Annotated in this window: 35 protein-coding genes, 2 tRNA genes and 1 pseudogene (1 of these 38 running past the window's edge); 26 read left to right on the top strand and 12 right to left on the bottom strand. The window is 57.6% G+C overall.

Annotation, left to right across the window (positions count from 1 at the left end; genetic code table 11):
* From HNR46_RS15640 to pelA, 3 genes are all read left to right on the top strand, one after another.
* On the top strand, positions 1-2,451 hold the 3' portion of the coding sequence (locus HNR46_RS15640; RefSeq protein WP_184020453.1) for an efflux RND transporter permease subunit. Its footprint begins 741 nt before the window's first position; 2,451 of the gene's 3,192 nt are visible here — the last part of the coding sequence; its start codon lies off the left edge, out of view; it ends in the stop codon at positions 2,449-2,451.
* 87 nt (positions 2,452-2,538) lie between these two features.
* The gene (locus HNR46_RS15635; RefSeq protein WP_184020451.1) at positions 2,539-4,026 is read left to right on the top strand and encodes a bifunctional metallophosphatase/5'-nucleotidase; all 1,488 of its coding nucleotides are present in this window, start codon (positions 2,539-2,541) and stop codon (positions 4,024-4,026) included.
* Between the two features lie 127 nt (positions 4,027-4,153).
* Positions 4,154-5,320, top strand: a complete 1,167-nt coding sequence (pelA, locus tag HNR46_RS15630; protein WP_184020449.1) for a pectate lyase — start codon at positions 4,154-4,156, stop codon at positions 5,318-5,320.
* A gap of 6 nt (positions 5,321-5,326) precedes the next feature.
* Here the strand turns inward: pelA and HNR46_RS15625 are convergent, their stop codons facing one another.
* The 4 genes from HNR46_RS15625 to HNR46_RS15610 all read right to left on the bottom strand — a co-directional run bounded on the left by HNR46_RS15625 (position 5,327) and on the right by HNR46_RS15610 (position 9,110).
* Positions 5,327-5,908, bottom strand: a complete 582-nt coding sequence (locus HNR46_RS15625) for a nitroreductase family protein (RefSeq protein WP_184020447.1) — start codon at positions 5,906-5,908, stop codon at positions 5,327-5,329.
* A 1-nt stretch (position 5,909) separates the two neighbouring features.
* Positions 5,910-6,062 (bottom strand): hypothetical protein, encoded by a 153-nt coding sequence (locus tag HNR46_RS15620; protein ID WP_184020445.1) that lies wholly within the window; start codon positions 6,060-6,062, stop codon positions 5,910-5,912.
* Positions 6,063-6,139: 77 nt separating this feature from the next.
* Positions 6,140-7,282 (bottom strand): serine hydrolase domain-containing protein, encoded by a 1,143-nt coding sequence (locus HNR46_RS15615; RefSeq protein WP_184020443.1) that lies wholly within the window; start codon positions 7,280-7,282, stop codon positions 6,140-6,142.
* Positions 7,283-7,400: 118 nt separating this feature from the next.
* Positions 7,401-9,110, bottom strand: a complete 1,710-nt coding sequence (locus HNR46_RS15610) for a sodium:solute symporter (RefSeq protein ID WP_184020441.1) — start codon at positions 9,108-9,110, stop codon at positions 7,401-7,403.
* 184 nt (positions 9,111-9,294) lie between these two features.
* Here HNR46_RS15610 and HNR46_RS15605 point away from each other — a divergent pair, with 184 nt between their 5' ends.
* The 4 genes from HNR46_RS15605 to HNR46_RS15590 all read left to right on the top strand — a co-directional run bounded on the left by HNR46_RS15605 (position 9,295) and on the right by HNR46_RS15590 (position 17,333).
* Entirely contained in the window at positions 9,295-9,672 is a 378-nt protein-coding gene (locus HNR46_RS15605) for an RNA-binding S4 domain-containing protein (RefSeq protein ID WP_343076052.1), read from the top strand.
* A gap of 69 nt (positions 9,673-9,741) precedes the next feature.
* Positions 9,742-12,048, top strand: coding sequence for a DUF1592 domain-containing protein (locus HNR46_RS15600; RefSeq protein WP_184020439.1), 2,307 nt, complete (start codon positions 9,742-9,744; stop codon positions 12,046-12,048).
* The gene (locus HNR46_RS15595) at positions 12,048-13,364 is read left to right on the top strand and encodes a DUF1552 domain-containing protein (protein ID WP_184020438.1); all 1,317 of its coding nucleotides are present in this window, start codon (positions 12,048-12,050) and stop codon (positions 13,362-13,364) included. The genes HNR46_RS15600 and HNR46_RS15595 overlap by 1 nt, the downstream gene beginning before the upstream one ends.
* Before the next feature lie 93 nt (positions 13,365-13,457).
* On the top strand, positions 13,458-17,333 hold the full coding sequence (locus HNR46_RS15590) for a GH92 family glycosyl hydrolase (protein ID WP_184020437.1): 3,876 nt from the start codon (positions 13,458-13,460) through the stop codon (positions 17,331-17,333).
* Positions 17,334-17,431: 98 nt separating this feature from the next.
* Here HNR46_RS15590 and HNR46_RS15585 read toward each other — a convergent pair whose 3' ends face one another.
* The gene (locus tag HNR46_RS15585) at positions 17,432-17,800 is read right to left on the bottom strand and encodes a hypothetical protein (protein WP_246418139.1); all 369 of its coding nucleotides are present in this window, start codon (positions 17,798-17,800) and stop codon (positions 17,432-17,434) included.
* A gap of 22 nt (positions 17,801-17,822) precedes the next feature.
* Here HNR46_RS15585 and HNR46_RS15580 point away from each other — a divergent pair, with 22 nt between their 5' ends.
* The 4 genes from HNR46_RS15580 to HNR46_RS15565 all read left to right on the top strand — a co-directional run bounded on the left by HNR46_RS15580 (position 17,823) and on the right by HNR46_RS15565 (position 21,309).
* Positions 17,823-18,617, top strand: coding sequence for a hypothetical protein (locus HNR46_RS15580; protein ID WP_184020436.1), 795 nt, complete (start codon positions 17,823-17,825; stop codon positions 18,615-18,617).
* A gap of 47 nt (positions 18,618-18,664) precedes the next feature.
* Entirely contained in the window at positions 18,665-19,516 is an 852-nt protein-coding gene (locus HNR46_RS15575; protein ID WP_184020435.1) for an MYG1 family protein, read from the top strand.
* A gap of 72 nt (positions 19,517-19,588) precedes the next feature.
* Entirely contained in the window at positions 19,589-20,431 is an 843-nt protein-coding gene (locus tag HNR46_RS15570; RefSeq protein ID WP_184020434.1) for a transglutaminase-like domain-containing protein, read from the top strand.
* Positions 20,431-21,309, top strand: a complete 879-nt coding sequence (locus tag HNR46_RS15565; protein WP_184020433.1) for a transglutaminase family protein — start codon at positions 20,431-20,433, stop codon at positions 21,307-21,309. Before HNR46_RS15570 ends, HNR46_RS15565 begins: the two co-directional genes overlap by 1 nt.
* Here the strand turns inward: HNR46_RS15565 and HNR46_RS15560 are convergent.
* Both HNR46_RS15560 and HNR46_RS15555 read right to left on the bottom strand, forming a co-directional pair.
* The gene (locus HNR46_RS15560) at positions 21,306-22,202 is read right to left on the bottom strand and encodes a transglutaminase family protein (protein ID WP_184020431.1); all 897 of its coding nucleotides are present in this window, start codon (positions 22,200-22,202) and stop codon (positions 21,306-21,308) included. The two genes, HNR46_RS15565 and HNR46_RS15560, sit on opposite strands and share 4 nt — an antisense overlap.
* A gap of 19 nt (positions 22,203-22,221) precedes the next feature.
* Complete coding sequence (locus HNR46_RS15555; protein WP_184020429.1) at positions 22,222-24,750, bottom strand: circularly permuted type 2 ATP-grasp protein; 2,529 nt, start codon at positions 24,748-24,750, stop codon at positions 22,222-22,224.
* 102 nt (positions 24,751-24,852) lie between these two features.
* On the opposite strand from HNR46_RS15555, the gene HNR46_RS15550 reads away from it, so the two are divergent.
* From HNR46_RS15550 to HNR46_RS15535, 4 genes are all read left to right on the top strand, one after another.
* On the top strand, positions 24,853-28,233 hold the full coding sequence (locus HNR46_RS15550; protein WP_184020426.1) for a transglutaminase family protein: 3,381 nt from the start codon (positions 24,853-24,855) through the stop codon (positions 28,231-28,233).
* 748 nt (positions 28,234-28,981) lie between these two features.
* A complete protein-coding gene (locus tag HNR46_RS15545) occupies positions 28,982-30,166 on the top strand; it encodes a metallophosphoesterase (protein ID WP_221285210.1) in 1,185 nt (394 codons plus the stop codon).
* A 150-nt stretch (positions 30,167-30,316) separates the two neighbouring features.
* The gene (locus HNR46_RS15540; protein WP_221285209.1) at positions 30,317-32,371 is read left to right on the top strand and encodes an RNA polymerase sigma factor; all 2,055 of its coding nucleotides are present in this window, start codon (positions 30,317-30,319) and stop codon (positions 32,369-32,371) included.
* Positions 32,368-33,627: a hypothetical protein gene (locus HNR46_RS15535; protein ID WP_184020420.1), complete on the top strand. Its 1,260-nt coding sequence runs from the start codon at positions 32,368-32,370 to the stop codon at positions 33,625-33,627. Before HNR46_RS15540 ends, HNR46_RS15535 begins: the two co-directional genes overlap by 4 nt.
* Before the next feature lie 92 nt (positions 33,628-33,719).
* On the opposite strand, the gene tsf is transcribed toward HNR46_RS15535, so the two are convergent.
* The 3 genes from tsf to HNR46_RS15520 all read right to left on the bottom strand — a co-directional run bounded on the left by tsf (position 33,720) and on the right by HNR46_RS15520 (position 36,375).
* Positions 33,720-34,586, bottom strand: coding sequence for a translation elongation factor Ts (tsf, locus tag HNR46_RS15530; protein ID WP_184020418.1), 867 nt, complete (start codon positions 34,584-34,586; stop codon positions 33,720-33,722).
* A gap of 94 nt (positions 34,587-34,680) precedes the next feature.
* A complete protein-coding gene (rpsB, locus tag HNR46_RS15525; RefSeq protein WP_184020416.1) occupies positions 34,681-35,364 on the bottom strand; it encodes a 30S ribosomal protein S2 in 684 nt (227 codons plus the stop codon).
* Between the two features lie 156 nt (positions 35,365-35,520).
* Entirely contained in the window at positions 35,521-36,375 is an 855-nt protein-coding gene (locus HNR46_RS15520; RefSeq protein WP_184020414.1) for a GH25 family lysozyme, read from the bottom strand.
* An 83-nt stretch (positions 36,376-36,458) separates the two neighbouring features.
* Here HNR46_RS15520 and HNR46_RS15515 point away from each other — a divergent pair, with 83 nt between their 5' ends.
* The 4 genes from HNR46_RS15515 to HNR46_RS15500 all read left to right on the top strand — a co-directional run bounded on the left by HNR46_RS15515 (position 36,459) and on the right by HNR46_RS15500 (position 38,835).
* Positions 36,459-37,871: a hypothetical protein gene (locus tag HNR46_RS15515; protein WP_184020412.1), complete on the top strand. Its 1,413-nt coding sequence runs from the start codon at positions 36,459-36,461 to the stop codon at positions 37,869-37,871.
* Between the two features lie 221 nt (positions 37,872-38,092).
* Positions 38,093-38,575, top strand: a complete 483-nt coding sequence (locus HNR46_RS15510) for a hypothetical protein (RefSeq protein ID WP_184020410.1) — start codon at positions 38,093-38,095, stop codon at positions 38,573-38,575.
* Positions 38,576-38,674: 99 nt separating this feature from the next.
* Positions 38,675-38,751 (top strand) — tRNA-Arg (locus HNR46_RS15505).
* Positions 38,752-38,758: 7 nt separating this feature from the next.
* Positions 38,759-38,835, top strand: a tRNA-Pro gene (locus HNR46_RS15500).
* Positions 38,836-39,109: 274 nt separating this feature from the next.
* On the opposite strand, the pseudogene HNR46_RS21545 reads toward HNR46_RS15500, so the two are convergent.
* Positions 39,110-39,472: pseudogene (locus tag HNR46_RS21545) on the bottom strand (tyrosine-type recombinase/integrase); the annotation flags it as partial.
* A gap of 608 nt (positions 39,473-40,080) precedes the next feature.
* The gene (locus HNR46_RS15490; protein WP_221285208.1) at positions 40,081-40,338 is read right to left on the bottom strand and encodes a helix-turn-helix transcriptional regulator; all 258 of its coding nucleotides are present in this window, start codon (positions 40,336-40,338) and stop codon (positions 40,081-40,083) included.
* Between the two features lie 126 nt (positions 40,339-40,464).
* On the opposite strand from HNR46_RS15490, the gene HNR46_RS15485 reads away from it, so the two are divergent.
* The 7 genes from HNR46_RS15485 to HNR46_RS15455 all read left to right on the top strand — a co-directional run bounded on the left by HNR46_RS15485 (position 40,465) and on the right by HNR46_RS15455 (position 57,456).
* Positions 40,465-40,920 (top strand): DUF6082 family protein, encoded by a 456-nt coding sequence (locus HNR46_RS15485; protein ID WP_221285207.1) that lies wholly within the window; start codon positions 40,465-40,467, stop codon positions 40,918-40,920.
* A gap of 343 nt (positions 40,921-41,263) precedes the next feature.
* Positions 41,264-41,785, top strand: a complete 522-nt coding sequence (locus HNR46_RS15480; protein WP_184020406.1) for a tyrosine-type recombinase/integrase — start codon at positions 41,264-41,266, stop codon at positions 41,783-41,785.
* Positions 41,786-42,575: 790 nt separating this feature from the next.
* Positions 42,576-43,370, top strand: coding sequence for an FkbM family methyltransferase (locus HNR46_RS15475; RefSeq protein WP_184020405.1), 795 nt, complete (start codon positions 42,576-42,578; stop codon positions 43,368-43,370).
* 9 nt (positions 43,371-43,379) lie between these two features.
* Entirely contained in the window at positions 43,380-45,815 is a 2,436-nt protein-coding gene (locus tag HNR46_RS15470) for a glycoside hydrolase family 26 protein (protein WP_184020404.1), read from the top strand.
* A gap of 426 nt (positions 45,816-46,241) precedes the next feature.
* Positions 46,242-51,230 carry an RHS repeat-associated core domain-containing protein gene (locus HNR46_RS15465; protein WP_184020403.1) on the top strand — a complete coding sequence of 1,663 codons (4,989 nt, stop codon included), beginning with the start codon at positions 46,242-46,244 and terminating at the stop codon, positions 51,228-51,230.
* A 5-nt stretch (positions 51,231-51,235) separates the two neighbouring features.
* The gene (locus HNR46_RS15460) at positions 51,236-51,631 is read left to right on the top strand and encodes a hypothetical protein (protein ID WP_184020402.1); all 396 of its coding nucleotides are present in this window, start codon (positions 51,236-51,238) and stop codon (positions 51,629-51,631) included.
* Positions 51,628-57,456 (top strand): putative Ig domain-containing protein, encoded by a 5,829-nt coding sequence (locus tag HNR46_RS15455; RefSeq protein WP_221285206.1) that lies wholly within the window; start codon positions 51,628-51,630, stop codon positions 57,454-57,456. The genes HNR46_RS15460 and HNR46_RS15455 overlap by 4 nt, the downstream gene beginning before the upstream one ends.
* Positions 57,457-57,671: the final 215 nt, after the last annotated feature.

The following is a 57,671-nucleotide window of genomic DNA, read 5'->3' as shown; positions in this document are numbered from 1 at the left end:
GCTCTGGGCAAGCGATACACGGCGAACGAATTTCGGACGATTCCCGTGGCGACCCGACCGGATGGTTCGGAAGTGCTGTTGGAAGACGTGGCGGTGGTGCGGGATGGTTTCGAGGATGTGGACTTGTCCGCGCAGTTCGACGGCAAGCCGGCGGTATTGGTGAATGTTTACCGTGTCGGAGAGGAGGACACGCTGGCGCTGGCGCGGTTGGTGCGGGACTATGTTGAGCACTCGAGCTCGCGGGTGCCGGAAGGGGTCAAGGTCGCGGTGTGGAATGATCAAAGCTCCTACCTGCGCGGGCGTCTTGAGCTGTTGCAGCGCAATGCGGTGAATGGCCTTTGCTTGGTCTTGCTGGTGCTCGCCCTGTTTTTGCGTCCTTCTTTGGCGCTTTTGGTGGCGCTGGGAATCCCGGTGTCGTTTGCAGGGGGTATCTGGATGATGCCGATTTTCGGGATTTCGATCAACATGATCTCCCTGTTCTCCTTCATTCTGGTGCTGGGGATTGTGGTCGATGACGCCATTGTGACGGGGGAGAATGTGTATTCGCGGATTCAAGCCGGTGAGCACCCCCGACTGGCAGCGTATGAAGGCACGCATGAGGTGAGCACGGTGGTGATTTTCGGCGTGTTGACGACGATGGCGGCGTTCACCCCTATGCTTGGGTTGAGCGGGGTGTCGGGGAAGATTTGGCCGAACATCCCGCTGGTGGTCATCCCGACGCTGGCGTTCTCCCTCTTGCAATCGAAGTTTGTTTTGCCGGCGCACCTTGCGCTCTTGGCGCCTCATCAAAAGGAGCGCCCACGCAATCCGATTTTCCGGCTCCAACGTTGGGTGGCCGGGGGCCTGGAGAAGTTTGTGGTTCGAGTCTACACGCCGGCGCTGGAGCTGTGTTTGCGGTGGCGCATTGTGACCGCCTCGGCTTTCATCGGTTTGTTGGTGGCTTCCATCGGATTTGTGGCGGGTGGGCACGTGAAGTTCATTTTCTTCCCGGAAGTCGAAGGAGACATTCTTTCCGCAAAGTTTGAACTGCCGCAAGGGGCTCCGTTTTCTGCGACTCAGGAGATTGCGAAGAAACTGGAGCAGGCGGCGATCGAGGTGGGACAGGAGCTGAGGAACAATGCGGGGGAACCGGTGTTGCGTCACCTTCTTGCCTCCTCTGGAACGCAGCCGTTCCAAACAGGGTTCAACCCGAATGGCCCCCCCAAAGCGACCCACCTTGGAGAGGTGACTTTGGAGATGTCGCCAGCGGCCGGACGATCGGTGACGGGCCAGGACTTCATTGATGCCTGGCGGAAAAAGGCCGGCGACCTTCCGGGGTTGGAGGAGATCTCGTTCAAGGCGGAGACAGCAGGCGGTGGGGAGGCTTTTGATTTCAATTTGGTGGGACCGGATCTGCAGCGGCTCCGCGAGGCGACGGATTGGGTGAAGAAGGAGTTGGATGAGTACGCCGGGGTGATCGATATCTCCGACTCCAACCGGGCGGGCAAGGATGAGCTGCGGCTGATCCGCTTGACTCCCCAGGGCAAGGCATTGGGGCTGCGGCTGGACGATGTGGCTTCTCAGGTCCGGGATGCGTTTTATGGCAATGAGGTTCAGAGGCTCCAGCGTGGCCGCGATGAGGTGAAGGTGATGGTCCGATACCCGCAGGATGACCGGCGGCGTCTGGAGTCGCTCGAAACGATGCGGATCCGCACGGCGAGCGGCGCGGAGATTCCTTTGCCGCAGGTCGTGGACTACGAATTCGGGCGAGGGCCTGCGGTGATCAATCGCACGGACCGACAGCGATCGATCAAGGTGACGGCCGATGTGGAAGGGGCGACGAATGCGAACGAGGTGATGAGCACGTTTTTGCCGAAGGTTTTGGATGCGCTGCCGCAAAAGTTTCCTGGAGTCCGCTACCAGCAGGAAGGGGAGCAGAAGGATCAGTCCGACAGCGTGCGGGAAATGGGCATCGGGTTCTTGGGAGCCCTGGTGATGATGTATGTGTTGATTGCGGTGCCGCTGAAATCCTATTGGCAACCGTTGATCATCATGTCGGTGATTCCCTTCGGATTGATTGGGGCCATTGGGGGGCACCTGCTGTTGGGCATGAACTTGTCGATCATGTCGATGTGCGGGTTGGTGGCCTTGGCCGGAGTGGTGGTGAACGATTCGCTGGTGTTGGTCGATTTCGTGAATCGGCATCGCGATGAAGAGGGCTCGGTGGTCGAAGCGGCGCGCAAAGCTGGCGCGAGGCGATTCCGGGCGATCCTGCTGACGTCGCTGACGACCTTTGCGGGATTAATGCCGATGCTCACGGAGACCGATGTGCAGGCGCGATTTTTGGTGCCGATGGCGGTTTCGCTGGGATTTGGGATCCTGTTTGCGACGGTGATCACGCTGTTCCTTGTCCCCTGTGTTTACGTTTTGCTGGAGGATATCCGTCGGTTGGCATCGCGAAAAACCGTTTGAGGCTGAATCGCTACGAATCGATCACTTGATTCTGCATCGGAACGGGAGATGCTGGCGGGCGGTATGAATCTCTCCCGGCGGAATTGGATGATGACCGGTGGAGCCTGGCTGGGCTCTACCGTGCTTGGGTTGGCTGGCGAATCGCGTCGTGTCAAAACGATCTCTCTTTGCTTCACCACGGACCTCCACGGGCACATTGAGCCCACCCAAACGTACGATGACATCGGGGACGTGGGAGGGTTGGCGAGGTGTGCGTCGCAGATTCGCGAGTGGAGACGCCAGAATCCGGATTCGCTGTTGGTGGACATTGGCGATGTCTATCAGGGCACGGCGGTGGGATTGGAAACCGACGGAGTGGTGATGATCGATCTGTTCAATCGCTTGGGCTACGACGCTTGGGTGATTGGAAATCATGATCTGGATTGGGGCCGGGGAGTGATTGAAGGTGCGTTGGACCGGTCCACTCCCGCGGTACTGACGGGGAATTTGAGTGCGGACGGTCGGTCGGGAGATGACGCCCCGGGGCCGTGGCGCAAGGTGAAGCCGTGGTTGATCAAGGAAGTGGGAGGATTCCGAATTGGATTGGTGGGGGTGACGACGCCCGGCATGCCCTTTTGGTTGGCTCCGGAAACATTGGATGGGGTGGGAGTTTCTGATCCGACGGCTTCGTTGAAGCAAAGTGTTGCGGAACTGAGGGCCCAGAAGGTGGATGCGGTGGTGGCTCTGGGGCATATGGGATGGCGATTTGAGGACGATTTTGCGAATCCGATTCGGGAGATGCTGAAGGCGGTGCCTGAAGTGGATGTGTATTTGGCGGGACACAGTCATCGCGATGAGCCTTCCTTCCGGGTGGGAGACGTGCTGTGCAGTCAGGCGAATTATTTTGGGATTCATTGTGGCCGGGTGGACCTCGCGTTTGATTTGGAAACGCACAAGCTGGTGAACAAGCGGGCCTTCACGGTGCTCATGGATTCTCGATTTGCGCTGGATCCGGCCGTGATGGAGACGGCACAGCCGGAGTTGAAGGAATCGGCGGAGCATTTGGCGCGGGAGGTTTGCGAGGTGACGAGTCCCCTCCCGGAAACGGGCAAGCGTTCGTTGGTGACGGTGCTTTGTATGGCGTTTTCCGACGCTTTGACCAAGGCGGGCAAGCCGATCGACGCGGTCTTTCACGGCTCATTCGGGACCGGTGAAATCGAGCCTGGAATGAAGACGGTGGCGGATTGTTGGGAATGGTTGCCCTACGAGAATCTTCTCGTGACGGCGCAATTGACGCCCGCGGAGATCTTAGAGGTGGTAGCGGAGGGTGAGTTCCGCAGTGACCGGGCCCTTTGGCCATTGGAAGTCCAGCGGGGAAGCGATCGCAAACCGGTGGCGATTCTGCATGAAGGTCAACCGCTCGACCCCAGCCGACGCTACGGCATTGCCATGAATTCCTATGATGCGCAATCCGGCGGACGAAGCCTGATGCGGACTTTGGAGATCCTCGAACGGCCGGAATCCAAGCGGGAAATGACATCGATTGCCGCTCGTGAGGCGTTGATTGATTTCCTCCTTGAGAAGAAGACGATCTGAAGGGGTTTGCAGCGGTCTCGGGAATCGTCCGCATCACCCGATTGGGAGAGAGGATTCCTCTGGGGGCAGTTTTGTAGGATGTGAGGCGATGTTACGAATCAGGAGCCAAGGGAACGATGCGCGGAGGATGAGCCATTGGCTGGGCATGATTGCCGGAGCAACGATGGCGTTTTCTTGTGTCGGCTCGGCTGCAGTCACCGAGGAAGCGGTCGAGCAGTTGGCTCCGTCCGAGCAAGCTGCTTGGGAGGCGTATCTCCAGCGTTCGAAGGTGGCGGCTGAATTGAATGAGCAGGGACTGGTTGAGGAATTGTCATCTGAGGGTCTGGAGCGTGCTCGGAAAGCTCCGGACGGCGCGGATTTCAAGTTGCCGAAGCAGCCGGGTGATGGGTGGTATGGGAGTTCTGAGGCTCAGGCTCTGGCGGAGGTGTTGCTTTCCTATCAAACTCCGGCGGGAGGCTGGTCAAAGCACAATGGTTACTCTCAAGGGCGGCGGCTGCATGGGATGCAGTGGTCCTCGCAGTACGATCCGGGTCATCGGCCGCATTATCTAGGGACGATCGATAACCGTGCGACCACCGCGGAGATTCAATTTCTGGTTGAAGTGTGGCGGAAGACGAAGCGTTCGGATTGTCGCGAGGGAGTGCAACGAGGATTGCAGTATCTTTTGGCGGCTCAGAACCCTCATGGTGGTTGGCCACAGGTGTTTCCTTTGGAAGGAGGGTATCACGATGCCGTTACGCTGAACGACGATGCGATGACTCACGTGCTGGAGCTGATGAAGTCGGTGGCGGAGATGGATGCAGGCTTGGTGCGAGTGGGACTGAAGCGCGACTGCCAAGAGGCCTTCGAAAAAGGTTTGCTCTGCGCCGTTCGGATGCAGTTCGAAGGCAAGGGATGGTGTGGCCAGCATGATGCGATCTCACTGGCACCGGTGGCAGCGCGGGCCATGGAACCGGCGGCGCTGGTCAGTGTTGAGAGTGCCAATTTGCTCAAGGTTTTGATGAGCGTCGATGAACCGGACGCGGCCTTGGTGAGGTGCATTGAGAACGGTCTAAGCTGGTTGGAAGAAGTGGCGTTGACCGCGAATGACGAGAAGAGCCGGAAGTGGGCTCGATTTTATGAGTTGGGCACGGATCGTCCGATTTATCCCGGTCGCGATGGAGTGATTTACAAGGATTTCGATGCCTTGGCGCGACGCAATAAGGTCGGCTACGACTATGTGTCATCGCGCCCTGGTAGCGTCGTGGATCAAGCAGCGAAAAAATGGCGCAAGAAACTTGGGCATCATCCGTGATGGCGATCATTCGACTTTATCATGCCAAAAAAGATGCTCTGCCAAGGGGGCTCTTACGGATCGAGGATTGGGTTCATTCTCCAAGGGCCAACCGAGATAGATGAGGCCGAGTGCGAGGTGATTGGCGTCGTGTCCCAGCGATCGGATCCATTCTTGGGAACAGGCCACGGGTGGGGTGCTCCAAAAGGTGCCGAGGCCCTTTTCGTGGGCAGAGAGCATCAGGTTTTGGGCGGCGCACGAGGTGGCGGCCAGTTCTTCCCATTCCGGAATTTTGCCCTGGGGCTCCACGTGAGCGAGCAGGGCAATGACGACGGGTGCGCGACGAGGAGCCACTTCAAGCTTCTTGCGCTTGGAAGGATCCTGCTGGTTCTCGGGTGTAAGCTGATCGTAGAGATCCACTAGAGTCGTGGCGATTCGCTGGCGTGATTCTGGCGAGGTGAAAACGTGGAAACGCCAGGGTTGGGTCAAGCCGTGGGTGGGTGCCCAGTGGGCGTCTTCGAGGATGTCCGTGAGGAGTTCTCGCGGCACCTCCTTGTCGGGATCCATGGTGACGGGCTTGAAGGTACGACGGTTGCGGTAGATTGACATGTCAGTGACGGATGGAGATTTCGTGGGCACGATGGACTTTGCCCGCGGGCAGGGCGGAATGGATGGCGCAGGTGGTGTCGCTGGAAGATGGAGTGCGGAGGAAGGCGAGGAAGTCTGCCAGGTCGTCGTGATCGGTGTTGTCACTGGTGGTCACCGATCCTGGGTGGAGTGCGGGTTGACGGCGATGGACGGTTTCGAGGCAGCTGAGCCACGATGGAAGGAGAGAGAGCTTTACTCAAGGGCCTTGGCGGCGGCGTTTTGGAAGGCTTGGCGGAGGTTGGAACCGTCGGAGTTTGGAAAATTTGAGCGCTGCACGAGGAGGAGAAAAACTCGTTGTTTCGCGGGATCGATCCACACTTGGGTGCCGTAGGCTCCGCCGTGACCGAAGGAGCCTTGAGAAAGGGCGGCGGTGATGCCCTGAGGGTGTTGAATGACGCAGCAGCCGATGCCCCATCCATTGCCGGGGGTGAAACCGGTTTGAAGGTCAGCGGTTTGGACGCTCGACATGGCTTCGACACTTTCTGGGCTGAGGCAACGGTGTCCTTCGAGTTCTCCTTGACCAAGCAGCATCAGAGCAAATCGATGGTAGTCGCGAGCCGTGGAGAACAACCCGCCATTGCCTCTGGGGTAGCGATCGTGGGAGGTCACGGGTTTGCCAAACAGGAAGGATAGGGGCACAGCGCGGAGGGATCCGTCTTCCTGGCGTTCGTAGGAGGTGGCGAGGCGACTTGCCTGTTCTTCGTTGGGGTAGAAGGTGGTGTCGCGCATCCCGAGGGGGCCGAAGAGGTGCTTTTCGAGGTAGTCGGGAAAGGACTCACCGGAGGCCACTTCGACGGCGCGTGCAGCGGTATTGATGCTGGTTTGGCAGTAGCGCCATTGGCTGCCGGGGGTGAAATCGAGGGGTCGCGGACCAATCCGAGCGGTCAATTCCGCCAAGGTGTGGAGGTCGGCACCTTCGCCGGCTTCGAGATCCTTCATGCCGCTGGTGTGGGTGAGGCATTGGCGGAGAGTGATGGTCGCTGGCTGGCCATCGGGGCCTTTGAGGTCCTTGAATTCAGGGAGATATCGGTCGATGGAGGCATCGAGATCGAGTTTTCCTGCCTCGACCTGCTGCATCACGGCGGCTGCGGTGATCGGCTTGGACATGGAGGCGATCCAGAACAACGCATCCTCTCTCATAGGGGTGCCGTTCTCAAGGTGAGCGGCTCCTTGGCTGGAAAGGTGGCGGATTTCTCCTTCCTGTGAAACCAGGGTGACGGCTCCGGCGACTTCGTGAAGGCGAAGGGCTTCTTCTACGGCTTGGGTAGCGGGCTCAAGGAGGGGCTGGGCGTGGAGCATGAGGGTGGACAAGGCGAGAGCGGTGAGGGTTTTCATCGAGCGAAAGCTACGCCGGCCCAGGGGCGGGGCTTGCAGGGGACGGCAGAAAGAAAAAAGACCCGGCCTGCATGAGGCCGGGTCTTGGAAATAAGCGTGTCGAATGGCTTGGGGCAGATCAGTTCAACCAGAAGCTGAAGTAGAGGTAAGCCACGGCGACGATGATGATGACACCAATGGTTCCCATGTAGTCGCCGATGCCGATGGAGTCCTTCCAGGACTTCTTCACTTCGGGAGTCATGGTGGAGAAGGTCAAGTTGGTGGTCTTTTCGGCTGCTGGTGCCGGGGTGGCGAGGGAGGCCGCGATGACGACGATCACGCTGAACAGGGTGAGCCAACCATGGGCGTAGTACTGGTTGTAGTGGCCGATGGCGGCCAAGATCCCCTCCGTGGGTGGATTTTCCCGAGTGGTGACGATCGTCTGAATGGTGAGTTTGATCATGCCCGCAACAAAGCCACTGGTGAGGCCGACGAAGGCTCCGGTGGCATTGATCCGTTTCCAGAAGATCCCGAGGATAAAGACGGCGAAGATGGGGGGGGCAATGTATCCCTGAACCCCTTGAAGGTAGTCGTAGAGGCCTTGGCTTTCTTCCGCGACCTTCTTCATGATCGGGATCCAAAGGAAGCCGAAGCCGACGACCACGACGGTGGCGATTCGGCCGACGTTGACGAGTTTCTTGTCGCTCTGTCCGGGGCGGAGTTTCTCGTAGATATCAACGGTGAAGAGGGTGGCGCAGGAGTTGAACAGGGAGGCCAGCGAGGACATGAGGGCGGACATCAGGCCGGCAACGACCAATCCGCGAATGACCGGAGGAAGGAGGGTGGCCACCATCGTGGGGAAGACCTGGTCTCCGATGAGTTTGCCATTTTCCACCGGGATCTCGATGAGACCTTTTTTGTGGAGCGCCCAGCCGATCATGCCGGGAACGAGGAAGATGAACACTGGGGTCATTTTCAAGGCTCCCCCCCAGATGGCGCCACGGCGGGCTTGCTGGAGGTTCTTGGCAGCGAGGCAGCGTTGGACGATGTATTGGTCGGTGCACCAGTACCAGGTGCCGATGATGACGGAGGAGATCATGACGCCCAGCCAGGGGAAATTCATGTCGCTCAGCGGGCGCCAAAGGGCGAAGGAAACCTTCTCAGGTTTGGCGGAGGCGACAAGTTCCCCCCAACCGCCGAGGCGATCGAGGCCGAAATAGGTGATGAAGGCCGCCCCAGTCAGCAGCACGATGGTTTGAGCGACCTCCGTGTAAATGACGGCGCGCAGGCCACCGAAAACGGTGTAGATGCCCGTGAGGAAAACGGTGGTGAAGGCGCCAACCCAAAAGGCATTGTCAGGCGAACCAAAGGTGTCTGGCAGGAGCGTTTTGAAGACGATGGCTCCGGCATAGACGGTCACGGCCACCTTGGTGAACACGTAGGCGATCAGGGAGACGATCGAGAGGACCCAGCGGGAGCGAGCATCGAAGCGCTTCTCCAAGAACTCGGGCATCGTGAAAACTCCGGAGCTGTAGTAGAACGGGATGAAAAACCAAGCGAGCAGCAGCAGCACCCATCCTTGCATCTCCCAGTGGGCTTGGGCGAGGCCGTTGTTGGCGCCGGAGCCGGCGAGACCGACGATGTGCTCGGAGCCGATGTTCGATGCGAAAATCGAACATCCGACGACGAACCAACCGGCGTGTCGCCCGGCGAGGAAGTAGTCAGCGGTGCTGTTCTGTTGTTTGGAGGACCAGTAAACGATCCCCACCAACAGGCAGAAGTAGAGACCGATGACCGTCCAATCAATGCCCGATAGTTGGGGCGCGGTTTGGGCTAGGAATGCGAACATGGTATTCTGGGTCTGAAACAAACGGCCGCGGAAATCAGCCGTGAAGGGGCATTTATGGGATTCCTGGCGAGGCGGCAAGTATTCAGCGGGACATTCAGGAAAGGATTCTTGTAACGCCGTGGGAAAAGCGGGGTGGAATCTTGAGTTTATGGGGATTTGGAGGGAGTTTCGCAGTGTGGAAAGCGTGCGATTGGACAAATGGTTGTGGGCGGTGAGGCTCTTTAAGACCCGTGGATTGGCTGCCAAGGCATGTCAGAGTGGTCGGGTGAAGTCCGAGGGACGTGAGCTGAAGTCTTCGAGTCTTTTGCGTGGAGGTGAGGTGATGGAATTGCCTTATCCCGAGGGGCCAGGGACGCGGGTGGTGAGGGTGAAGGGCTTGCTTGAACAGCGGGTGAGTGCGGTGCTGGCAAAGGATGCCTGTGAGGATCTCACGCCCCCGGAAGTGGAGGAGAGCCGGAGGTTGTGGCGCGAAGAGCGATCGCAGCGGAAGGAGGGCGACCAGGGACGTCCAACGAAGAGAAATCGGCGTGAACTGGAGAAGGGACGCGGTTTTTTCGAGTAATCGGGTGCTGCGATTCCTCGCGAAAGAAAGGCTGCGAAGATTTCCGGAATCGGTTCGTATGGGGAGAACGTGCGCTGGGTTCTCTGTCTATGGTGGGTTTCGGCAGGGCTTTTGTCCGCTCAGGATGGAAGGCCGGAGGGGGCGGCGATCTATGCTCAATACTGCGCTTCCTGTCACGGCGAGGAAGGTCAAGGGGTTCCGGATGAAGTGGATGAACCGCTGCGCGGCGACCGCTCGCTGGATTCGCTGGCGCGCTATATTGACCGGCGCATGCCAGAGGATGATCCGGATCTGCTGAACGCGGAGGAATCGTCGAAGGTGGCGGAATACATCTACCACGCGTTCTACGCGGTGGAGGCGGGGGCGGAGGAGAGGCCGCGGCCAGCTTTTGCGCGGTTGACGAATCGGCAATTTCGCGAGTCGGTGGCCGATCTATTGGGGAGTTTCGGGCAGAGTCATTCGCGGGGCGAGGGAACGGGTTTGCGGGCGGTTTATTTCGATTCCGATGGGATGAATAAGAAGGCCCGCAAGGCATTGGAGCGGGAGGATCGGCAGATGTCGTTTGATTTCGGCACGGGGGCCCCGGCTGAGGGGATGAAAGAGGATCAGTTTTCGATCGCTTGGGAGGGTTCGCTGCTGCCCCCCGAGACCGGGTGGTATGAGTTCAAGCTGATCACTCCGAATGGGGCGCGCCTCTACCTCAATGGAGATTCGCAGGAAGGTGATGGAAATTTCCGGGATGATAGTGGTGCCAAGCGGCAGCCAGCATTCGTGGATGCTTGGGTGAGTTCCGGGTCCGAAGATCGTGAGGTGACGGCGCGAATGTTTTTGTTAGGGGGGCGGGCGTATCCGATTCGCTTGGATTACTTCAAATACCTGGATCCGAGTGGGCGACTCCGGCTGGAATGGACTCCGCCTCACGGGGTTTCGGAGGTTCTTGAAGCGCCATTTCTTTCGCCTGCTTCGGCAACGCGGGTGGCCGTGTGTTCGACCCCATTCCCTGCGGATGATGCGAGCGAAGGCTATGAGCGGGGAACGGGGGTGACCCAAGCGTGGCACGATGCCACGACGGCGGCGGCGGTGGAGGTGGCCAATCAAGTGGTGGACCGCCTTCGGGTTCTGAGCGGTGTGGAGGAAAACGACCCGCAACGCGTGGAGAAACTGAAGGAGTTTGTGGCGACGATGGCGGCGCGGGCGTTCCGGCGCGGACTATCTGAAGATTTGCGTCAGCGATATGTGGTGGCGCCTTTTGAGGGGCTGACTTCACCGGAAGCTGCGGTGAAGCGGGCGGTGATTCTCATTTTGAAGTCACCACGGTTTCTCTATCCGGAGATTGAGTCCAGCGTGGATGACTTCACGGTTGCCAGTCGGCTGGCGCTTGGGATGTGGGATTCGTTGCCGGATCGAGAATTGCGCGAAGCAGCAGAGCAGGGTCGGCTTCGTTCGCCGGAGCCAATCGAAGCACAAGCGCGGAGAATGATGGAGGATCCGCGGGCTCGGGCGAAGTTGCACGCGTTCTTCCAGCGGTGGTTGAAGCTGGATGGCGAAGGAGATTTGCAGAAGGATCCTGAGGCGTTCCCGGGATTTGATGCACAGATGGTTAGCGATTTGCGGCGCTCCCTGGAGATTTTTGTCGACACCATCGTTTGGAGCGATGCTTCCGACTATCGGGAGTTGATCTTGTCTTCGGAGATTCCCCTCAATGCGCGCTTGGCTAAGTACTATGAAGCCCCGATTCCGGAAGGACGGGGATTTGTGGAGGTGGCATTCGATCCTGCTCAGCGGGCAGGAATTCTCACCCATCCTTATCTGCTGGCGAGATTGGCTCATCCGGACAGCACTTCTCCCATCCATCGCGGGGTGTTTGTGAGTCGAAATGTGCTCGGGGGTTTGCTCAAGCCGCCACCGGAGGCCATCGCCTTCGACAATCATCAATTCGACCCGAGGATGACCATGCGGGAAAAGGTCGCCGAGATGACTCGCAGCGCGAACTGCATGACGTGTCATGAAACGATCAATCCTTTGGGGTTTTCATTGGAGAACTTTGACGCGGTTGGTCGTTTCCGTACGACGGAAGGCGAGCGGATGATTGATGCGGAATCGGATTTTCCCTCATTTGGGGGCCATACCTTACGACTGCGGGGACCGCGGGATGTCGCGGAACATGCGGTGGCTTCGGATCAGGCCCGTCGTGGTTTCATCCGGCAGATTCTCCAATACCAGCTGAAGCAGAATCCCGCGGTCTACGGGCGGGGGATGTTGGATCAACTGGACCATCATTTTGCTGCCTCCGGATATCACATTCGGAACCTCCTTGTGACCCTTCAATCTCAGGCTGCTCTGCTGGGAGCACCGAACCCCGAATCTGCACGCTGATGAATCTTTCCACCCGCCGCCAATTTCTTCGGCAGCTTGGTCTGTCTGCCGCTGCCGTACCGTTTCTCCCCGTGTTGCCGTCCTTGGCGCAGGAGACCACAGCGCATCCTTCGATGCAGCGGATCATTTTCATCTTCACTCCCAACGGGACGATTCCGCCAGCATTCTGGCCCGATGAAGTGGGTGCGAACTTCCAGCTCAAACGCATTTTGGAACCGCTGGCACCCTTCAAGGATCGGCTGCTCACCCTGCGAGGGGTGAGCAACAAAATCCGCGGCGATGGCGATGGGCACATGCGGGGCATCAGTTGCCTGCTCACCGCCGACGAGTTGCTGCCAGGGAACATCCAGGGAGGAAGTGACAAGCCCGCGGGTTGGGCCAGCAATCTGTCCATCGATCAGGAAATTCGGAATTTCCTCCAATCGCGGGCTGAAACCGCCACTCGGTTCGGTTCTTTGGAGATGGGGGTGGCCGTGCCGAATCGTGCGGATCCCTGGACTCGAGAGTCGTACGCTGGGGCGAATCAACCGCTCGCTCCGCTGAGTGATCCTTATGCGATGTTCGAGAAGCTCTACGGCAGTGTGAAAGATCGCGAGTCGTTGGGCAGTGTTTTGGACTCCGTGTGTGAGGATTTGAGGACGATCGCTGCCCGAGTTGACCGAGAAGAGCGGGACTTACTCGATCAACATGCGAGCTTTGTTCGGGATATGGAGCGAGATCTGCAAAGTGCTGGCACCCAGCAGCTCTTATTCCCTCCTCCGGCATTGGAGGCCGGGGTGGCGATCGACAACGATGGAATCCCTAAAATCAGCCGAATGCAGTCCGATTTGCTGGTCAGTGCGTTTGCCAACGGCATGGCGCGGGTCGCCACGCTTCAATACACCAACAGCGTGGGACAGGCGCGGATGCGCTGGCTGGATATTCATGATGATCATCACCATTTGTCCCACGAGCCGGATGAAAATGCCGACGCGCAGGAAAAACTGATCCGCATCAATACCTGGCTGTGCGGAGAGATTGCCTATTTGGTGCAACGCCTGGACGATACTCCTGAGCCGGGTGGTGGCGGCTCGATGCTGGATCATACGACGCTGGTCTGGACGAACGAGCTTGGAAAAGGCAACAGCCACAGCCTCGACAACATTCCGTTCGTGATGGTGGGGGGCGGTCTCGGTTTCCAAACTGGAAGATCCCTGCGATTTGACAACGTGCCGCACAATCGTCTTTGGCTCTCAGTGGCTCATGCCTTCGGGCATCGAATCCCGGTCTTCGGACAAGAATCGTTCTGTGACGGAGGGCCTCTTGATCTCGTGTGACGACTCTGACTTCGATTTCTCTAGTACGAAGATTCCCTAGCCGTCGTCTTCGCGGCGGGATTGGCATCGCATCTTCTTTGTAATTTCCGATTCATGTATCCAACCCAAGCAACCCTGATGTTTCCGTCCAGCCGACAAAGGCTGCTGACGACTGCCCTGCTTTTTGCAGGGATCGCTCCTCTTGCCGCCGTGGATTTCCAAGCCTCTTTCGAGGACGGGGAAACTCCGAAGGCTCTCGAGAACCAGGCAGAACACGCGTCCGGCGGACAAGCGATTCAAAAGAATGTGCAAGGCCGCGTGCCGAATGCCCTGATGAAGTCGATCGCCAAGGTCACCGCCTCGGCGGAGAATCCACCGAATGAAACCGCTGAGAGAGCTGCCGATGATGATGGGGGCTCGAAGTGGCTGGCCTTTCGTCCGAATGGCTGGATTCAGTATGAACTTTCCGAGCCGGGCGAGGCGGTGGCCTACACCCTGACCTCGGGGAATGACCACGCTGAGCGCGACCCGCGCGATTGGAAGGTGCTGGGATCCGATGACGGCAAGGACTGGAAGGAACTCGACGCTCGAAGCGGCGAAAGCTGGGGACCTCGCCAGCGCGGCCAGACGAAGCGGTTCACTCTGCGTTCGCCAAAGCGGTATCGCTTCTATCAGTTGAAGATCGATTCGATTCAAGAGGGCGATCGCTTTCAGCTCGCGAGCTGGGACCTCATTCCCAAGGAGTCGTCGATGGCCAAGGCGTCGCCGATGACGACGGAGATCGGCAGCGGGCCTTCATCCGGCTACAACATCAAGCCTATGGTGGGCTGGGATGGGGTGAAAGCGATGCGCTACGCTGGCCGCCATACGGGAGAAGGGCGGGGATATGCGATGAACCGTCTCTTTGATGTGAAGATTCCCGTTGGGAAGAATGCCCGTCTGAGCTACCAGATTTTCCCTGAGCTTACGGGCAACGATCTTCAGTATCCTTCGACGTTCACGGCCTTGAACTTGCGGTTCACGGATGGCACTCAGCTTTCGAGTCTCGATCCTGTGGATGCGTATGAGATTTCGGCGACCGCACATGGTCAGGGTGCCGGCAAGGTGCTGTATCCAAACCAGTGGAACAACGTCCGCATTGATTTGGGATCCCTTGCGGAGGGAAAAACGATCGAGGCGATCCAGATTTCATACGACAACGGCGGTGCCAGTGAAACGACGGAGTTTCAGGGCTGGATCGATGACATCAAGATCGAGCAGGAGCCGGCGCGCATCGATGGTTCCAGCCTGACTCACTATGTGGATACTCGTCGCGGGACGAATTCGTCGGGTGCCTTTTCCCGTGGATCGAACGAGGCGATCACCTGCGTTCCGAATGGCTTCAATTTTTTGGTGCCAGTGACCAACGCGGGCGCATCTTCGCGCGAGTATGCCTGGCAATCGGACAATGACGCGCAGAACCGCACGCGCCTTGAAGGATTGGCGGTGTCCCACCAGCCGAGCCCATGGATGGGGGATCGGAATCAATTCTCGATGATGCCGGTGGCGGGAGGAGAAACTCCTCCTGGCGGTCACCACGCCCGGGCGGTGCCTTTCGACCATGATGATGAGGTCGCACAGCCCGACTACTACGGAGTGGATTTGTCGAATCAGGTGAAGGCGGAGATGACGCCGACGAACCGTGGGATGATCTTCCGTTTCACTTTTCCAGGGGATGCGGGGAGCGTGGTCATGGATACGCCGACAGGGGATGGGGAAATGACCATTGACCCCGCAACGGGCCGGGTGACCGGCTGGGTCGATCATGGTGCGGGATTCCGAGTGGGGCAGTCGCGCATGTTTCTGGCTGGAAAGTTTGATCGCGTTCCGAAGAGCACTGGTCTCGCTCCCGGGGGGCGGGCTCTGACGAAGTACGCCACGTTTGATACTACTGGCGACAAGGTGGTTACGGTACGCGTGGCGACCTCGCTGATCAGCCTCGAGCAGGCGGAAAAGAACCTCGCCATGGAGGTCGGAGAGAAGTCGTTCGATGAAGTGCGTGAGGAGGCTCGCAAGGAATGGAATGAGCGTCTGGGGGTGGTGGAAGTGGAGGGGGCCTCGGAGACCGAATTGGTTTCTCTCTATAGCTGTCTCTATCGCCTCAATGTCTATCCGAACGTCCACTTTGAGAACGTGGGAACGGAAGAGAAACCGGATTTTCGTTATGCGAGTCCGGTGAGTCGACCAGTGGAGCGAAGCACGGCAGAAAAGACCGGGGCGGAGATTGTCTCGGGTCGCATGTATGTGAACAACGGCTTCTGGGATACTTACCGGACGGCGTGGCCCGCCTACGCATTGTTGTATCCGGAAATTGCGGCCGACCTGATCGATGGCTTCGTGGATCAATATCGAGCGGGAGGTTGGATCGCGCGTTGGTCATCGCCGGGATACGCCAACATCATGACGGGTACGAGCTCGGATGTGGCGTTTGCCGATGCTTACCTGCGGGGTGTGCCGCTGAAGGATCCATTGGCAACGTACGACGCCGCCATGAAGAATGCCACGGTGCCGTCGGACAATCAAAGCGTGGGTCGTAAGGGCCTGACGACATCGTTGTTCCTTGGGTATTCGTCGGCACGTGAGCACGAAAGTGTTTCGTGGGCGACGGAAGGCTACATCAACGATTTTGGCATTGGAAATATGGCGGCGGCCTTGGCAGAGGATCCCGCGACTCCCGAGGAACGTCGCTCGATCCTGCGTGAGGAAAGTGCCTACCTGTTGGAGCGTGCCTTGAATTATGTGAACTTGTTCGACCCCGCGATTGGGTTCTTCCAAGCCCGCAATGCAGACGGCACCTTCGCTGTTTCGCCTGAGAATTACGATCCGACGAAATGGTTCGGTCCCTACACGGAGACGAATGGATGGAACTTCTCCTATCATGCTCCGCATGATCCGAATGGTTTGGCCAATTTGTATGGCGGCCGTGCCGGATTGGAGAAGAAGATGGATGTGTTTTTCTCGACACCCGAAACGTCTCTGGGTCCGATTCACGAAGAGGTGGAGGCCCGCGATGCTCGTTTTGGCCAATGGGGGGTGAGCAATCAGGTGAGCCATCACGTGCCCTTCATTTACAATGGTGCCGGAGCTCCGGCGAAGTCGCAGAAGATCGTGCGCGAGGCTTTGCAGCGGTCCTTTACCGGATCGGAGATTGGTCAAGGATATGCAGGCGATGAGGACAATGGTGAAATGTCCGCATGGTATTTGTTCAACGCTTTGGGGCTCTATCCTCTGCAGGTGGGCTCGGACCAGTTGGTGATCGGTTCGCCGTTGTATGAGAAGGCAACGGTGCATCTGAGCAACGGGAAGGAGTTGGTCATTTCGGCGCCGGGCAATGACTCATCGACGGTTTACATTCAGTCGCTGAAGGTGGACGGAAAGCCTTACGCTTCGACGTCGATCGATTCTTCGATGTTCCAAGAGGGAGGAAAGTTGGAGTTTGTGTTGGGGGCGAAGCCTTCTCGTTGGGGTGCAGCACCGGAGGAAGCTCCGCCGTCATTGACCGAGGGAGGGGAGGTGGCACGTCCCCTCTCGGATATTCTGAATCTGGGCGAAGCGCGGGTGCAGATCGGGGACGGTCAGGATGCTGCGGCCTTGTTCGACAACTCCTCGGCCACGGAGGTGACCGTTGGCGAAGGAACGGGTGAAGTGACCATTGAGCTCCCTTCGGATGAGCATGTGGCGACGTTCTACACGCTGACGGCAGGGCGCGAAGAGGCCGATCCCGTTTCATGGAAATTGGAGGGTAGCCAAAACGGCAACCTGTGGTCGGAGATCGACTCCCGGAGCGGGCGAGTTTTTGCCCACCGGCGCCAGACCTTGCCGATGCAGATTCAAAAGCCGGGAGCGTTTCGCCAGTATCGGCTGAGCATGACCCGCCCGGATGGGAAGATCGTGTTGTCGGAAATCGAGCTGCTGGCGAAGTCCGCGGCGCGGCCTCCTGCCGCCCGGTAAAGGGTGAACGCTTAAGGGAACGACCCTGCCTGCGCCGAGCGGGCGGGGTCGTTTGGCTTTCCTTCAGGGGGCGGAATTGATGAGAGGGTACGCCGGTCTTACGGCTCCCGGGCTTCGGCGAGTGTGAACCACTCGTGTTCCAGCGAAGCGTCGACAGCGGGGGCGGGGCGATTGGCGCGGGCATACCAGTAGCAGGCATTGCCATAGTCGCCCTCTTCCCGATGGAGCCAGGCGTGAATCCAGGCTCCGAACGGTCCGGGAATTTCCTGGCAGAGATCGTGCGCGGCTTCCCACTGGCCGTTTCGAGCCCACCAAAGGGCCCGAGAAATGGCATCCAATTCAGCGGGAGGGGAGTCGTCGTGGCGGGCGGAATGGGCGAGTTCCTCGGTGGTCATGAGGTTCACGCTTCCAGATTCGGGCTGGAGGGCCAAGGCCCGTGTCGGATTCGTGACTGGCTTTTTTGCCATTTTGCATGTCCCAATGGCGGGGATGAAAGTTCTCCCCTTGTTGCTCCTCCTGACGCAGTGGGCTCCGGCCGACATGCTCCCCCAACTTGATGGAAAGCCCTGGACCGGATGGTTCGCAGGGTATGAGTCGAGAAAGTTCCGCTTCGGCGTGAACCGGGAAGGTGAGGCGTTTCTGATGCCGATGAAGAATCGGGATGAGACGATTTACAACAAGCAGTGGATCCGACTGACGCCAGTGATTGAGGAATTGCGGTCCGGGCGTGGTCCGGTCACGAAAAAGACCGAGTTGAATGGCTGGACGGCGCTTTCGGAAAAGAGCGATCAGGCGGAAAGGATTTCCTATCGTGGAACAGTGACCGGCGGGGCGGTGTTTGAGGTGACTCTGGAAATCGATGGAGCGAGTGTGCGGGCCAAGGGTCGCTTGGTGGAAAAGGGTTCCCTGGCGAACAAAGAGCTGCGTTTTGGGTGGCGGGTGAAGATTCCGAATCTCTACTACAACCAAAAGGACGAGAAGAAGCTGGAGGACGGAACCAAGGGAGATCGGTATGAGTTTGTCCGTGCCGATGGGGAGAAAGTTCGGTGGGATGGCTGGGACTCGGTGAACGGGGATGAGGTGACGGGTGAGGGGTTCACGGCGGCGCGGCTCGATCTTGAACCCTATGATGCACGGGTGACGTTTGAGACCGAAAAAGGAGGCCTTTTCGAACTTTGGAATGGCGGAGAAAAGCCTCTCTACCAAGGAATTGGCGTGAATTGGATCCACCATCCTGAAGCGGATCCGAAAGGAGAGGCTCACTTCACCATGACCTTCAAGTGATCGATCCGGGCTTGCCAGCGGGAGCCGAGTGAAAAGGATGCCGGCCGATGGCCATCCGACAAATCCTCACTCACCCGGGCAGCGCCCATAAGGACGAATTCCTGGCCTGCGCCGTGCTGGCTGGGCTCCACGGCGTGCCCATCGTGCGCCGCGAACCGACTGCGGACGACCTTGAGGATGCGCAGACAGCGGTCGTGGACGTTGGGGGTGAGCATGTCCCGGCCAAGCGGAATTTTGATCACCACCAGTTTCCGGTCGAGGCACCGCCATGCTGCGCATTGAGCTTGGTGCTGATGGATCTGGGGGTCTACGACGATGCTCGGAGTTTCTGTGACTGGCTGGAAACGGCGGAGCGCTTCGATGTGACGGGGCCGAATGCGACGGCGGCTTGGCTGGGGGTGGATCGCGATGTTCTGGCGCGATTGATTTCACCAGTGGATGTCACGTTGTTGCGGCGTTTTGCGAAGTGTTCCCGGCTGGAGTCCGGTGATCCCCTGTATGAGGTGATGCGGTGGATCGGTGCGGATCTGGTGGAGTTTTTGCATACTCTCCGGGAGCGGATTTTGTTTGTTGGGCAGCATGCGGAGGTGTGGGAAGTTGAGGGTTTGAAAGTGCTCTTTTTGCCGCGGACGGAACCCATGCCGGCGGAGCCCTCTGCGGGCATCGGTCGCTACCTTGAGGAGGCGGGTCTGGAGTCGGAGGTGGCGGCGTTGGTGTATCCGGACCGGCGCAGCACCGGGTATGGTCTCTCCCGGCACAATGACGATCCGCGATTTGACTTCACTCAGATTGATGGGGAGGAGGATGTGCATTTCGCGCACGCACGTGGATTTGTGGCGAAATCAACGGCCGTCGATCCGGACCGCATTCGCCAGCTTCTGGCTCTTGCGAAGGTTTGAGCGGCTCAATCGTGCGCAAAGCTGGGGCGGGGATGCCTCTTTACGTGGAGTGGATTGGGTGGAAGTTCCCCCATGCCGTTCCAAATCCAGGTTGAGTTGATCTATCAGGTATTGCAGCCCAGTACGGTGCTGCTTTCACTGCATGCGCTTTCGACGCCCAACCAACAGTTGATTCAGGAGACGTTCTCCGTGAATGAGGGAGTGCGTTGCGAGATTTTCCCATTGGAGATTGGACAGAACCGCTATGTTCGGGTGGCCACGGGAGATCAGGAGGAACTCAAGTTGGTCTATGAAGTGGAGGTCGAGACGCATCCGGACTCTCAGCGGATTCGCGACATCCGGGATGTTCCGGTCGGTCATTTGCCGCGGGTAGCGCTGCCGTATTTGTTCCCGAGTCGTTACTGTGAGTCGGATCGACTCTATCGTTTGGCGGGGCAGTTGTTTGGAAAGATCGATCATCCGCTCGCTCAGGCGCAGGCGATCTCCGATTGGATTTTCCAGAATGTCAGTTATGTGCCGGGCATCTCCAACGCGAGTACCGGGGCCTGTGAAACTCTGGTGGAGCGGGCAGGGGTGTGCCGTGATTTCGCGCATCTCGGAATCGCCTTGTGCCGCGCTTTATCGATTCCCGCTCGCTACTTTACCGGGTATGCCTGTGGAATGAAGCCGCAGGATTTTCATGCGTGTTTTGAAGTCTGTGTGGGGGGCGATTGGTTTGTTTTCGATCCGACCCGGCTTGCTGCCCCCAATGGATTGGTGAGGATTGCTTCCGGACGGGATGCGGCAGATGCGTCACTGGCGACGATTTTTGGAGCGATGAATCTGACTTCGATGAAGGTCTCGTGTGAGTCATCGGATTTTCAACCTTTGCACCGTGAGGATCTTCAAGGGCGAGCCGTGAACCTGGAACCTTGATGGACGACCACTTGCTTCACATTCGGCATCGCACGGAATATCGCTACGCGTTTCCGGTGCGATTCGGCACCCACCGGTTGGTGATGCGGCCGCGCGAGGGCCACGATTTGCGGGTGGAGTCGCATCAGTTGAGTGTGTCCCCAGAGGCGTCGGTGACGTGGACGCGTGATATTTTCGGGAATTCGGTGGCGTGGGCGCGCATGGAAGGGGAGTCGACCACGCTGGAAGTGATTTCAGAGGTGGTGGTCCGACGTTTTTTCGATCCTTCTTCGCCGCCGACTTTTGACCACAGTCCCAGCGCTTATCCTCCGGAGTATGACGGCATTGAGCAAGGAGTGGCGGCGGCCTATCTGGCTCCGGTGTTTCCAGAAGAAACCCAGGCGCTGCAAGGTTGGTTGACGAGTTTGCCGAAGCCGACCGATTTTCCGAGCATCGAAGCATTCGTGGTTCGGTTGACCGAGTGCATCAAGGATGCCGTGAAATACCAACGACGTGAGAGCAAGGGGGTGCAATCGCCGGGATCGACCTTGGCGTTGGGGTCCGGGTCCTGCCGGGATTCCGCGACGTTGATGATGGAGACCTTGCGTCACCTGGGGATCGCTGCGCGATTTGCGAGTGGGTATCTCGACTGCCCGGCGACTCGGGCGGCAAGAGGGTCGACCCATGCATGGACCGAGGTGTATTTTCCCCATCTGGGATGGCGGGGATTTGATCCCACCACGGGGAGGGTGTGTGATCATCGCCACATTGTGACAGGAACCAGTCACCATCCGCGCGGAGTGATGCCGTTGTCGGGACGTTATTCGGGCCCGGCCAATGCTTTTCTTTCGATGTCGGTCGGGGTGGAGTTCAGTTCGCCGGAAACATCGATCGCCTAACGGGGGAGGGGGCGAGGGGAGGGCTCGGGGTTGACGTCGACGGCGACGCGGAGCCGGTGGTCACTTCCCCCCATGGTCACGCCACGAATGGGGCTGACATCGGCATAGTCGCTGCCATAGGCGACGACGATGTGGCGTTGGCCGGGGCGAAGGTTATTGGTGGGATCGAATTCGATCCAACCATGGTCGGGAACAAAGACGGAGACCCAAGCGTGGGAGGCATCGGCGCCGATGAGCTTGGGCTTTCCGGGTGGAGGGAGAGTTTCGAGATAGCCGGAAACGTAGCGCGCTGGGATGCCCAGGTTGCGGAGGGCGGCGATCATGAGGTGGGCGAAGTCCTGGCAAACCCCTGCACGGGTTTTGAAGACCTCGCTGACGGGAGTGGCCACATTGGTGAATCCGGGTTTGAACTCGAACTCGGTAAAGATGCGCTCGTTGAGGGCAGAAACCGCTTCCACCAGCGGTCGGCCCTGAGGAAAGTCTTTGGCGGTCAGTTCGGTGAGGCGTGGGAGTCGAGGAATCATCCGCGAGGGAAGGGTCGATTCTCTGGCCATGGCAGTTTCGGGATCTCCCGGCGTCTCGATGCGTGCGGAGACCTCATTCCATGGGCAGGACGCTTCGAGCAGGAGCTGGGCTTGTGGGCGCATCTCGACGCGACTTTCGGCCTCGATCGTGAGCTCGCTGTGGGGATGTTGGATGGCGAAGTAATCGACATGGTTGCCGAACCCATCGAGGTGAGACGACGAGATGTCGGGCTGCGGACTGACCTTGAGCCGAAAGCTGAGGCACTGCTGAGTGGGCAGATCGAGGGGCCGCAGCCGGGCAAGGTTGTGGCAAAGATTGGCCGGGTCCTCGTAGAGATAGGTGGTGCGATGGCGGATGCGGTAAACCATGGCTTCGCTGGGTTGACGCTCAACCCCGTAGCAAACGGGTGCGCTCGGCGTGGCGGAAATAGGTGAGGGTGAGGACGTCCGAAAGGTGGGTGAGGGAACGCGACATGTGGTCGAGGAAGATCTCCAAACGACGGCGGGTGGAATCACGGCTTTCGACGAGGCGATCGATCTCGACGAGCCGAAGTCGGCTATCGATTTCGATCAGCAACTTGCGCTCGGGGGTGAGTTTGGCTGCGTTGGGTTGGCGGGGGAGGGCGGTGATGTTGGCGCTGAGTCGGTTGACCTGATAGAGCAAGGAGCGGGCGTTGTTGGGCTCGAGAAGCAGAAGCTCCAAAACGAGGTCGAGCCGTGGGTGGGTACGGTAGCGCTTCCGGTAGGTGACGAGGCTGTCGTTGGCCGCGAGAACGGACTCCATCACCAGCCGTTCTTCGTAGGTGGGTCGTGGTGTGAGCAGGAAGTGCCGCAGGACTCCGATGAGGAAATGGGCGCGCTCGATGCGACGGCCGGAGTCGAGAAGTCGCCAGCCGGCATCCCGGGTCATCGACTCAAGGTTGAGGCCGAGGAGGGCGGTGAGATCGATGATGAGGCGGTCGAGGGGCTCAGAAAAGTTATCGAGCCGCTGGCGGGGTGATGGGGGTTTTTCCGCCCATTCGGAAAGGATGGTGTCGATGACGCGCCAGCTGTCGGGCGACCAGAGGTCGCGCACGGCAAAGGTGGCATGCCGGAAGGAGCGCAGGACGTGGGGCAAGGAGCCGACCCGTGCCGGGTCACAGAGCAGGGAAAGCACTTCATCCTCGTCGGGCACGGCGGCGGAGTCCTTGAGGGGATCGATGGGCGCGGCATTGGTGACACCGGTGAGCCCCTGCATGAGGATCTCTCGGTGGCGGGTGGCGGAGCTGGAGTCCTCACCGAAGCCATCGATCAGGGCCAACAAGGTGCGGCGGAGGAGTCGCGCAGTGCCTTCAGACCGCTCGGCATAGCGGCCGGTCCAGTAGAGGTTCTCCCCGGCGCGGCTGGGGACGCTACGAGCGTCGAGCTCTGGGGGGAGATCGGCACCGTTTTCGTAGAGGGAAACAAAGGGTTCGGGATCGGGAGCGATGATCCAAGTGTCTTTCGAAGCGCCGCCAAGCTGGCTGGAAACGACGACGGCCTCGGGCGAGGCTGAGGTGCGGGTGAGGCCTCCGGGCATGACGGCGTAGCCCCCTTGGGCCGTGGCGGTGACGAATCCTCGCATGACGCCCCGGCGAGGTTCGATTTGGCCCTCATGCAAGCAGGGCACGGTGGAGTAGGTCACTTGCTCCTGGCCGACGTAGCCTTCAGGGAAAGCAAGAATGCGTTCCTTGAGGGCGGTGCGTTGGGCTTTGGTGAGCTCGCTGCCGAATACGGTGCCGAAGGTGGGGGCTCGCTCGATCGATTTGATGACGAATCGATCCAGATTGGAGAGGACTTTCTCGAGGGCCGATTTTTCTCCACACCACCAAGTGGCGGCCGAGGGGAGGATGAGGTCCTGGCCGTGCAGATGCCGGGCGAGTCCGGGCAGGAAGGCCATCAGGCCGGGGTTTTCGAGGACACCGCTGCCTGGGTGATTGACGACGAGGACGTGGCCGAGCCGAATTGCTTCGAGGAGACCTGGGACGCCGAGTTGGGAGTCCTCGCGAAGCTCGAGGGGGTCGCAGAAGCTGGCATCGACACGGCGGATGATGACATCGACTTTTTCCAATCCACCAAGGGAGGCTAGCCAGACGTGTCCATCGCGGACGGTGAGGTCATCGCCTTGGACCAAGGTGTAGCCCAGGTAGGAGGCGAGGAAGGCGTGTTCGTAGTAGGTTTCGTTCTGTGGGCCGGGAGTGAGGATGACGATGCGCGGTGTGCCCTTGCCATCGGCCGGGGCAAAAGACTCGAGGGTTTCCCGCAGGGTGCGAAAGAAGCTGGCGATGCGTCGGACACCGCTGTGGTGGAAGAGCCGCGGAAGGGTGCGCGTCATCACGACCCGGTTCTCGACGACGTATCCGGACCCGGAGGGGGCCTGGGTGCGGTCGTTGACGACCCACATTCGGCCATCGGGGCCGCGGGCCAGATCCATGGCGGCGAGAATGAGCTGTCGCGGCGTGGGAGATTTCAGGCCGCGGCAGCAGGAAAAGTAGCCGCTGTGGGCGCCGACCAGCTTGGCGGGGATCCAACCATCACGAACGAGCAGGCGGTCGCCATAGAGGTCGGTGAGGATTTCGTCGAGCAGCTCAGCCCGTTGAATGAGGCCGGCTTCGATGGTTTTCCAGTCTTCGGGCCCTAGCACCCAGGGGAGGGCATCGAGTTGCCACGGCCGCGGTTCGTCGGTGGTTTCGCCATAGACGCTGTAGGTGACGCCATTTTCGCGCAGCATCCGGCGGATTTGAGTTTCGACGGAGGTGCGGACGCTTGGGTCATTTTCGGTAAGCCATCGGGCGACGGGGGTCCAGGCGGGCTGGAGGGCTCCATCGGGCTGAATCATTTCATCTCCATCTCGAGCCGGATATTCGGCGGGGGGAAGGGCGATGTCGGTCGCAGGCACGGGCTTCCTATGAGTCGTTTGGGGGTGGTTTGCAACCCGCGTGCCATGAATGTCTTCAAGTCAGACTTGGCATCCGATCCGCTTTGACGCAAGGGCAGCTCCATGTCTATCCGCGTCGGCCTCCATCACGTCACCGAATACGATTACGATCGGGAAATCAATTTGGGTCCCCACCTGATACGGTTGAGGCCCTGTGTGCACTCCCGAACGCCGGTGATGGCTTATTCGCTGAATATTGAGCCGAAGAACCACTTCATCAACTGGCAGCAGGATCCATTCGGCAATTGGGTGGCGCGGCTGGTTTTTCCGGACAAGACGAAGAACCTGAAGATCGAGGTCGATCTGGTCGCCGACATGACGGTGATCAATCCCTTCGATTTCTTTTTGGAGAAATCGGCGGAGACCTTTCCTTTTGAATACGACGATCATCTGGCCCACGAGTTGGCACCGTATCTCAAGATTCGCGAGGATGGCGCGGGCCTGCGGGAATTTCTGGAAACGGTGCCGCGGAAGGAGATGGGCACCGTGGATTTCTTGGTCGAAGTCAACATGTGCGTGCACCGCGCGGTGGGCTATGTGATCCGCCTGGAGCCTGGAGTGCAGTCTTGTGAGGAGACTCTTGGATTGGGAACGGGGTCTTGTCGGGATTCGGCATTCCTGCTGGTGCAGGTGATGCGCCACCTCGGTCTGGCAGCGCGGTTTGTGTCTGGGTATTTGGTGCAGCTGAAGTCGGATGTGGAGTCGTTGGACGGTCCGTCCGGACCGGAAGCCGATTTCACCGACTTGCATGCCTGGGCGGAAGTTTACATCCCGGGAGCTGGCTGGGTGGGGCTCGACCCCACTTCCGGATTGTTTGCCGGGGAGGGGCACATCCCTCTCTCCTGCACCCCGGAACCTGCCAGTGCCGCGCCAGTGGTGGGGTCTCTGGACGAGTGCGAAACCGAATTTTCATGGGTCAATGAAGTGGTGCGGGTCCACGAAGACCCACGGGTCACTTTGCCTTATTCCGACGAAGAATGGGCGACCATTGAAGCCCTTGGCCACGAGGTGGATGCGCGACTCCATGAGGGCGATGTCGCCCTGACGATGGGCGGTGAGCCGACCTTCGTTTCGATCGACAATATGGACGGGGACGAATGGAACGTCACCGCCGACAGTCCGGAGAAACGACGCTTGGCCCTTGAGTTGTTGGGTCGGATCAAAGAGCACTTTGCGCCGGTTGGCGTTCTTCACCACGGGGAAGGGAAATGGTATCCCGGCGAACCCTTGCCTCGCTGGGCGTTCACAGTCCTTTGGCGGAAGGATGGACAGCCCTTGTGGAAAGACCCGTCCTTGCTCGGCAAACCGGATTTCGACTACGGTTACGGACCTGAGGATGCCCTGCGGTTTGGCCAGACCTTTGCCACCGTTCTGCGTTGCCTGAAGGAGCACCTCGTGACTGGCTTTGAGGACGCCTTCTACTACTTGTGGAGGGAAGGGACCTTGCCTGTGGACGTCGATCCACATAAGGCCGATCTCAAAGATCCGCTCGAGCGACAATATTTGGCCGCCTTGTTGGATCGGGGAATGACCACTCCGACGGGTTATGCGCTACCGATCGAATGGGACATCCCGGGGAAACGTTGGCGGAGTGCCCAATGGACATTCCGTCGCGAGCAAATGTTCCTCTTGCCGGGGGGATCACCCATGGGATTCCGCCTGCCTTTGCAGTCGCTTGGAGCCTACGACACTTCCACTTGGCGGGCCGAATTGGAACGCTCCCCGATGGAGCCCGTTCCGCCGCTTGCGCGGCCGGGCAGTTACCTTCCCGCGGGCCGCACCATGCAGGGATCGCCCGGTGAATCTCGCCAGGTTTTGGGTTTTGCCGATGTGCCGGAGTCGACCGATGCCACCGGACATGCCTCGGAGGGCATGCCGCGAACCGCGATGTGCTTCGAAGTTCGAAAAGGGGCCCTTCATGTATTTTTCCCACCTGTCAGCCAGCTCGAGCACTACCTGATTCTGCTCGAGGCCGTCGAGGAAACCGCCAAGCGTCTCGGCACACCTGTGGTGATCGAAGGCTACGACATGCCCTATGATCGACGGATCGAAAGCATCAAGGTCACGCCAGACCCTGGTGTGATCGAAGTGAATATCCATCCTTCGACGTGTTGGGAACAACTCTGTGACAACACGACGGTGCTCTATGAACTGGCTCGGCAGTCCCGGCTGGGGACCGAGAAGTTCATGCTCGATGGTCGCCATACCGGTACGGGGGGTGGCAATCACGTCACGCTCGGTGGTGAAACTCCGGATCGCAGTCCGTTCATTCGTCGGCCTGATCTGTTGCGTAGCCTCATCACTTTCTGGCAAAACCACCCAGGGCTTTCCTATCTTTTCTCTGGGCTCTTCCTTGGGCCTACCAGCCAGGCACCCCGGGTCGACGAAGGGCGCGAGGATCGGTTGTTCGAGTTGGACATCGCCTTCCAGCAATTGCCGGGACCGGGGGATGCCCCGTGGATGATTGATCGCGTCCTGCGCAATCTGCTGACGGACCTTACGGGCAATACTCACCGCGCGGAGTTCTGTATTGATAAGCTTTTTGCTCCAGGCTCGTCGTCGGGTCGCTTGGGAATCGTCGAGCTTCGGGCTTTCGAAATGCCGCCGCATGCTCGCATGAGCCTCGTCCAGATGTTGCTGGTTCGCTCGTTGGTGGCGTGGTTTTGGGATCAACCCTATGAGCGCCCATTGATTCGCTGGGGCACAGCGCTGCATGACAAATTCATGCTGCCGCATTTTGTTCGCACCGACCTCATTGATGTGGCGGATCAGCTAAAAACTGCCGGCATTCCTTTCCAGGCGGCGTGGCTCGAGCCCTTCAATGAATTCCGGTTCCCGGTGTATGGGCGAGTGTGCCACGATGGGGTGGAAATCGAAGTTCGCATGGCTTTGGAGCCGTGGCATGTCCTCGGCGAGGAGGCCACTGGAAGTGGGACTGCCCGTTACGTCGATTCCTCGGTCGAGCGCGTCCAAGTCCGGATCCGCGGCATGGTCGATGAACGCCACGTTCTCGTCTGCAATGGAAGGCGCATTCCGCTGCATCCGACGGGCCGTCGCGGTGAATACGTCGCGGGAGTTCGCTACAAGGCATGGGCACCGTGGTCGGCGATGCATCCCACGATTCCGGTCCACACACCGCTCACATTTGATGTGGTGGACACGTGGACCCGGAAATCCCTAGGGGGCTGCGTCTATCATGTCGCCCATCCTGGTGGACGGAACTACGATGCTTTCCCGGTGAATGCCTTTGAGGCAGAAGCTCGACGGGTGAGTCGTTTTTGGCAACATGGCCACACGCCGGGAGTTATCGAAACGGGCGCTGTTGGGCGGGCAGGGCGCCGTCGGATGGAAGCTCGCGAAGGAGGCCCAGCTGTCAGCTACACCGAAGTTCGTCCAGAAGATCCCTCACACGATTTCCCGCTTACGCTCGATCTGCGAGGGTAAGGGGTGAGAAGTGCGGCGACATGTCGCCGCTGGGGGGAGGGGCGCGACATGTCGCGCGGGGAAAAGCGCCGTCGTGCCGGCGCACTCTCAAGCTTTCCTTATCGGAGTGCGGCGACACGTCGCCGCTGTGGGGAAGGGCGCGACATGTCGCGCGGGGAAAAAGCGCCGTCATGCCGGCGCACTCTCAAGCTTTCCTTATCGGAGTGCGGCGACACGTCGCCGCTGTGGGGGGGGCGCGACCTGTCGCGCCGGGAAAAGCGCCGTCATGCCGGCGCACTCTCGAGCTTTCCTTATCGGAGTGCGGCGACATGTCGCCGCTGTGGGGAGGGGCGCGACATGTCGCGCGGGGAAAAGCGCCGTCATGCCGGCGCACTCTTGAGCTTTCCTTTCGGAGTGCGGCGACATGTCGCCGCTGTGGGGAGGGGCGCGACATGTCGCGCGGGGAAAAGCGCCGTCGTGCCGGCGCACTCTCAAGCTTTCCTTTCGGAGTGCGGCGACACGTTGCCGCTGTGGGGAAGGGCGCGACCTTTCGCGCTGGAGAAAAGCGCCGTCATGCCGGCGCACTCTCAAGCTTTCCTTTCGGAGTGCGGCGACACGTCGCCGCTGTGGGGAGGGGCGCGACATGTCGCGCTGGGGAAAAGCGCCGTCGTGCCGGCGCACTCTCGAGCTTCTCTAGGATTTCGCGCTGCCGAGGCACTTTTCATGGACGGTTCACGGATCGCGGGCATGTTCGCGGGCCGCAATGTCCATGTTCCTGCTGATCCTCCTCGGAATTCCCGTCCTCTCACTCCTGTGGTTTTTCTGGGCGATGCGAACCTCTGCCTTTCGCCAGGCTGGTCGAACGACGAGGATCAGTTTCTCGTTGGCGACGTCGCTTCTTCTCGGCGGTTTTGTGTGGATCGTTCTCCAGCGGATGGGGCGAGTCACCTCCGAGCCGCCCGCCGTGGTGCAAGCGGCAGTCTTATTGTGGGGATTGGTGTTCCTTCCACTGGTTGCATTACCGACCTTGATTCTGGGTGGAGGTCTTCAAGCGGTGAGCCGATTGAAGAACCACCTTCGCTCGCGAAAAGGGGATCATCCGGTGGCGCTTCCCGATCCAGGTCGCCGGCGCTTTTTAGAAACCGCAGCGGTCGCGTTGCCGGTGCTCGCGACCTATGGGGCGACGGGCGTCGCGATTCCGCAGACGAAACATTTTCGCATCCGGCGCATCGACGTTCCGCTGGCCGGTCTCCCCAAAGATCTCGATGGAATGACGATCGCCCACGTGTCGGATGTTCATGTCGGCAAATTCACCCACGGGCGATTGCTCACGGACCTCGCCGAAGCGACCAATCAGTTGAAAGCCGATGTGGTGGCGCTGACGGGCGATTTGATCGATCACGCGCTGGCGGATTTGCCGGAGGCGCTGGACATGGTGAGTCGTTTCGATCCGAGAAGCGGCCTCTTTTTGGTGGAAGGGAATCACGATTTGTTCGAAGGTCGCGAGGCCTTTCGGAGCGGGGTTCGCGAGGCCGGCTTGACGCTGCTGGCGAACGATTCCGCTTCGTTGGAGGTGCGGGGACATCCGATCGATGTGCTTGGGATCCCGTGGGCGCATGCCGAAGCTCGGATGGAGCAAGACATCGCAACGGTCGCGAGGCTCCGTCGGCAGGACGCCTTTCCGATCCTTCTGGCGCACCATCCGCATGCTTTTGATGCCGCGGCGAGGGCGGGAATTCCACTGACCTTGGGGGGGCACACCCATGGCGGGCAGCTCATGATCACCCCGGAAATCGGTCCCGGTCCGATGCTGTATCGCTACTGGTCGGGACTCTATCAAAAGCCGGGCGGTGAAGCTGCGGTGATCAGCAATGGTGCGGGAAATTGGTTTCCGCTGCGAACTGCCGCGCCTGCCGAAATTCTGTATCTCACCCTGAGGCGGGTTAGGGCGTGATGTCGTTTCTCTGGAAGCGCCGTGGATGGTGAGGCAGAGACGGTGAGCGGTAGGTTCCTCCCACGAGCAAGGGGAGCGTAGGGGCACGCACGATCTGCATGCACAGGATTTTTTTGTCCGCTTTCAGGCGGTCGGTGGTGTCTTGTGGGCATGATGAGCGAGGATTCCCATGAGCTGCTTCGGCGGTATGTTCGAGAGGGGAGTGAGACGGCGTTCCGGAGCTTGGTCGAACAGCATGGTCCGATGGTGACGGCGGTGGCTTGTCGGAAGCTTGGGGGAGATGGGGCGGCAGCGCAGGATGTGGCCCAGGAGGTTTTTCGTTTGCTGGCCAAGAAGGCCGGGCAATTGGAGGGAGTGGTGGTGGCAGGATGGTTGTATCGTCAGGCTTGTCGGCGAGCGGCCAATCATGCCCGAGCGGAATTGAGAAGGCGGGCCCGGGAGAAGGTTGCGGTGGCCCAGCTGGGCGGTGGCGAAGACCGGAGCGATTGGCGCGAAGAGGTGGATGAAGCGGTCCGCCATTTGCCGGTGAAGGATCGGGATGCGGTGGTGCTGCGATTTTTTGAGGGGCGGGACTTCCGAAGCTTGGGGGCCGAATTGGGTCTGGCCGAGGAGGCGGCTCGCAAGCGGGTTTCGAGGGCACTGGAGCGATTGGAAAGCGAGCTGTTGAAGCGCGGGATTTCGCCCAAGTCGGCAGCTGCTGGCGGGGGGATGAGCGGGCTGGTGGCGGTGCCCCTAACGACGAGGGGAATCGATCGTATCTTACGTTCGGCGCTGGGTCCGGGAAGTTCTGGAGGCATGGCAGGAATGGCGGCCCTCGGAAGAGCGGCTTTGCTCGGCATGGTCGCAGGCGGGCTGGGAGTGGTGGCGACTCAGCATGGGGATGCTTCCGCAGCGCGAAATGAGGGAATGCCGGTTGCCGAAATGATTCCCGCTCGATCGCGACTTAATGGCGAGAATGCAGAGCAGGCGGATTTGGCATGGGTGATGGCCGAGATTCAACGGATCTCCCGCGGGCCGGCACACTCGTTGGGGAAACTGCAGATGAGCAAGTTGTTGGCGACGGTGTCGATCGAACAAATGCCGGAATTCTTTACCTTGGCGCAAAGCGAGCTGAGAGATGGGGAAAAGAGCGGTGCGTACCTGGAGGTCCTCAAGCGCTGGATGAAAGAGGACCCTGAATCAGCCTTGGATCGGGTCCTGGCGGAAAATCTGGGAAAGGAAGTGGACCGCATTCGTGGAACCAATCTGATTCAGATTCTTTTCTCTGAATGGTTGCAGAGGGATCGACCGTCCTCGGCCCAATGGCTGCGAGCTCATTGGGGCGAGGGCGAACTCCAAGAGTCGGCCTTTCAGGGAACCCTGCAGGAGCACCTCGCCATGGAGGTGGTGGACCAGGCTCTGAGAGTGGAGGGAACCGACCAAGCCATGGCGGTGGCGATGGAGTGGCCGGACCCTGAGATTCGACAAAGGGTGTTGGTGCAGGCCTTGGGGAAATCGCCCTACTCCACGCTGATTCTGAACGAGGGGCCGGCAAAGATTTTGGAGCTCCAGAGGGCGCTTCGTGAGTTCCCTGATGAGATTCATTCCGAAACGGTGATCATCGAAATGTGGAGCGAGTATCTGAAGGATCACCCACAGGCTTGGGAGGCTGTTTCAGGGGAAATGCAGGCAGATGAACGATTTCAAGCGTCGCTGGCTCTGATGAAAGTTCGCTCGCGAGCGACGCAGCGCACTCCCATGGCTGGCGGTGGGGTTCGCGTTTCGTTTGAGTCGGTGGATCCCTTGGAGCAGGTGCCGGAGATCATCGAAGCCGGGCGTGTTGCAGGGATTCCAACGGATGAGGTGATGTACCGGATCGGTGCAGCCTATCTTTCGGATTGCAGTCCGGAGGAGGGGCTGAAGTGGCTGGATGACCACTCGGACCTTTCGGGCCTGGATGCCTTGATTGAAAATCGCATGGCGGAGGTCGGAGTGTTTCGGGGAGTTTTGGTGGGAGGAGAAGGTCCGGAGGAGGAACTCTTGCGGCTGGCGGATCGCCTCACGGATCGATCTCGCGGCGAGCTGCTGGCCGAGGCCGCGTTCTCCCGGCTGAGGGCGCGTCGAGATTCTGAAGGGACTCCGCTGGAAGTTCTGGATTCACTGCAGGAGCGCGGGGCGTTGTCGAAGTCCATGGTCGAACATCTCATTTCCAGCGTGACTCCATGAATCGTCGATCTCGGAACAAGGTTCTCGCCTTTGCCTGCGGACTGATTTTGGCAAGTTCATTGGGAGCATGGATCCGGCGTGCGAAGGCGAAGAGTCCGGAGGAGCTTCCGCGGACGGTGCTGGTGCGTAGCGAACGCTGGGATGAACGCGATTTTCTCGCGAAGCTCGCGACGCTGGAGCCGCATAAGGATCCTGCCGACCTCTGCAGAACGATGGAGAGATTGCCACGCCCCCCGATGGAGGCACTGCCGGGTTTGTTGGCATCCATCCACCAGGAAAACGGTTCTGAGCTCACTCTGGCAGCCAAGTATTTGCTGATCCGGTGGGCGGAAGTGGACGGCGAGCAGGCGATGAGCTGGGCTTGGAGTCAGTGGCCGAATAGCAGGCTGTGGGAACTGGCTTTTCGTGAGGTGGGGGCGGCATGGGCATGGGCCGATCCGTCCCATTTTGCCCGTTGGGTCTTGGCTCATCCCCAGCCCCGAGGGTTCATCGATTCCGAGGAGGAAATCGACCCGGCAGGTCCTCCGGTTTTGGTCATGCGGGATTGGAGTCAGGCCGTCCAATGGCTCCTGGAAGACCATCCCCGCCTGGCCTTTGAAGTCTTGCTGGGTCGTGGGGGGTATCAATTCCAGGACGACTCCATGTGGCGGTCTTTGACTCGACCGGAGCAGATCATCGACGCGCTGAGTGCATTCGGCCCGTTGGAGGATTTGGATTGGGAGTCCCAACAGGAGAATAAAGGCATGTACGCTCATGCATTGCTTCGCCGATGGCAGGAAATGGACCCGGAGAGCTTCGGAAAATCGGGGAATGCGCAGTGGCTGTCTCGGCGGAGCGATGGGCTCTTTCCCGAGGAGCTGGCGAAGTGGAGGGAGGCCCGTGACAAGGTCGCCGCTGGGGCGGCGGCTCTGGAAGGGGTGGAGAATTCGCAGCGGCTGATGCTGGTGGGGGCTCTTCTCCGCGAGTGGGGTCAGATCGACCCGGATGCCGCGCTGGAGTGGGGTCGGACTCTTGGGGATCGGGAGGGGGCGTTGGCCCGTGCGACATGGTTTCGAGATCAGGTGGCGGAGACTCCCGGAGCGGCCCTTGATCAAGTGGAGCGAGAGGTTCCTGAGGAGCGCTGGAACTTTCGGGTTCAGGCATTCGATGCCTGGAAGCATCCGATGAGGCCGGGTGATTTCGAGGCTTGGCCTGAGGAACGGCGCCGGACCTGGGAAAGCCTAGAGGCCTTGCAAGCGGTCGGGACTCGGCCCTGACACGGGGGAACCGCATGCGCTCGCCCGCAAACGCATCACGCCCGACCTCCGATGGAAGCCGGGCGTGAATTCGCGTGGAATGCGGCGGAAATTTATTCGCCGAGGCCGAAGCGCACGAAGCGGCGGATGGCCAAGGTATCGCCAACTTGCTTGCCGGCGGTTTCGACGAGCTTGCCGACCTTTTGGTCCGGATCCTTCACGAAAGCCTGCTCAAGAAGGCAGTTTTCGGCGTAGAAACGACCCAGCTTTCCGAGAATGATCTTTTCGATCATCTCAGCAGGCTTGCCTTCGTTGGCGAGTTGAACGCGGAAGATTTCCTTCTCCTTCTCGACGACGTCTTCGGCGATGTCTTCACGGGCCAAGCCTTGCGGGTTGGCTGCTGCGATGTGAAGGGTCACGTCCTTGATCAGGTTTTGGAACTCGTCCTTCGCTGCGGTTTCGCCTTGTTCGGCACCGACTTCGACGAGCACTCCGACCTTGCCACCCATGTGGATGTACTGGGCGATGGCGCCATTGCCGGCGACTTCGAAGCGTTCGAATTTGCGGAGCTGCATGTTTTCACCAAGCTCAATGACCTTGGTCTTCACATAGTCCTCCACCGTCAGGTCGCCCGTTTTCACTTGAAGGGCTTCTTCAAGGGTCTTGGCTTCGCTGGCAGCGAGGGCATCGGCGATTTGATCGACGAAGGCGACGAAGTTGTCGTTGCGGGAAACGAAGTCGGTCTCGCAGTTCACTTCGATGAGGATACCCGATTTGCCGTCGTCGGAGAGACGGGCGGCAATGATGCCCTCGGATGCTTCGCGATCGGCCTTGCCGGCAGCTTTAGCGATGCCCTTCTTGCGGAGGTAGTCGATGGCGGCCTCCAGGTCACCGTTGGTTTCGGTGAGGGCCTTCTTGCAGTCCATCATGCCCGCGTTGGTCTTATCGCGGAGTTCTTTGACGAGTGATGCGGTGATCATGGTTTAGGATGGTGGGAAAAAACGGACGGGGCGGAGCTTGGTCGAGCGATCGCCAGCCTGCCGCCCCGTCCGGGTGAAGATTTTGCGATAAAGCTTAGCCCTTGCGGCCGACGACGACGGAGTCGACGAGGTTCTGAAGGATGATCCGGATCGAGCGAACAGAGTCGTCGTTGGCCGGGATCGGGTAATCGACGATCGATGGGTCGGCGTTGGAGTCGACGAGAGCGACGATCGGGATGTTGAGGCGGCGGGCTTCGGCAACGGCGATCGACTCACGGGCCGAGTCCACGATGACGAGTGCGTCAGGCAGGCCGTCCATGGAGCGGATGCCTTGCAAGTTGCGCTGCAACTTGTGCATCTCACGGGTCAAAGCAGCGAATTCCTTCTTGGAAATGCTCTTGAACTCAGGGGACTTCTCGAGGCCTTCGAGCCACTTGAGGCGTTCGATCGACTTCTTGACGGTGCTCATGTTGGTGAGCATGCCGCCGAGCCAACGGTGGTTGACGTAGTATTGCTTGGTCGCTTCCGCTGCTTCGCGGACGGCTTCCTGAGCTTGGCGCTTGCACCCGACGAAGAGGATCTTCTTGCCCTTGGAAGCGAGGCCGGTGAGGAAATCAGAAGCCTTGTCGAGGCACTTAACGGTTTGTTCCAGGTTGATGATGTAGATCCCACCCTTGTCCTTCATGAGGTAGGGCTTCATTTGCGGGTTCCACTTCTTCGTTTGGTGACCGTAGTGGACGCCGGCGTCCACCATTTCGTTGATGAGTTCGTTGATCATGTGTTTGTCCCGCCTTGATTCAGGACGGGCGATTGTCGGGAAACCCGCCGCTTGATGGGTCCCTTCGGTTTCCCGTTTGTGGTGCGGCGGCGGTGGAAGGGACGCGCGGGATAGGGGAGGGGGCAGGTTTTGGCAAGGCAAAAGCTGTCCAACCACTCACCACCAAGCCATGCCATGACGATTCCAAAACGCGTTGAGGTCGGAGGTGCTGCCCCGGAAAACGCTGCGTTCCATCGGATGGGCCATGTTCCCGAAGTAGCGCGGGCTGCTCCAGGATCCCGTGTTGTAGTGCTTGGCTCGGGAGCCTCCGTTTTCCCAAGTGACCCCACCATACTGCCACATCTGCCACGAGCTCCAGGTGCCATATTGTTCGCACAGAGAATCGGGAGTCAGCCCGCCACCCATTGCACGCTCGGTGCCTCCTGGTCCGTAGAGAGCAATCCAGTAGGGCGCCCGGCGGATCACCCGCTTCTGAGCCGGGCTGGCATTTCGCATGCGGGCGCGCAGACCGTCACTGTTCTCCAGGTAGATCACCGGGGTGATCCCCGTTCGTTGTTCGACCCGCTCAATGAATCGCACCAAGCGATCAGGCGTCGATGCCGTATCGAAATCTCCGACCAAGAGAATCCGGCGGAAGGAAAGGCCCCGACTGCGGGCCGTCGCACGCACACGATCCACGAAAGCATCGGCCTGAGCCGCAGGGTCCTGGCTCATGGTTACGAAATGATAGGCTCCCACGAGCATCCCAGCGCGATCGGCTGACTGAATGAAGTCGGCGAATTTGTCATCAAGCAAAGGCCCCTTGGCGGAGCGGGCGATCAGCCCCAAAGCTCCATTGCGACGCATGGCGGAGACATCGTGCTGGGTGTATCGATCGCCGGGGCGTTGCACTTCCTTCGGATCCCATCCGGACACATTGAGAACCGCAGGGGAATCCGCGACACTGGTGCCGCCAAAACCGCCGCATTGGCATAACAGGGGAAGGACAAGGAGGAGCGCGAGCCATTTCATCCCGTGGAGTCCAGCATGGTCCTGCAATCTTCGCAAGCTGGCGACTTGCGCCATCTGGAGGGACCTGATGATTTGATTGGCGAATGGACGACTCCAATCCTTACGCACCGCCCCTGGCAGACGATAGTTCCGAGCGGACTGATCGTTCCGCCGGCCAACCGTGGCAGGTGGGGAATGGCTGTCTTTACATCCGCGATGGTGCGGTATTGCCAGAGATCGATGTTTTTGGTGGCAGTGATGATCTTCCCCTCACGCCGGCAGCGGGCTCCTTCAGCATGCTCCAGAGTGGCGGGATCCGGGTGGGAAGGATTTTGGTTTTTGCCCTGCTGGGAGGAGCCGCGATGGTCTTGGGGATCATCGGGGGAGTTCATGCTGGCATCGACCCCGCCCCTTTGATGGTGATCGTGATGGTGATGCTTCTCGGGGGGCTTTTGGGCAATCGCCTGGTAAGGAAGTCGAAGGGCAGGACGGGTGGTCCGGCTCGTCTGAGATGGTCGATGACCGTTGCCGATGCAAATGCCAACGCAGCGATCACCCGCCGCCTCCAATGGCTATCGGCAATGCCATGGATAGGAGTGAGTCTACTATGGGGCGGTTCGTTCTGGACGGATCTTGAAGGCTTCCGCGCATTCGGGCTCTTATGCGTCTTTGGTTACTCGTTTCTCGTTCGCCATTTGAGCAAACATCGGAAGATTCTTCAGTGTCGGGGAGAAAGCGACGGCTGGTTCGAGCTGCGAGGGTTCGCGCCGGAAGCTCTGATGCGCTTGGCTGAAATCCAGCACGAGCAGGCGGAAAAGCCTGCCGAACTTGGGCGGAGAATGCGTCGTGTGCGCAGCATCTACCTCTATCGGTTTCCGCTGAGAGGGTTGGCAGGAAAGCAATGGTGGAACCCTTCGGTGATGCTGGTCTTGGGCTTCATGAAGCTGTCACGTTCTCCTGCACTGGTAAGGGAAGTATTTGATCCCGACGAGGCAGTGGACCTGAAACCGTCGCGTTGGGACCCCCATCTTCGCGAGCGTTGGCATGAACTGCAGTCCGAGCCCGTCCTCAAGGGATGGTTCCTCATCGAGGCCCGGGAGTTGGATTCTGTGGCGGGCGATCAACGCAATCAGTGGTTCGCTCTATCCGATCCTGAAAGAAAGCATTCCCTGGTGGTCTCCCTCCATCGTCAAGTGAGCGGGGTCAACGTTTTCGAGGCCGATGAGTCGACTCTGATCACGTGGCGGAAAACGGGAAACGTCGTGTGGACCACCCGGTCTCCTGCGGTGGGGAAATTTCCTTCTAACATCGAGGTTCACCGAGTTCGCGGCGACCTCTCAAAGCAAGTCGCTCATCACCTTTCCCGGGTGGGCGAGGGAGATGCACTTAGCATGGAGAATCCAGAGGTCGCGAAGGCCCGGGATCGTGAACTCAAAGAGGCTCTCCACCAATGCTGGATGCGTGCGAAGTTGTGCAGCGACTACGAAGAGCGGGAATGGATCGACTGGCCGCGATGACTGAGACCGAAGAAAACCCGTATGCTCCGCCCATAGGTCTCGAGCTGGATCCGGGAGAGAGCCAGGGACATTGGATTGTGAGCGGGAAATCGCTTTGGTTTCAGGACGGAGCCGTCTTCCCAAAACTCCTCGTGACGGGATCGAGACCGCAAAGCCCTTCAGAATCCGAGGAGGGGGAATGGAGAAAGGAGTCCTTCTCTTCTCTCAGTCGCCGCAGATCGATGCCTTTCATCCTGGTGCAGGCCATGCTTTTCGCAGGAGGAGCTCAATTGGTGGATGTTTTGCGGCCGTGGATCATTCCGCACTATGGGTTCCCGGTCTTCTGTGGGTTGGCGGTCGTTGTCACCGACCTGTTGGGGAAGACCCTCGGACCCAAGGCGACTCTGACTTGGTATCAACCTTCGGGAGCTTCGCGTCGGAGATCCCTGCGAATGGCCATGGAATTCGGGGGTGCTGGGTTGGGGATGGGGCTGATGGGCTACGGAACGGGCAGTGGGTGGGCTGCGATCGGAGGCTGGCTGGTTGGAGCTTGGGGAGTGAGTTGGATTCTCAGAGGATGGAGCCCTCGCATGCTCTGTCGCCATGAAGACGGGGGATGGTATGAGATCCTGGGGATTCCCTTGGAAACCCTGCAGAAACTATCGGCCCTTCAATCCCACCAGAAACCTCGGAACGGACGGAATCTTCAGTGGAAGCGCAGGTGAAAGATTTCGAAAAACTTCATCGAAGTGTCTTGACACCGACCCGGGTCAGACGCTTTCTTCCGCCCGCCCCGCTGAAGCAGGGCACCGACGAAAGTCAAAGCACCCGTAGCTCAATTGGATAGAGCATCTGACTACGGATCAGAAGGTTTGGGGTTCGAATCCCTGCGGGTGCGCCATTTTTTTCGGGGTGTGGCGCAGCCTGGTAGCGCGCTTCGTTCGGGACGAAGAGGCCGTGGGTTCGAATCCCGCCACCCCGACCATCATTCGTTTCGTGTCACAAGGTGACAAATTGAGAGTAATCGTCTCATTGCCAGTGACTGATAGAGGGATTTTGATGAGGTTTTCTGTGCCGATCTGAGACAGATTTTGCCCCGCAGAGACTCGGTTTTGTGGACCTATTTGTGGACCACGTCGAGACGGTTTCCCGTCCTCAAACCAGTCCAGCGAATTCACCGCTTCGAAGGTTGGAAGCTGGTTGACGTCGGTGTAGAGGTTTGCCGTCAATCGAGGATCACTGTGGCGCATCAATTCCTGAGCAAGCCGCTGTGAAACTCCTTTGCGGGCCAGGCGGGTCGCGAATGTGTAGCGAAAGGAGTGGAAGTCGAGCTTCCGGCCGGTGCCATCGATGGCGGGAATCCCTGCTTCCTTGAGATGTCGCCTGAACCGACGGTCCGGATGGGCATACTGAGGAAAAATGAGATCGGAGTTTCGTGCTCCATTTGCAGTGATCTGCAAGCAATCTCGTAACTTCGGGTGGAGAGGCACGACGGCTTCCCTACGGTTCTTGGTGCGTTCAGCGGGAATGACGATGCGTGGGCGCTCATCCTCGCCGAGATGGACCTCCGACCAGACGATGCCGAGAAGCTCACCAAGGCGCAGCCCGGTGTAGATTGCCATGATGTAGAGCAGACGGTAGTCCTCAGACACGGCCAGCAGCCGGTCGAACTCGGCATCGGAAATCGCCCGGCGCTTTTGTTGGCGCCCCCGAATGTCGACCTTCTCGACCAATCGGAGCGGATTGTCCTGGATGCGGCGCTGCTTCACCATCCAGCCAAGAAAGGTGTGCATCGCGTTCAAATACTCGTTCAGCGTTTTGGGAGCCGCCTGCTGTTTTGAGCGCCACCGAACGAAACCATCCGGTGAGATGTCGCTAGCGACCCTCCAGCCGCAGGACTTGAGGAGAATGGACACGCGGCTACGGATCAGCCTGTAGTAGTGCTCTGCCCGCCCTTTAACCGCGAGGTCCGCGATGAATTCCTCCAGATGCTCGGACAAAGGACGCTTGGCCGACTCCCTCTCAAGCTTCGGTGCTATGAGCCCTGCGCGTTCTCTTTCTTTCTCTCTGACAATCTCGCGAAGCTTCTGCTCGGCCACCTGTTTGTCAGGGGTATCCAGAGGAACCTCTGAAACTGCGAGATCACCTTCGAGTCGGTAGCGACCGCGATACAACCGGTCGACTGCTGTCTTGCCCTTGCGGGTGCGCTTCTTTTTGTAGACGTGAAAGATCATTTCCGCGCGGATTTTAGATTGACGAGATAGTGGGTGATGTCGCTGGCGTAGAGCCGCGTGGCACCGCCAACTTTGACAGGACGTGGCAAATCGCCTTTGGCAATGAGCCGGTAAATGGCGCGCTTGGAGAGGGACAGGCGCTCCCCGGCTTGCGCCAATGAGATCAAACGGTCTTCCGTGTGTTCCATGGTATTCTGCGGTTCGATGTTCCTGATGGGTGGCATCAATGAGAAATACGCACAGAAATGCTTCATGGCCGGAGCCGCCGAGGATTTGCTTCCCTGGACCGTCTTGCTTCAGCCACGCAAGTCAGTTAAATTTGATTCGATATTGGAATCAAATGAGGGAGATGAGATTTGGGAATTCCAGAGTGGATAGCGGTGATTTCGGTGGTGGTGGCTTTACTGTCGCTCGCCGTTCAACAGCACTGGACGCGCCAGCAGGCAAAGACCGATGCGAGAGCGAAGCAATACGACCGCACGACAAGCCTCCTATTCAAGGCTATCGACAACCCCGATCTTCTTGAAGCAATCAGCGGCAATTCGGGTGAAGATCAGCGTCAAAGACGCTTCCGGCAAATCTGGATCAATCACACGATGGTCATCTTCGATCAAAGGCGCCTTTTCACTCGATCTGAGTGGGCGAGCACTGTCGATGACATCAGGGATTTCATGAGCAATCCAGAAATCCGGAGACATTGGACTCAACACGAGGAATTTTACGCGCCTGATTTCCGCGACTTCCTCAACCGAGAAATCTATGGAGAGAAAAAGGGAGACTCCGTGAAGGAGCCTCCCTCGGCTGACGAGGAAAGTGATCAGCTCTCCCCGACTTGAAGCGCAATCCTCTTTAAAGTGGTGAGGGGAATTGCAACGAAGTCTTCTCCTTCTGGCGCGGATAATCGGGCCCGCTCTTCGGAGTTGAGCCGGTTGCCTTGAACGTAAGCATTTTCTCCATCAGTCAGGATCACTGCGGGGCACTGGCCTCCGCTGCAAAGCTCTGATAGCGGTCCGTTTTCTCCCAGAATCTTCTGTATGGTAATGATTATAAGTGATTTGATGATTTTGTGCTTTGTATGCGATAAAGTGAACGGAATAAGGATTCTGTTCAGGAGGGATGAAAATGAGGTCGTTATATGACGGCAGAGGTGATCGAAAATATGTCTCGTTTGCCGAGAGGTTGGCCTTTGGTGAGGCGGCCTCAAAATTGCCCAATTTGAAGCATCAGCTCTTTTGCTTGGTGCTGCTCAACACGGGTTGCAGGATCTCCGAAGCCCTTTCTCTGCGGCGCTCTCACGTGGATGTTGGCGGTGGTGCTCTTGTCTTCCTGACGCTCAAGCAGCGGGGAGAGGTCAACTATCGCCCTGTCCCGGTGCAAGACTCTCTGATCGAGGCTCTCATGGTGCTACCCACCTTAGAGGATGGCCGTCTTTTTGACTTTGGCCGGACAACGGGATGGAAGCTCGTGAAATGGTGTATGGACTCAGCGGGGATAAGCGGCATCAAAGCAACGCCCAAGGGTTTGCGCCACGGCTACGCAATCGGCTGCGTGTCCATTGGTCTGTTCCAGGGGGACATTCAGGGCCTGCTTGGTCACAAACGACCTGAAACCACCGCGATCTACACCACCCACATCACCGAGGACATTCGCGGCAAATTCCACAAAATCTGGATCGGAGGTGGCCCTTGCCCAAAGTCATGAGGGGGCTACCTACGATGGTAGGCGTAGAATCATTTTCCTTGAGGAAGAGGCCGCGAATCGGGTATGATTGAAGGAGTGAACAGAATCCTTATTTCGTTCACTTTCAAGAGGAAATCGCCGCCATGTGATGACGGTGGAAAGGAAAAGAATTAGGCGGGGTAAATAGCCGGGTATCGATCCCCGGCCCCCTACACACGACCCGCCTTTTGGGCGTAATGGCGCGAAGGAGATCAGATCGGATGTATCGTCACCTTCGTTGCCGTTGCGTTCCCGGATTTTTGGAGGAGAAGTCGAATGCCCGATCAATTCATCCCGTCGGCCAGGCTGATGCTCGCTCTGGAGTGGCTGGAGCAGTGCCCGGATGAGCAGAGCGAACTCCTCTTGGCCTGGACGATTGACGGAACGCGCCATTGAGACGCGTGGGAGTTTTCTCGAACTGGCTTTATGGGGCCTACTCGAAAACACCCAAGAGCCCTTCAGCATCGGTAATGATACCTCGATAGTTAAGGTTCTCTATCAAGCACCCGACTGAGAATCGGTTCATTTGCCTGAAACTGGTGTGGCTGCGAGTAGGTCATACAGAATTGATGTGTAATGGTTTATGCGACCCAATTGCAGCCGGGCAAAATTCCCGACTTCGTCACAAAGAGGACTTTTGCCCGTCGCTCGTCGGTCTTCGCATTCCTTGTCCAGCTCTTTAGGCAGACCCAGCAAAGAAATCTTTGAATATTCTTCAAAAACATTCACAAATTGAGCCGCTTTCGGGATCAACTCTTCAAGTCTTTAGAAAATGAAAAGCGTCGCACTCAAGCTACCTAAACCTCTCACCTTTTACCCCACAAAGATCACAAATGAGAAAAGACTTCGGCAACTCATTCAAGACTTACGTCCTAGACGGCTTGAGGCTGATCTCATCCGCCTTGGACCTGCGACCGATGGAGGCTACATGGTTCCTAACGACCTCAACGGTATCACGGCCTGCTTCTCGCCTGGGGTCGATGTGAACTCCAAGTTTGAGAAGGCATGTGCAGAACTTGGGATGAACGTCTTCATGGCTGATGCTTCAGTAAGCGGCCCTGCTGAATCCCACGATTTATTTCATTTTGATAAGAAATTCATCGGATCATTTTCATCCGATGAATTCATAGCAATCAACGAATGGTTGGAGGAAAAGGCGAAACAGGTCGTCGGAGGTGATTGGTTACTGCAAATGGACATTGAAGGCTTCGAGTATGAAACCATTTACAGCATGTCTGAAGAATTCCAGAAGCGGTTTCGGATTATGGTGATCGAATTTCATCGTCTTGAGTCATTGTTTTCCGAGTTGGGATTCGGATTTATCGAGCGAGTGTTTAGAAAAATCTTGTCAACTCATCAGTGCGTTCATATTCATCCCAATAACATCGCGGATTCGACCAAATGCTATGGGTTTGAGATTCCATGGTTTGCCGAATTCACCTTCCTTCGAAAGGATTTCGTCACTGAAAATGGGTGGGTCTCCGACCTTCCTCACAGACTAGATTGTCCTTGCGACCCGAGTCGCGCCGACCTCGCTCTCGATTCGGTGTGGTTTAAGAATGAATGATTAATAAAAATGAAACTGACAGCCTTCTTCGGACTGATTGTCCTCGTGTGTGCATCTGAACTTCAAGCTTCGCCCCTTAAAGGGGTAAGTGTTAGCACTGCTCAGCTCAACCGTGCCGTTGAGTGGGCAGACTACACAGGTTATGATCCGGAGATCCTTGGGGACACTTGCTTTGCTCACACTTGGGCCGATCTTTCCGGCTCCACCTCAGGATCTGGATTTGCATACACACTTGAGAAGCACAAACCGGGTGCTGGGATGCCATCCAATCCCTATGCCGAGGATTACGTTTTGGAACTTGCAATGCCGATGTTTCCAGAAGTCGACAACAGCGGTGTTAGCTATGCGCTGATCGGAAACCGGTTCTCGCAAGGCATAAGCGGAAACTTCGACAGTTATTGGCAGACGCTTGCGCAAAATCTGGTGGCAATGGGGTTAGATGACGTTCACATTCGGCTCGGATGGGAGTTCAATCAGGATCTCGGCTCTGTGAGTTGGGCGGTCGGTGGGGGAACAGCTTCACAGATGCAAGATTTTGCATCCTATTGGCAAAGAATCCACGGTGTTATGATGGGCGTAGCCGGAGCCGACTTCAAGTGGTCATGGTCGGTTCTGCTCGGTCTTGAGGATCTCACGGAATTTGCCACATTGACAGCGAATGCTTATCCCGGAGATTCGTATGTCGACTTTATCAGCGTTGATGTCTACGATTCGAGCGGAATTGCGGGGTACTACAAACATATATGGCAGGACCTAAGTCAAAGCTGGAGCGACCAGCTCAGTGAACACGAGATAAGGGAGAGAACATGGGAGGAAATAAAAAGCGGTGTGTTTAGAGACACAAATTCGACTGGAAATATATGGTTCTATGGGGCAGGTCTCGACGAATACAAGAATTTTGCCGACGACCACGGCAAAGAATTCATCATTAGCGAGGCTGGAATCGTTGAAGAGCGACGAACCATTCCTTCCTATAACTTAAACTCTGGTTTGAAGGATGGTGGAACCGGTGGAAATGATAACCCATCATTTATTTGTCGCCTCTATGATTGGGCGGAAAACCAAGATATATACGGAGTTATCTACTTTGAATACGCGGTATGCCGTTACAATACTAACCATGATGCGATGCCTTTTGTGGTGGATCATGCTCTCCTCCCAGACTATTGGCAACTTGGAATAGATGATAATCCCATCTATCCTGAGAATACGCCTCACCCGCGTTCCAGCGCGGCACTTCTGAAGGTTTTGGGCGATACCACTCCACTGTCCGATTTGGTGCCGTCTCCACGCAAGTATGTCGGAGGATTGGAGATTCCTTATATGGGAAATGATTGGTTGTTTCAGACGACCATCGGATCAAATCCAGTTTATTTTGCTTTCGCGCCCTGTGTGGTGAAGGCCGATGTTACGGCTTCGACCGGAGATTGGGCGGGGATTGCAGCGATGGGCACATCAAGTCAGTCGGGTTATGTGTTCGAGGGTTATTGTGGCGCTTCGGGAATGCCTTCGCAATCTCCTGTGGGCGGGAGCTTCACAGGTCCGGTATGGCGACTGTTGAAGAACGGCACGCAGGTTTGGACTTCTGAGGTGATTCCCGTGGTTAGCACTATCGTTGAGAATGGTGGCGGATGGACGACGGAATCAGAGGAAATGAGCATGGTGATTACGAATGAACCCAGCTCAGGAAAGCGTATCAAAATGATTTTTGGGTCAGATGTGGTCGGCGAATACAGTGACTCAACAAGTCTGACGGGAAGCAATGGCCAGACTTACAATGGTCAGACCTCGAATGGATCACGTCTTCCGTCAGAGTCCGTTAAAACCTCTTGGTTTTATCAAGAAAACTTTGACGACGGCGATGCAGATGGATTTACCCTTGGTGGCTGGACACCCGCTCGCACTCAGCTGAATGCCTCAAATACGTCTGGAAATAAGATATCCAATGTCGGAAATGTGACGGATGGCGACTACACGGTCGCACTCCAGGTTGCTTCTAATTCGAACAATAAAGGCTATGGTGTTCTGTTTCTTAATGACTCCTCTGGTTATCACTATGAGGTGATGTTGGTGACGGAGGATCGGATTGATGGTTCTGGATACAAAAAGAATATGCTCAAATCAATCGAGCTTAAGGAATCCGGTGTATCGTCAGCTACATTAGATTATGTTGCGCTTTCCAGCGATGTTTACATGGGTGTTTTGCAAGACCTTAGGATTAGGACGAAAAATGTTGAGGTCGCTTTAGAGACCGAGATTGTAAACGGGGAAGAGGTGGTAACTCAATGGGGCGATGCGGTTGAGATTAAAGTTTATCTGAATAATCAGCTGCTAATTGACTTTACCGATGATTCGCCAGTGTCCCTGTCCGGCACCTCAGGCGTTTGGGCTGAACAGTTTACTGAAGTTTGGGTCGATAATTACATCGTTTTGCCGTCGATTTGAGGTTGAAACTGTTTTCTTGAGGGGGCTGGGTTGTTCATCCGCGTTTCGCGGAAATCGCGCATGATGAGAGGATCCTCAATGTCGATACGCTCTGCCCCCTTAAGCCGGTTGTGGTGTAAGCGCTGAAGCTATCCCGTTGCGAATCGTGTATTGGATTTGATCGAGGAGGGGATGGAGAATCTCTTGGAACAAAAAGGAAGAAGCTCCGACGATCCCTCCAACCGAGATTCCTTCCGGGACGCCTTTCTACATTCGGATCGCCCCATCGAAATGATGGCCCGAACGTTCGCTTCACGGAGTAGCGAGCACCGTGATTGAAACCCAATAAAGCTTGCCCAACAGGCATGCAGTTCGCTAAGGAGGCACCAAGTGTGCTACGCGTTTGGTTACCCCTGACCGCGCTAATCTCGGCGCAATCCAGATGGCATGAAGTTTCATTCAAAGACCGCGATTATCGTTCTTGTGTTTGTGGCGGCAGTGGTTGCCGCCCTTTGGGTAGCCAAACCTCCAGCTGAGAAATCGATATCAAAAACCTTCCCTTCACCCCTGGTCGAAGATTCATTTCAAACTGAAAATGAAATTGTAACGGAGGAACGTGCCCCTGCGGGCTCGTCGATACGCGATTCGAAGGTCACTCTACAGGGCTGCTATTTTCCTCCAAATACTTCGCCTCTGATCGAAGAATACCTTTTATCCGGTGGTCAGTTTAATGCCAAAAATCGAGTTCTTTTGCAAAAACTGGCGGCAGCCACCAGCGATGCGCGCGTTGAAATCGCGGCGGCATTGGAACTGGCTGAGCTTGAATGGCGGCACGGCTACTTCGTCGGCGCGGTGAAGACACTGGAACGAGCCTGGACCACGGGCCAGCCTCTTTCCGATCTTGAAGGGAAACAGACGGCCGAGAAGGCTCTCGCACTCTATTTGCAAAAGCTTGCCCGGCTCGGAGAGAGGGAAAAGCTTCGCGAACTGGTGTCTTCACTAGCGGATCGCAAGCTCGGCGGAGCTGCTTCGGAAGCCCTGATTCAAGCGAAATCCGCACTCTGGTTTCACGAGAATCAAGCAGAGCAGAACGTTTTCTGCGGATTCACAGCAGCGAATACGGTCTGCGTTCCTCAAGGTTACAGGGCGATCCATCCGGATGTCCATGACCCCGAAGAGGGAAAGGAATTCATTGCTAATGGACTCTCATTGTTCGAATTGCGGGCACACAGTCTCGAAGGCGATGGGGATCTTCAAATCTATCGGCGCGTCGATCCACAAGCGTCGATCCCGGTTCCCTCCATCGTGCATTGGAGATTCGACCACTACTCTGCGGTGACCGAGGAAAAGGAAGGCAGACTGAGGGTCAAAGACGTTCACCTTCGGGTCGATACGATGATGGACCCAGAGGCCTTCGAGGAACAATTCTCAGGGTATTTGCTGGCATTCTCGAAGGTCGAGATCCCGGATGGCTTCGAGCTGGTCGGAGACGAGGAGGCAAAGACCGTTTTCGGCAGTCACTGTGTTCACGGCCGCGAGGCGGAGGGCGATGAGCAGAATCCTTGTAACAAAAACCAAGATCAGGGGCAGCCAATGGCGGACTACACTTTTCGGCTGCTCAACCCCGGCTTGGAAATCTTTGACACTCCCATTTCTTACGCACCTCCCGTCGGCCCGCCTGTGGCGTTTCGCCTTGAGTATGATCAGCGGAGTTCGGTCATTGAAGACGCGCCACCGCAGGGAAACTTCGGGCCCAGATGGACCCATCGTTATTCCAGCTACTTGGAGCTAACGGGAACTCCAATTGGCGAGGTCCCAGCGACCTCGGCCAACATTATCTGGGGTAATGGCCAATTCTACACCTACAATTTTGAAACTGGAAGCGGGCGTTTTCTGTCACGCTACATTGAAAGACCCCGTCTGGCATGGTCCCCCACTGAATCCGAGTTCACGTTCAGCAATCCCGACGGTAGCAAGTTCGTCTATGGGCATCCAAATTCACCAGCTCCGACAAGGTATTTTCTGACGAAGATTGTCGATGCACAAGGGAACGCAGTTTCCCTGGGGTATGACGGGAACAACCGCCTGATCTCCATCACCGATGCCATTGGCCAGCAGACCACGCTCTCATATACGCCCGGTGCCGGTGCTGCAGTTCCAGGCGATTCGACGAAGATCCGCTCAATTACCGATCCGTTTGGACGGCGCTCCACGTTCTCCTACACCTCGGTCGGGCAGCTGCTGAGCATTACCGATCCGGTAGGCATTGTTTCACAATTCTCATACGCGGCTGACACCGACTACGTCGCTGAGCTAACCACACCCTACGGTACGACTACCTTCAAATGGGGGGACCTTCCAGGTATTAACGAAGAACCGGGGCGCTTCATCGAAGCCACCAATCCGCAAGGAGATCGCGAGCGTGCCGAAGCCAACGACTATTCGGGATATCCGGCTGATGGAGTCTCGCCACTCCCCGCACCGACAACTATTTCGGTTAACGACGAAAGTATTGGCTTCATGCCGAAGGTCACCAATCTGGGCTACCGGAACACATTCTACTGGGATCGGAAACAGATGCGCGAGGCTCCTGGAGATTTCTCCAAAGCGACCCTCTACAATTGGACTGCGAACGACGATACGATCACCTCAGTCCTAGCGAGTTTCAAAGCTCCTTTGGAGAACCGGGTTTGGTTCAATTACCCGGGTCAGACATCAGCAGAAGGCGGAGGAACCAGTGCTATGCCTTCGAAGACGGTAAAGGCGGTTGAGGACAAAGATGGTGTCCTCCAGTGGTCCATGGGCAGAGCCTCCTACCACCCCGTTACTGGGAAAATCACGGGTACGATCGACCCATTGGGTAGGGAGCTGGTCTTCGAATACAATGATGACTCCAGCCAAACGGGCGCCGTCGAGGGAATCGATCTCACGGCAATCAAGGTCAGAACGGCTGTGGGATTTGAGACGCTTGCCGCGTTCTCCGGTTATTCCGATCACCTTCCGACTGCGGCGACCAATGCGGCCGGGGAGACGACGACCTTCGCTTACAACGCAAGGGGGCAGCTAACCTCAACCACCGACCCGGAAAGGGACACGACTGCCTACTCCTACGATACCAACGGATATTTGGTCTCAATCAATGGTCCGTTGGCCGGAGCGGCAGACACGATCACCTTCACCTACGATTCGGCCGGCCGGACACAGACCATCACGGATTTCGATGGCTATACAGTCACCTACTCCTACGACGACATCGACCGACTTACTAGGGTGGACTACCCGGACGGCACCTACGAGGAGAATACCTACGAGAATCTTGACCTCGTCTCGTCCCGAGACCGCCTGGGACGGGTGACCACCTTCTCATATGATGAGATTAGGCAACTCGTCGGCGTCACCGATCCAGAGAACCGCACGGTCGGCTACGAGTGGTGCAAGTGCGGCGACTTGAGAACCCTGATTGATCCCATGGGACGGGCCACACGTTGGCACCGGGACGTCCAAGGGCGAGTTGATTATAAGGAATATGTTGATGGCTCCCGAATTCGCTTTGCCTACGAACCCGGGAGCGGTCGGTTGTCTCAGCGGATTGATGAAAAGGGGCAAATCACCCGGTTTCGCTACAATATTGACGGCACCCTGCATGCGAAGCTCTTCCCCAACGCTGAGATCGCCACACCCACCGTCACCTTCGGTTACGATCCCTTCTTCAAGAGGGTAACCTCAATGACCGATGGTCTTGGTGAGACCACGACCAGCTACCATCCGGTTGGCAGCCTGGGAGCCAATGAGGTTGCCACCATCGACGGTCCTTGGAGCAACGATGAGATCGCTTACGCTTACGATGCCTTGGGCCGAGTGACCAGCCGCGCCATCAATGGAATCTCGCAATCTCCTTCCTATGATGCCGCAAGCAGGCTCATTTCGCTGACCAACTCCTTGGGCACCTTCACCTACACCTATGAGGGTGCAACCTCGCGCCTTTCCCAAGTCTCTCATGGCGGCGGAGTGAAGGCCCAGTTCAACTACTACGGAAACAGTCAGGACAATCGCCTGCAATCCATCACCAACCGCACCCCGTCCAACAGCATCGTTTCCAAATTTTCCTACAATTACGATGCCATCGGGAGAATCACGCAGTGGACGCAGCAAGCGGGAGCCAGCAGCGCGACCGCCGATGTGTGGGCCCTTGGCTATGACGGAGCCGACCAGTTGACCTCCGCTTCCATCACGACAGGCGGCACGCCGACCAAGGGCTACAACTGGATCTACGATCCGGCAGCCAACCGCCTCACCGAAACCGAAGATGGGGCGACCCAGGACTTTCGATACAACGCACTCAACCAGCTGGACTCAACCAGCCTCAACCTCCCAGAAACCAGCTACGAATGGGACGCGGAAGACCGGCTCGTCGCCATCAACCAAGGAACGGGGCGTTCCGAGTTTGAATATGATGGCCTCGGGCGGCGGGTTCGCATCCGTGAATTGTCGAATGGCGTTGAGATCTCGAATCGAACGCTTTTGTGGTGTGGATTGGAAATCTGTGAAGAACGGGACGGTAGCGGGGAGGCGGTTCAGCGCCGTTACCTTGCGCAAGGAATGCAAGACCTTACTGGAAGCTCTACCCAGGCCTACCTCTACACCTTCGATCATCTGGGCAGCATTCGGGAACTCTTGAGTCCCACCGGTGGCTTGCAAGAACGTTTGTCCTACGATGCTTGGGGAAATGTTGAGTTTTCCAATGCCCAGCCGATTTCGCATTTTTCCTACACGGGGCATTTTACTCACCAACCAAGCGGCCTCCATCTGGCTCCGTACCGTGCCTACGACCCGAGAGCAGCAAGATGGATTTCAAGAGATCCCATTGGTGAGGGAGGAGGAATCAATCTTTACGCCTATGCTTGGAATACACCCTGTCAGCTGGTTGATCCCACGGGCGAGCATCCGTTGATCATCGCCTGGATGATCTTCGAAGTCGCCACTTCGGCATATGATATATACGATGCTGCATCGACATTTCTGGATCCTTGTGCTTCTTACCTAGATAAGGTAATATCTGCAACGGGGTTGTTGGTTGGTGCGATCGCCCCAGGTGGTGGATACGGGGCCGCCGCAAGAAATGCACCGAAGGTTAAATACATCGGGAGGCTGGACGACTTGAAGGGAATACCGCGTAATCAGACACTGCTCGACGATCTTCCCGATTTGGGCAGTCCAAGAGCAAACTATTACCAGAACTCATCCATTCTTCGGAAAGCCGTTCGTGATGGCTACGAGATTAGGGATGCTTCGGCGTTTCGGCTGAACTCAGAACTAGCTTCTACGCTCCTGCGGCCGGATAGAACCGTGGGTCAGACCTTCTTAGGCGCAGAGCGCCTTATCTTGGGTAATAAAGGGCTCAGGCTTAGCCCAAGTGGATCCTATCTTTCCAAGTAGTTGTCATGTCGTTGGTCACCAAAGAATTGTTTAAAAGGTGTGTGATCGCTCAGCAATCCGCGTACACCGAGTTGCTCTCCCTTTGCTCGCCGGTATTCGAGGATGATGGTTTTATCACAACGGCTTTCATGTCTGCCTATAGTGGTAAAGTGGAGCTCCGTTGCGGGCCAGCCGAGTATCATTTGGAGCTATTCGTGCACGACGATACGGGAGAAAATCGTCGGACTTTGAGCGAACTGATTGCACTACCAAATGTTCGGGAATGGATGAAGGCAAATCGAGCAGACCTCGAAGGAAAGCAGCGAATCGAAGCGGAAGTCGCTTATGCTTTCCGCCTTCTCAATGAGGCTATTTCCCGAGTGCCCGAAATGAACTGGCTCCGCCGTAAATCGAAGCCGTGACATCCTTGATTCGCTACTCAAGCCCCCTGGGGCTGATTCCTGTGCCGTTTTACGGTCTGCTCATGCTTTTTATGAAGTCTCATTCGTTTCGATTTCTGGCCTTGTTTTTTCTTGCTACGAGTTTCGCTTTTGGGTTCGGGTTAGAGTTCGATCAAAACGGGAATCTCGCCAGAACTGTCCCCGATGAAACTTCGTCTGGCATCGAACTTGCCAGAACGATGGAGAACGGACCTGCTGGTGGCAAGTTACGGCTATCGGTTGTCGTAAAATCAGGAGTGTATTACTCGGTCAAATGGTCCCGCGGGGATACCTCTCTTCCTTTCGCGATTTCGGATACGCTCACCGTTTCGGAAATCGGTCCGGACGATGTGGGGACTTACACCGTTACTGTTACTTTTTCCGATGGATCGACCCTTTCGAAGTCGATAGAGGTAGGTCTTGATTCGGATCTTGATGGATTGCCGGACGATTTCGAAATAGTGGTTTTCGGCTCGATCATTGTGACCACCGGAGCTGCTGACTCCGATGGGGACGGCGTTTCGAATGTGCAGGAGTGGCGGGACAAGACCGATCCCAATAACAATGCTGATTTTCGGCCACGCCTGTTCCTTTCGGCCGAAGGCGGCATGATCTTACAGGACCCGGTTCAGGACAGTTACAGCCTGAATGGAAGTGTCGTCCTTGAGGCGCATCCTTTTGATGGTCGTGGCTTTTATGGTTGGCTCGGCAATATCAACCCTGCACCCGGCAGTCCGCACACCATCCTGATGGACGGCAACAAGTGGGTCAGCGCAAATTTTAATTACCACGGGGTGGTACCATGGGGACGAAATGATTCTGGTGAGATCGGAGTTCCTTCTTCGCTGCGTAACGTCGTGGCCGTTGATGCGGGTTACGATCACGTCCTTGCTCTTGAAGCGAATGGCTCAATAGTGGGTTGGGGTTCCGATGCCAGCAGCATTGTCTCGGGAATTCCTTCAGAGACTGGGTTTGTTAAAGCCTCCGCAGGATACCGTCACAACCTCGCGCTCCATGAGGACGGGAGTCTCCATGCCTGGGGCACCACGTCCAACGGGCTATCGACGATTCCATCTGGGCTGTCTGCCGTGGCTGACGTTGATTGCGGGGAGGCGCACAACCTTGTGCTCTTCCGTGACGGGACGGTAGCGGCATGGGGAAATTCTACAGATGGGCGCACCCTCGTTCCGGTGGGGCTCAATACGGTGACTCAAATTTCGGCCGGGGATAATCACAGCCTTGCCCTTCGTGCGGACGGTAAGCTCTTCGCGTGGGGCGACAACTCGGTCAATCAACTCGAAGTTCCCGCCCATTCGAGCCGGATTGTCGATATCTGTGCGGGGGAGGATCACTCGCTCGCCCTTCTGGAAGACGGCACTGTCCTTGCGTGGGGCCGAAACGTCGAGAGACAATGTGAGGTGCCTGAGGGCCTCGGGCAGGTAGTCGGTCTGGGTGCGAGTTCCTACTTGAGTCTCGCGCTCAGGGAAGATGGTTCAGTGGCGGGTTGGGGGCGCGATGATTTCAATACCGTGGGGTTCCTTGCAGGGCTTCCAGTCGTCGAGGTTGTCGACACGGGGACAGATTTTGGTGTCGCGATTGGTGATTTGGAGGTTTCGACGGATTTGCCGGTGTTTATGGGGATTCCCACCTTGCTGGGGGCCGAGGACACGCCGTTTCATCACCGGATCTCGTCTCGGAATTCTCCGACGAGTTTCTCAGCGACGGGGTTACCTACCGGGCTGTCGATTCATCCGGTGTCGGGGCTGATTTCTGGAAGCCCAGCAAATAGCGGAGCCTTTCCGGTGACTGTGACCGCCAGCAATGCAGCGGGCAGCACCCAGCGAACTTACGAGATCATCGTCAATCCACCGCTGCCCCTCATTACGAGCCCTCTGGCCGCCAGCGCTTGGATCGGAAGCGAATTCCGGTATCAGATTGAGGCCGAGCATTCTCCCTCAAGTTTCGGTGCCTCGGGTCTTCCAGCCGGACTCTCCATCAATCCCGGCACCGGGATCATTTCTGGCTTCCCGTCCTTACCCGGAAGCTACGAATTCGAGATATCCAGCACCAACCCTTACGGGACCGAGACGGAGCGAGTACAGATCGAGGTTCGCGATGGGAGTGCGTGGGGAGCGAATGATTATGGGCAGTCGGATTTTCCGGTCGATTTTTCCAACTCCATTTCGCTCGTCGGCGGCTACAATCATTCACTCGCTCTTCTTGCCGATGGGAGCGTCCGAACCTGGGGAAGGAATTTCGCTGGATCGTTGGCGGTTCCCGATGGCTTGGGTGACGTCGTGGCACTTGATGCAGGAGCCCTCCATAGTCTGGCGCTCCGGTCGGACGGGACTATTGTGGGCTGGGGATCCAATACCTATGGGCAGATCAACACACCCGACAGCGGGAGTGGCGGATTCATTGCCATCGCTGCTGGCGGGTATTTCAGCCTTGGCCTGAAGGTGGATGGAACCGTTCTGGCTTGGGGTAGCAATGACTACGGTGAACGTGAAGTCCCGGCATCGCTCAACGGTGTCGTCGCGATTTCGGCTGGCGAACATTTCGGAATCGCACTGAAGTCCGATGGAACCGTCATGGGTTGGGGTGAGAATCTAGAAGGGCAGGTGACGATTCCTGTCGGTCTTGAGGACGTCGTGGCAATTGATTGCGGTCGCTATCATGTGTTGGCGCTCCTCCGTGACGGAACGGTCAAGGCATGGGGCTCAAACCGAGATGGGAAGGCGACAGTCCCACAAGACCTCGCCAATGTCGTTGCCATCAGTGCAGGCGATGACCATAGCATGGCACTTCTCGCTTCCGGAGAAATCGTCACTTGGGGAGGTGATACCTACGGCCAGATCCCGGTTCCGGATTACACCGAACCCTCGGTCCAAATCTCGGCGGGTGGATGGCACAGCCTTTCGCTACCGAGTTCCAATCCCGGACTATCGGCCCCCTCCATTATCAGTCGGGGATTTGCAATCGGAGGCAGGGGGAAGGACTTCTCCTACCAAATTCTGACTCGCAATGTCGCAACCAGCTTCACGGCTACAGGGCTTCCTGCTGGTCTTGCGATGAACCCATCTACCGGCCGGATTTCGGGGAAAACTCAGTCAGCTGGGCTCTTTCCGATCACGGTGTCTGCCACGAACTCAAACGGCACGACATCGCAAGCATTGAAAATCGCGATTCATGCTGCACCGCCGACGATGGGTTCGGTGCCACAATTGCTCGCCTACGAAGGCTTGGCCTTCCAGTATTCGCTGCCTGTCTTCAACAGTCCCACCGTCACCTCGACTTCGTTGCCGAGTGGGCTGATCGTCACAAGCGGCGGGACCATTTCGGGTAATCCAACGGCCGGCACAAGCGGTAATTACACCTCTGAGTTTACCTTCACCAACGAAGACGGGCAGGCGACGGAGGAAGTGTTGATTCGCGTCGTCGCGCCAGTCCAGCTTTCCAACGGTTCTCTGGTCGGCGGAGCGATTGCGAATGATAAATACGAGGTCTTCGCGTTTCAGGGTGCCGCTGGCGACCCGGTTAGTATTCGCGTCGCCAGTCCTGACGATCGGGTCGATCTCTACTTCGAAGTCTTAGGGCCGGACGGTACCGTCATTGCGGCGACTGAGCAGTCCTATTTCGATCAAGTGCTGACATTCGCCCTGCCGAGTGCAGGAGCCTATGGAGTTCGCGTTCGGAGCATTGCGGCAGGAAGAACCGGAGGGATCGCTGTGAGCTACACCAACGTATCTGCCCCCATTGTAGTGGGATCAGAGGGAGATGGTGGACCACTGACAAATGGCGTCTACGAGACCGGTTCACTGCCAGTGGGCGATGTGGATCTCTGGAGTTTTGATGTGGATGAAGGCGAGCAAGTCCAGCTGCGGGTCGCCTCGCTGCAGAATTCTTCTGATGACCTTTGGCTCAAAGTCTATTCACCGTCTGGTGAGGAGGTTGTTGGTTCCAGTTCGAATTATTGGGACCAGTGGGTCGGTTTCCGTGCAGATGAGCCCGGACGCTACGTGGCTCGATTGCAGATGTATTACCTCGAACGTTCAAGTGCCGCTTACCGGATCGAATTGTCCTCGGCGCGCACAGGAGCCGTACCGCGAGCCGAGGATGAAGGAGGACCTCTCACCAATGGTGTAGCTGCCCTTGGTGAACTTGAGCGGGGTGATTTGGATCTCTGGTATTTCGAGGCACAAGCAGGCGATCCAGTCGCTCTTCGTGTTGCCTCTCAGCAGGGCTCTTCCGACGACCTTCAATTGAGGATATACAGCCCTTCCGGGGAGTTGCTGTCCGAGGAATCCACCAACTACTGGGATCAGAACGCCGCATTTCAAGCACCGGAGAGCGGAACCTACATAGCTAGGGTGGGGATGTTTTACCTAGAGCGTACCTCTGCAACCTACCGCATCGAACTCGCTAATGGACGTCCCGGTGCAATTCCTGAAACTGGTGATGAAGGAGGCTCGCTTTCGAATGGGGTCGCAGTTCTTGGGAGCTTGGTTCGTGGTGACTACGATATGTGGTATTTCCAAGCTGGCGAAGGTGACCAAATCGCCTTGCGAGCAGCGTCCCAGCAAGGCTCGTCTGAGGATCTCCAAGTGAGAGTGTATAGTCCATCCGGTAGCCTGATTTCCGAAGAGTCCACAGGTTACTGGGACCAGAGCGCGGGTTTCGAAGCCCCCGAAAGCGGCACCTACTCGGTTCGAATCGCCACGTATTATTTGGAGCAAACGAGTCAGCTCTACCGGGTGGAGCTCTCACACTTCGGAGGCTTGATCCACTTGAACCCGGGGGATGAAGGAGGCGCGCTGAATTTTGGAGTTTCTCAAGCCGGGTCGATTGTGAGGGGGGATATTGATACGTGGACGATTCCTGCCAATCGCGGAGACAGGCTGAGTTTGAACGCTGTTGGCACGGGCATTAGGGTGAGCCTTCAGGCGTGGACGCAAGGTGTCGCGACTCCTCATTCCTTGACCAATACGACTTCGGGAACCCTCAAGTTTGTCTCCATAGCTGATGGGGACTACTACGTCAGATTCCAGAGCTGGTATCTGGAAGACGAGGGAACCTACTCGATTTTTCCTACCATCGAGCGTGCACCTGTTCTCTCACCGATTCAAAACCAACGCGTGCCCATGGGGGAAATCGTTTCGTTTGTTGTCAGCGCACAATCTGGTGATACCGGAACTCCAGTGTTGAGCGCACTCAATCTTCCTTCAGGTGCGGGCTTCAATCCCGCGACGGGACAATTTGTCTGGGTCACGCCCAATTCACCGGGCTCGGCGAACTTCGAAATCAGAGCAACTGCTGGGGAACTCTTCGACTACCAGATGGTGACCATCGAATATTACGATCCAGCAGCCTCTAACGACTTTGAACGATGGATTCTGGGCTTCACTTCGAGTGGCTTAAACCTGGCGGATGCGGGGCGTGACGATGATCCCGACCACGATGGACTTTCCAATTTCCTTGAGTATGTTTCAGGGAATAGCCCAGTCGATCCCGTCTCACGAACGGTCACGTCCGTGGAAACCACTGGAGCCGATCAGATCAGGGTGAGAATTCGACTTCGATCGGATGACTCCTCTTTGGGGTATTTTACCTCGGTTGGGAACAATCTGACTGTCTGGCGAAATCACTCCCTTAGCTTTGAAGTGGAAAGTTCTCAATGGGCTCTTGAATCCAATTCGGACCTTGAACTTCGCTCATCCAGGCAACTGGACGATGGAATATGGGAGCTTGAGCTGGAACCCCAAACTACAGCTAACCAGCTCTACTTGAGAGTGCTTGTCGAACAGTGAGAATGTCCAGAAACAGATGGTTTCGGGATGTTGATTTTACGGGTTTAACGCTGGGATGAGATCCCGGTGTCAGTTCGACCAAATGTGGCACTCCCCGAAGCCGTTCACGGGCGGTGTTTTGGAAGCGTCCCATGAATCGTTAGAATGAGGTGGTGGCTGGTTGGTGCCACGCGTCAGCGTGGCGTTGCTAAACGAAAACCAACCAACCACCGTGA

It is taken from the genome of Haloferula luteola, assembly GCF_014201715.1.
GTDB classification, from domain to species: domain Bacteria; phylum Verrucomicrobiota; class Verrucomicrobiia; order Verrucomicrobiales; family Akkermansiaceae; genus Haloferula; species Haloferula luteola.
The sequence above is the reverse complement of the archived record's forward strand: the minus strand, read 5'-3'. Positions and strand labels throughout refer to the sequence as shown.

Bases quoted from the DNA above. Each gene is read 5' to 3' on its own strand.
- HNR46_RS15635 (WP_184020451.1), top strand. From the start codon at position 2,539: ATGATGACCGGTGGAGCCTGGCTGGGCTCTACCGTGCTTGGGTTGGCT.
- pelA (WP_184020449.1), top strand. From the start codon at position 4,154: ATGAGCCATTGGCTGGGCATGATTGCCGGAGCAACGATGGCGTTTTCT.
- HNR46_RS15625 (WP_184020447.1), bottom strand. From the start codon at position 5,908: ATGTCAATCTACCGCAACCGTCGTACCTTCAAGCCCGTCACCATGGAT.
- HNR46_RS15615 (WP_184020443.1), bottom strand. From the start codon at position 7,282: ATGAAAACCCTCACCGCTCTCGCCTTGTCCACCCTCATGCTCCACGCC.
- HNR46_RS15610 (WP_184020441.1), bottom strand. From the start codon at position 9,110: ATGTTCGCATTCCTAGCCCAAACCGCGCCCCAACTATCGGGCATTGAT.
- HNR46_RS15595 (WP_184020438.1), top strand. From the start codon at position 12,048: ATGAATCTTTCCACCCGCCGCCAATTTCTTCGGCAGCTTGGTCTGTCT.
- HNR46_RS15590 (WP_184020437.1), top strand. From the start codon at position 13,458: ATGTATCCAACCCAAGCAACCCTGATGTTTCCGTCCAGCCGACAAAGG.
- HNR46_RS15585 (WP_246418139.1), bottom strand. From the start codon at position 17,800: ATGGCAAAAAAGCCAGTCACGAATCCGACACGGGCCTTGGCCCTCCAG.
- HNR46_RS15580 (WP_184020436.1), top strand. From the start codon at position 17,823: ATGAAAGTTCTCCCCTTGTTGCTCCTCCTGACGCAGTGGGCTCCGGCC.
- HNR46_RS15575 (WP_184020435.1), top strand. From the start codon at position 18,665: ATGGCCATCCGACAAATCCTCACTCACCCGGGCAGCGCCCATAAGGAC.
- HNR46_RS15570 (WP_184020434.1), top strand. From the start codon at position 19,589: ATGCCGTTCCAAATCCAGGTTGAGTTGATCTATCAGGTATTGCAGCCC.
- HNR46_RS15565 (WP_184020433.1), top strand. From the start codon at position 20,431: ATGGACGACCACTTGCTTCACATTCGGCATCGCACGGAATATCGCTAC.
- HNR46_RS15560 (WP_184020431.1), bottom strand. From the start codon at position 22,202: ATGGTTTACCGCATCCGCCATCGCACCACCTATCTCTACGAGGACCCG.
- HNR46_RS15550 (WP_184020426.1), top strand. From the start codon at position 24,853: ATGTCTATCCGCGTCGGCCTCCATCACGTCACCGAATACGATTACGAT.
- HNR46_RS15545 (WP_221285210.1), top strand. From the start codon at position 28,982: ATGTTCCTGCTGATCCTCCTCGGAATTCCCGTCCTCTCACTCCTGTGG.
- HNR46_RS15540 (WP_221285209.1), top strand. From the start codon at position 30,317: ATGATGAGCGAGGATTCCCATGAGCTGCTTCGGCGGTATGTTCGAGAG.
- HNR46_RS15535 (WP_184020420.1), top strand. From the start codon at position 32,368: ATGAATCGTCGATCTCGGAACAAGGTTCTCGCCTTTGCCTGCGGACTG.
- tsf (WP_184020418.1), bottom strand. From the start codon at position 34,586: ATGATCACCGCATCACTCGTCAAAGAACTCCGCGATAAGACCAACGCG.
- rpsB (WP_184020416.1), bottom strand. From the start codon at position 35,364: ATGATCAACGAACTCATCAACGAAATGGTGGACGCCGGCGTCCACTAC.
- HNR46_RS15520 (WP_184020414.1), bottom strand. From the start codon at position 36,375: ATGAAATGGCTCGCGCTCCTCCTTGTCCTTCCCCTGTTATGCCAATGC.
- HNR46_RS15515 (WP_184020412.1), top strand. From the start codon at position 36,459: ATGGACGACTCCAATCCTTACGCACCGCCCCTGGCAGACGATAGTTCC.
- HNR46_RS15510 (WP_184020410.1), top strand. From the start codon at position 38,093: ATGCCTTTCATCCTGGTGCAGGCCATGCTTTTCGCAGGAGGAGCTCAA.
- HNR46_RS15490 (WP_221285208.1), bottom strand. From the start codon at position 40,338: ATGAAGCATTTCTGTGCGTATTTCTCATTGATGCCACCCATCAGGAAC.
- HNR46_RS15475 (WP_184020405.1), top strand. From the start codon at position 42,576: ATGAAAAGCGTCGCACTCAAGCTACCTAAACCTCTCACCTTTTACCCC.
- HNR46_RS15470 (WP_184020404.1), top strand. From the start codon at position 43,380: ATGAAACTGACAGCCTTCTTCGGACTGATTGTCCTCGTGTGTGCATCT.
- HNR46_RS15465 (WP_184020403.1), top strand. From the start codon at position 46,242: ATGAAGTTTCATTCAAAGACCGCGATTATCGTTCTTGTGTTTGTGGCG.
- HNR46_RS15460 (WP_184020402.1), top strand. From the start codon at position 51,236: ATGTCGTTGGTCACCAAAGAATTGTTTAAAAGGTGTGTGATCGCTCAG.